This is a genomic window from Bacillus sp. N1(2025), from assembly GCF_053470005.1.
Genome location: NZ_JBLTJB010000001.1, coordinates 622,247 through 679,917, shown reverse-complemented (window position 1 = coordinate 679,917; position 57,671 = coordinate 622,247). Strand labels below are relative to the sequence as shown.

Sequence of the window (57,671 nt, the reverse complement as noted above, 5' to 3'; positions counted from 1 at the left end):
GAACGGGATGCTGATTGTTAATAAGAAGCTGCTCTTGCATATGAACTTCCTCCATATCGACGTTCAATTTTCAGCGCAATCAGTAAGTCTTCATTTGTTTCCAAAACGTATTCGGACGGGGATTATGTGCGTTTTCATGCAGGCTTTCGGCTTTGTCCGGACGAATGGGCCGGCGTTTTAATTCCTGTCTCGGCAAAGGCTTTCTGACCGGGGTATACGCCTCTTGCTCCCAGGCTTCCACTATGACATGGGCATTTGTCCCTCCGTCAGCGAAGCTGCTGACGGCGGCAATCCGCGGTGAATCCGTCCATTCACGCAGCGCGTGCGAAAAATAAAACGGCGAGGCGGACAAATCGTAATGCGTCATCGGCTCTTTGCCGGAAAGGAAAGGCACACGTTTTAGGCGCGAGAGCATAAGCACTGTTTTAATGAAACCGGCAATCCCTTCAGCACATAACGGGTGTCCGATATTCGGCTTCATCGAACCCAATTCGCAAGGCGCGCTGTTTTGCATACGGTAGACCGCTTCAATCGCCCTCAGTTCCAAAAGATCGGTTACTTCAGAGCCTGAACCGTTTGCTTCAATGTAGCTGATATCCTCCGCTTTTCTGCCGCTTTTGGCAAGCGCCTTGGCCATCACTTCTTTCTGCGCCTGTATATTCGGTGTGGCAGGCCCCGCGGTTCTGCCGTCATTGTTTACGGAAATGCCTTTAATGACCGCATGAATCCGGTCCCCGTCTTTTACAGCCTGGGCCGCTGTTTTTAAATACACCATTCCGACGCCTTCTCCCAATACGATGCCGCCGGTGCGGCGGTCAAAAATATGAAACGCAGGCTCTTCGCTTAACAGATTGCGGAGTTCGAACATCCGGTGGGTTTGACCGGATTCCAGCAGACTGACTCCCCCTACCACCGCTGAGTCGATTTCACCGCAAGAAAGCGCCTGTATCGCCATATTCATACCGACAAGCGCTGAAGAACAGGCCGTATCCAAAACGAGACTCGGCCCCTTCAAATCAAAGAATTGAGAAAGATTGGCCGCTAAGTAATTCGGGCCGGCGGCGACTATCGGATTTTTTGCATGCTTCAGACGGTTTTCGTCAGGCATACTGCCCCCGCGTCCTCCTAAATAGACACCGGCTGACCTGCCTTTCATTTCTTGTAACGAGTAACCGCTGTCTCTGAACAGATGAAGCGCCTCTTCTAATATAAGAAAGGACTGGATATCCATTGCCTTGATGTCTTCTTCGGGAATAAGGAAAAACTCCGGGTCAAAATGCGTTACATTTTTTAAAAGGCCCGCATAATCCGCCTTCTCCGTTTTCCAGCGCTCTTTCGGCACCCTTTGAATGGCTGACGTTCCTTCAGACAGCAGCTTCCAATAAGCTTCAATTGATTCAGCTCCCGGAAAACGGCAGGACATTCCGACTACAGCGATATCTTGCGCCGCTCTAGCACCAGAAGGCTGAATGACAGCGGCTGCCGTTTGTTTGGGAACGTCCGGGATTACAGGCTGAACCGGTTTTGAAACGGCAGCTTTGATTTCCGGATATGCTGTTTCAAGCCATCCGGCCAGCGCAGCAACCGTAGGGTATTCATACAGCACCGCCGGGTCAAGGTCAGCTTTGATCCTCTTTCCGATCGCTCTGGACACTTGGGCAAGCATGATGGAATCGGCTCCGTAATCTTGAAACGGTGTATCAGATTCAAATCTTGACGGCTCCAGTCTTAATTCCCGGCAACAAATGCCCGTCAGCCACTCCTCAACGCTTTCTGTATCGGCCTGTTCCTGCTGCTTTGTTTCGATAAGGCCGGATGAAAGCAGCAGACGGCCAGGCTCCCATTTTTCCGGGTGAATGACGGCCGGCATAATAACAGATCCGCAATCGCCTGCCATGATGGCATCAAACAGGCTCAGCCCTTCTCTGTCAGTGATGCTCTTTAAACCGCTTTTCAGATAGACCCGGCTTTTTGATTCGCCCATACCCGTTTCTTTCCAGCTCGGCCATTGGATGCTCAGCACCGGAAAACCTTTTGCGGCCGCAAAATAATCCATATAGGCGTTAGCCATGGCATAATCGCTTTGTCCCGCTCCTAATTCCGGCATCACGCCGGACACTGAAGAAAACAGCGCAAAAAACCGGAGAGGCTCCTTGTGCAGCGCTTGATACAAAAGGTCCAGTCCGTCTGTTTTAGGCTCAACCACGGGCATCATCTGTTCTCTTGTTTTGCGGATAAAGGCCGGATGATCGAGATCTACGGCTCCCGCTGCGTGTAACACGCCTCCTATCGGCCCCATTTGATCTTTCACCCGGCTGACGGCCTGCTCATATTCAGGGCCGGAAGATACAGACAGCACTTCCGTTCGGACACCTTTTTGTTCGAGCTCTCTGATTCTTCTCACTTTATCGGAAAACGGGGAATTCCGTTTGACATGATCATCCCACTCCGCTTTCGGAGGCATTGTTTCTTTTCCGGTAAGCACGAGTTTCGTGACTCCGTAACGTTCGGCAAAATGCCGGGCGAATAAATATCCGAGTCCCCGGGTCCCTCCGGTGATCCAAAGCACATGGTCTTTCGGAAATGAAAATTCTTTTTCAGCTAAGCTGTTTGTTTCCTTTAACCGCGCATAATAGCGCACACCGTTTCGGTAACACACTTCGATGTCTTCAGAATCGCGAAAAAACTCCTCTGCGATCTGGTTTGCCAGCTCAGGATCTTCGGCAGTCCGTTCTGCATCCATATGCCGCGAGCGAATATCCTTATACTCACTTTGGAGCATCCGGTACAATCCGGCCTTTTTTGCACCTGAGAGATTTATCGTTTCATTTGCAAAAGGTTCAAGCCCCTTTGTCACACAAAGCAGCTGAAGCTTTCGGCCGCGGTTTCTGTTGTCAATGAGAGACTGCAGACGATGAATCCAGCCGTCATCATGATTGATTTCCGTCCCGCATCCGGTCACATCAATCAGACCGCCAAACCGGGCCGCGTCCCCGGATATTTCCGGTGATGCAGCGTCAATGATTTCAGACTCGGGGAAATAACGGGACAGCTCAACGGCCAAATTTCCTGTCTGGTGATCGGCGGCTATTCCGATGACGCCCCGCACTTCCTTAACCGGAACACTGCTGCTTTCTGCCCAGCTTTTCTGTAAAAAGCGGATTTCACGAAATGTTTCAGAATGTGTTTCAGCATCACGAACATTGTCCGGCGCTGCATCGTCCGGCCAATACCGATCCTTTATAAATGGATAACCGGGAAGGCTGATGCGATGCGGCAGGCTGCCGTTATAAAGCTCTGACCAATCAATCTTCAGCCCTTTTACCCAAAGTTCCAGAAGCTTCGCGAATTTTTTTCGTTTCATCCATTTACGGACGGCTTCCTGCATATCTTCATCCTTAAAAACGGCTAGAATGTCTTTATACTGTTTGCTTTTCCCTCTGAAGCAGCCGTCTGTCCCGCCGTCAATAAAACGCTGCAGTTTTTCCGCTAACTGCTCTGTCGACGTCACAATAAATGCCGCACGTTCTTCCATCGCTTCTCTTCCGGTTTGAAGGGTGTAAGCCGCATCCCGGAGGCTGCGGTCTGTGACGTCATTTTTTCTGATCGCTTGAAGAAGCTGCTGCGCCCGCTGCTTCAGGCTGGCCTCCTGTTTGGCGGATAATAAAATGACTGCGGGATCTTCATCTGTGAATGGCTCAGAAATCTCCCTATCAGGTTCAATATATTCTTCTATCAATATGTGGGCATTTGCCCCGCCCGCGCCAAAAGAAGAGATTCCCGCGATTCTCGGAATCTCCTTTTGCGCTCCGTTTTCCTCAATGACCGGCCGCTTCCAGTCTGCCAATTCACGCTGCACCACAAACGGCGTCCGGTCAAATGCAATATTCGGATTCAATTTTCGGCAATGTAATGAGGGGGCAAGCTTTCGTTTTTGAAACTGGAGCAGTAGTTTCGTTACACCGGCAATGCCTGCCGCCGCTTCCAAATGCCCGATATTGGATTTAACTGAGCTGATGGCGCAAAAGCCTTTATCTGACGTTTTCGTTTGAAATGCGCGGGTCAAACCGTCAATTTCGATCGGATCTCCGAGTTCAGTGCCCGTGCCGTGGGCTTCGATACAGCTGATCATCCGCGGATGTATTCCTGATTTTTCAAGCGCGCCGGAAATCACGTCAGCCTGGGCGCTCGGACTCGGCACTGTATACCCGTTTGTTCTGCCGCCGTGATTGATATGAGTGCCGCGAATCACCCCGTAAATACGGTCCTTATCAGCTATCGCTTTTGACAGCGGCTTTAACAGCACGGCCCCGACGCCTTCCCCGGGAACAAATCCGTCCCCGCCTTCACCGAAACTTTTACACGTTCCGTCTTTTGAAAGCATTCGATAGGCGCTGAGCTCCGCATAAGCCGAAGGATGCGTATACACATTCACACCGCCGGCAATCGCCATGTCGCATTCGCCGCGAAGGATGTTTTCACACGCTTCATGAATTGCAGTCAGCGAAGACGAGCACATCGTGTCGACCGGCATGCTCGGCCCTTTCAGATTAAGAAAATAGGAAACTCTGTTGGCCGCTGAACTGAACGACGTTTTCGGCTGCAGGGCGCCGCCGTTTTTCCAGTACATTCCGTACCCGTTTTTCGTAATGCCCGCAAAAACGCCGACCCGGCCGTTATATAGATTCTCAAGCTGTTCCTTCGTATAACCGGCATCCTCCATCACCTGCCAGCACATTTCAATAAAGAGACGCTCCTGCGGGTCCATATTCAAAGCATCACGGGGTGAAATTTGAAAAAACAGCGGATCAAAGAAAGCGGCATCTTTCAGAAACCCGCCCCGCTTACTGTAACTTTTCCCTTCTTTCACGGCCGCTTCGGGATCAGGGTTGTAGTACTTGTCCTTTTCCCAGCGCTCTTCGGGAATTTCCGTCACACAGTCTTTTCCGGTTGCTAAGTTATCCCAGTACGCTTCAAGTGTTTCAGCTTGCGGATAACGTCCGCTGACTCCGATAATCGCAATCCCTTCTTTTGTCTGGTTCTCATTGGAAAAAGAAGGCCGTTTCTTTCGCTTGATAAACGACGGAAGCACCGGAAAATCTTCATTTGCCAAAACCTGTTCTGATATGCCTGAACGGTGCTCATCATCATTTGTCCATTTTCGGCATTCTTTTGGATAATCCGTGACAAAGTGAGCTGCCAGGGAGCCCAGTGTCTTATATTCGTAAAAAACCGTTTTGGAAAGGTCACCGAAAAGCAGAGACAATTCGCGATTCAATTTCGTCACAGTGACTGAGTCGATTCCGTAGGTTTCCAGCGGCTCTTCAGTATCTATGTTGGAAACAGCAATTTTTGTAGTCAGGGCAAAAAGCGTTTTGAGCTGAAGAAGCGTTTGTTCATACAAATGTTCACTGCGGTGTTCGGCACTGATTTTTCCGGAAGCGCCCGTCTTGATGACAGGCTGCAGCTTCAACCCCGACAGGGAAGCCCATATTTTTCCTTCTCCGTCACATAAATCAATATAAAAGCTCCCCGCCTTCTCTTGTATCTCGGCCCATACCTTGTCAGGACAAGATTCATAAAACAAAAGCTCGTCCAATGAAACCGGGGCGAGCGTTTTATATTCTTTGCCGCCAAGCAGCGCGCATGCCTTTGTCACACTTTGCATCACACAGGGAGGGAGGCCGAATCGGGCGGATTCTTTTTGGTTTGTCAATGGGATTGATATATCTGCCAGCATCCGTCCTGCTGAGGCGTAAATACGCTCAATTCCTTTCATGTGCTCACTGTATTGAACGGTATCGTTCTGAGTGATGGCTACAATTTGCTGCTGATCCATCAGGGAACCGCTGTTTTCCTTCAAGCGGCTGATATCCAGCATGCCGGGCGCAGTATCAACTGGCTGAATCGTCCCTTGGCTGTACACATCATGATGACTGTAATCGGCAGAAAATGGATTATAAATCTCAAACCTTTTGGCTTCACCCTCTGCGGGTATCAGCCTGATTTCGATATGGAACGGCTCAGCCTCAGTCAGAATGGGCTTTGACCACACGATATGCGTCAGCCGGACAGCCTCAGTCTCCTTTACTGTCAAAACAGCCGCAGCTCTCGCCATTTCCAAAAGAAGTTCTCCGGGCATAAGCTTTTTACGCTGTAAAGAAACATCAGCGAGAAAAAATTCCCGGCCGCTGAAAGCTGCCGAGAATCCCTGTCCCGTTTCATCGGAAATATGCTGCTGAGCAAGCGGATGAAGGGATGCCGCTTGGCGAAGTCCCATCCGCATATCATAATCGCGCAAAATGCCGATCGCATCCTGTTTTGTCATTTTTTTATTTTTGACGTCAGAAAAAACCCGGTGCAGAAACTCTTTCATATGGTTTCCTCCATTACGCTAATCCCTGTAAAAACCGATCGTTCTTTTTACAGCGGCTTCTATGCTTATTTCGTTTCTCTCCAATTCATCAAGCAGGTGTTCATAAGTCTCAAACGGGGACATATCAGTCTCACAAGTCTCCCGGTGCCTTATATGCTGCGCACTGTGCGGTATCCAGCAATGTGTTTTCGCAAAAGGATAGACGGGCAGGCTGACTTTTTTTGGCCTTTCGTCCGGATATAATTTATTCCAGTCGACATGTAAACCTTGCACCCATAATTTTGCAAGTATTGCATACTTTCCTGCTTCCATCCATTGATCTACGGTTCCGCTCATTTCTGCGTTGTCCGTCATCTCTGTAAACAGCTGTTTCATCGCTTTGTTCCGGCCTGTAAAGAAATTCTGCCCCGTCTCCTTGCCGCTGAGGAAATCATTCAGCGCGTTCGTAAGCTCTTCTTTTGTTTCAGCAATGACGGCAAGGCGCTCTTCCATTTCATCCCGGCCAAGCTGAAGCGTATAAGCGATACCCGCAAGAGCTCCGTCAGCTGAATGTGACTTTTCCAAATATCTGCGCAGCTGTTCCGCACGTTCCTTCAGCTGTTCCGCCGTCTTTGCCGAGAGAATGAATAAGGACGGCTGAAGTTCACCGGACGTCCATTGTTTCTCTTCAACAGGAGAAACATATTCTTCGAGCACGACATGAGCATTGACACCGCCAAATCCGAACGAGCTGACACCCGCTCTCCGCGGCAGTTCATTTCCGCTATCATCAGTCGCCGCTTTCCACGGCTGAGTATCGCGGACGAAATAAAACGGGCTGCCGTCGAGGCTGATATACGGATTAACGGTTTCACAATGCAGACTTTTAATGAGCGTTTTGTGCTGCATCTGCAAAATAATTTTTAAAAGCCCGGCCATGCCGGCGGCAAGCTCTGTGTGGCCGATATTCGTTTTGACGGAACCGAGGCCGCAATGAGGCTGATCGGGCGCCGTTACTCCGGCTTTCTGATAAAGCGCTGCAAAAGCCGCTTTGAGTCCGTTGATTTCTATCGGATCTCCGAGCGCCGTTCCCGTGCCGTGAGCTTCAATATAACTCACTGTACGGGGGTCGATGTTCGCTTGCTGATACGCTTTTATCATGACTTCTGTCTGTGCTTTCGGATTCGGCGATGTAAGGGAAGCCGCCCGTCCGCCATGATTTTCCGCCGTTCCGCGAATAACGGCATAAATACGGTCGCCGTCACGTTCCGCAGCGGATAATGTTTTCAAAACAATCATGCCGGCACCTTCAGCTCTGACATACCCGTCCGCTTGATCGGAAAATGTTTTGCAGCGCCCGTCTTCACTGAGCATTCCCGCTTTATTAAAGCTGATATGCATATCCGGCGACACAATGGCATTGACGCCTCCTGCAATCGCGATGCCGCAGTCTCCGGCCTGAATTGCCCTGACCGCACGGTGAACAGCGACCAATGAGCTTGAACAGGCGGTTTCAATCGGTTCGCTCGGCCCATGTATATTCAGAAAATAGCTCATGCGGTTCGGACCGATTGACGGAACCGTTCCGGCGGCGGAAGAACCCTCAATCTCTATATGGAACTTTGAAGCTTCCTGAGCGTAACCGCTGTTTGTCGTGCCTGCAAAAATGCCTGTATTTGTACCTGACAGGCTTTTGGCAGAGCAGCCGGCATCTTCAATCGCTTTCCATACATGCATCATTAAAAGTCTTTGCTGAGGATCCATCATTTCGGCTTCATGCGGAGAAATACCGAAAAATAAAGGATCAAATTGAGCGGTTTCATCAATGAAGCCGCCCCACTTTACATTGCTCGCATTTTTATCTTTCTGCGGATCTCCGTAATACTGTCTCCAGTCCCAGCGCTCCGGCGGTATTTCAGAAATGCAGTCCTTTTCTCCGGCTAAATTCTCCCAAAACATTTCCGGATTTTCAGCCATTGGAAATGCACAGCTGATTCCGATTATCGCCACGGGCTCAGGTGCAGCTGCGGTTTTTGTTTTAGGAAGGCGGGACGGAATCGAGAATGGCTCCGTCTTCATTTTTTTACGCACAACCGGTTTCTCCGTTTCTGTTTCTGCCTGTGAGCCGAATGTATCCGGATGTTCCGTCAGCAAGTATTGGGCAAAACTAAAGACTGTCGGGTATTCAAAAAACACGGCCGGTGTCAGTTCAAGCCCATACGTTTTATTTAGTTCATTTGCAAACTGCGTGAATGAAACCGAATCAAATCCATAATCTCTCATCTCTGATTCAGCATCTATTTCTTCTTCTTTCACCTTCAGAATGCCTGATATCATATGTTTGAGTTCTGCTTGTACTTTATTTGGCAGATGGACGTGCGCCTTCGTTGAAACATGAATGCTACGGGACGGGTCCGGCGTTTCAGGCATCAGGTTTTTTCGAATCCGTTTTTCGTCGCCTTCTGCCACCATGACCTGGTGTTCTCCGGAGGCAAAAGCGGCGTAAAGCGCTTGGATGCCTGACGCCGATCGCATGGCTTTCATTCCGGTCTGTTCGTACATCAGCCGTTCGGTCTCTTTGTCCACGCGCATACCGCCCTCTTCCCAAAGCGGCCAGTTGACGGACAGGGTCTGCCCGCTCCGCTTGTTGTCCCGCACGAGACGGTTTCGGCGGGCTGCATAAACATCCATAAATGCGTTGGCTGCCGCATAACCGGCCTGTCCCGGATTTCCCATGCCTCCCGCCAAGGAAGAAAACAGGATGAAAAAGTCCAGCCGCACATCTTTCGCTGCTTCATCAAGATTGATAAGCCCTTTCACTTTCGGCGCCATGACGGCCTTCCGTTCGTTTTCTGTCTGGTTCAGAATGTAATTGTCAGCGATCACGCCGGCGCCGTGAATAATCCCGTCGAGTGTTCCATGCTCCTCCTGTATGCCGCGGACGAGGGCGATGACCGCCGCCCTGTCTGTCACATCTACCGGTTGATACAGTACGCGGGCACCCGTCGCTGCCAAGCGCCGTAAGCGGGCGGAGCGCTCTTCATCAAGCGCTTCCGCCCTCCCCGTTAAAACGAGGACGGCGTTTTTGACGCGGGAGGCTATTTCTTCAGCGAAAATCAGGCCGATGCCGCCCGCTCCCCCGGTGAGGAGGTAAACCCCTTCGTCTTTCCACGGAACGGTGCCGCTTTGAGGGGCCGGCAGATGACGCCAGTTTCTGACGAGACGTTTGCCGGCTTCATAACGGATTTCCGCTTGTTCAGGATGGGCCCGGTTTTCTTTCAGCTTGGCAAGAAGCGCTGATGCTGACTCGTCCGGATCGGCTTGGATGACTTGGCCGTACAGCTTCGGATGTTCAAGGTGAGCCGTTTTCAGAAAAGCGGCCAGCCCCGCCAATACATTGTCTTCCCCCCTGTCGGGGACAAGAAGCTGGATCAGCGTTTTTTTCTTCTGTTTTTCTTTGATAAGACGCGTGACGATCGCTGACAGCTCCGCCGCGCAGGCGTCATAACGGTCTTCAATCGGACCTTCGCCGTCAGCCGCACATACGGCGCCGCTTATGTCCTCAGCGTTCATTCCGCCATACAGCGTCACGTATCTGAAAGACTCTTCTTGTCCGCCGCCTTCATCCGGCGGTGATTCCTGCCACTTTGACTGAAGCAAGAGCGGTTTTTCCTCCGTTCCCTCTTCCAGAAAACGGGCGGTGAGTCCCGTCAATCGGACACATACCGCGCCGTTTTCGTCACACAGCTCAATATGATAGGCGCCGGCCGCTGAGGAAAGCACCGCCCACATCGTCTCACGGCACGCAGAAAACACCTGCATATCCTGGAGGGCAAACGGCAGAAACGGCCGTCCGGACGCAGAACCGTCCGAGAGCACGAGACCGATAGAAGCCTGAAGAGCGGCGTCCAGCATGCTCGGATGCAGGATGAACGGCTCCTTTTCTTCGCGGGCGGACGGCGGAAGAGTGAGCTTCGCGAGCACTTCTCCGTTTCCGGCATAGACGGCGTCAAGCGCCTGATGCGACGGTCCGTAGGTGATGCCGAGGCTGTCGAACGCTTCATAACACTCAGCCTTTGACATGCGCCGGCCGCCGCAGCGCGCCTGAACCGCTTCCACATCGAGAACAGGAGCACGCTCCGTCTCTTCGAACACGGCCTTTCCCTGGAAAAAGACAAGCGGCTCTTCCCCTTCGGCATACGCTTCAAAAGCGATGTCTCCGTTTTCTTCCGGCTGAAGCTTTACATGAAGCGTCACTCCTTCAGAAAGCGCCGTCACCGGCCGGAGCCAAACAATCTGTTTGAGCCGGACACCCGTTTTCCCGCCGGGCAAGTCTTCAGCGGCAAGTGTAACGGCGGCCCGGGCCATTTCTAAAGCAGCTGCGCCCGGAAGCACCGGTTTTCCATTGACGATATGATCGGCAAAAAACGGTTCATGCCCTGAAAAAACAGAAGTAAAACGCTGGGCGGTAAAGGTCGATGTATTCGCGTGGAGCAGCGGGTGAAGTCTGGCTGCTTTCTCACTTTCCGCTGAGCCTGTTTTGTCAAGTGACACATCAGCTTTTGTCACCCAATATCGGTCTTTGGCAAAAGGGTAGGCCGGGAGACTGATACGGCCCGGGTTGCGCTGATAAAGAGCTGACCAATCGACGTCAAGTCCTTTAACCCAAAGGTCAAGCAGCTTTCCGTATTTCCCTTTTTTCAGCCAGGCATTTATGGTAAGCGCCATATCTTCATCAGAAGTGAGCGAAGCCGCCAATGAATGATGTTTGGCTGTCCTGCCCCGCCAGATATGAGCATGGTCGATATTATGATCGTTTGAGAAACTCATAAGCTTCATTTTCAGTTCTTCTATCGACTCGGCCGTAAATGCAAGCCGCTCAGCCATCGGTTCTCTTCCCGCCTGAAGCGTGTAAGCGATCTTGGCCAAATCCCCGTCAGAACGTTTTTTTCTTATGAGATCATCCAGAAGCTGGCGGGCGCGCTCTGTCAATTGCTGCTCATTTCGCGCTGATAAAATAATAACAGCCGGTTTTTGCGGAGAAACAGCTGCGGTTTCCATTGGTTTCAGGCTGTCAGACGGCACATATTCCTGAATGATGACATGCGCGTTTGAACCTCCTGCTCCAAACGAGGAAATGCCGGCAATTCTCGGATATTCCTTCATTTCACCCGTGATATTCAAGACAGGTCGTTTCCATTCCGTTTCTTTTTGCTGTACGAAAAACGGAGTGTGCTCAAACTCAATATTCGGATTCAATTCCGCCGCATGCAATGAAGGGGCAATCCTCTTATGTTTCAATTGCAAAAGCAGTTTGGTGATCCCCGCAATCCCGGCAGCGCTTTCTAAATGTCCGATATTTGATTTAATGGAACCGATGGAACAAAACTGCCGGTCTTCTGTTGTCAGGCGAAAAGCTTTCGTTAACCCGTCGATTTCAATCGGATCACCGAGCGCAGTGCCCGTTCCGTGGGCTTCCAAGTAACTGACCGTTCTCGGGTGAATGTCTGTCCGTTTCAACGTCTCTGCGATCAGATCAAACTGCGCTTTCGGATTCGGCACCATATAAGCGTTTGTCCTGCCTGCTGCGTTCAGCATGCTTCCTTTGATAACGCCGTAAATATGATCGCCGTCTTTCTCCGCTTGAGCAAGCGGCTTTAACACAATCGCCCCTACTCCTTCACCGTCAACAAAACCGTCCGCACTGTCTCCGAAAGATTTGCATTTATCACCGGGAGACAGCATTGAAAAAGCGGACAGCCGCTCATAGTGGGCCGGATCAACGATAAGATTGACTCCGCCGGCAATCGCTGTTTCACTCATTCCGCTCCGCAGGCTTTCTGCGGCGAGATGGACAGCTGTTAAAGAAGAAGAGCATGCTGTATCCACAGCCATACTCGGCCCTTGGAAGTTGAACAAAAACGATACTCTGTTTGCGATAGACCAGTCGCTGGGGACTGTCGGGTAATTGCTGTTCATCACACCGACAAAGACTCCGATTTTCCGGCTGTCACAAAGCGCGGCCGGGGTGTACCCCGCATCTTCAATGCTTGAATAAGCAGTCTGCAGAAACAACCTTTCCTGCGGATCCATCCTTTCAGCTTCCGCGGGAGATATACGGAAAAACAGCGGATCAAATGTATCAATGTCATCGAGAAAACCGCCCCATTTTGAATAAATGGACCCCCATTTTCCGCGTTCCTCGTTATAAAACGTTTTCCAGTCCCAGCGATCTTTCGGCACTTCAGTAATAGAATGCCTGCCGGCTTTTACATTTTCCCACAGCTCATCAACGTGATCGGCGCCCGGATACCGGCCTGACAGACCGATGACAGCGATATCCCGGATATAGGGATCTCCGTTCGTCCTGCTGCCTTCCTCGTTTTGAGGAATCTTGTTTTGTTTTACATTCAGATTATCTGTGTGATCAGACAGCTGCTCCTCACGCACACCCATCGCTTTCATAAATGCTCCCCGCTGAGAAAGAAGCAGGTAATCCGCGATTTCTTCTATCGTCTGATATTCAAAAAAGAGGGTGCTGGTCATTTGGTCAAACACGTTACGAAAGGCATTTGTGAGCCGGACGACCAGAATAGAATCCAAACCGTATGCGGTTAAGGAAACCGACGGATCCATTCTCCCGCTCGGAATCTTCAGCGTTTTTCCTATTAATTCCGTCAGATATGTGATGCCCCGTTCTCTTACGTTTGGAATCGGCGCGGCGCTTTCTGCGGGAGCCTGCACCCGTCCGGCGTTTTCGGGATGAGCCGGTCCATTCCCGAATTGCCGCTCGAGCGCTTCTTTACGGGAAGACAGAAAGTAATCAGCAAGCTCATCAATGGTTTGATATTCAAAAAACAAAGTGCTGCTGACAGAACCGAAGACGTCTTTTAACGCGTTGGTCAGTCTGACGACCAGTATGGAATCCAATCCGTATGCGGTTAAAGGTTCATGGGATAAAAGACGATGCGCCGGCACTTTAAGCGCTTCACCGATTACCTTCTTCATCAGTTCAACGCTTTTTTCTCTCAGGCTGAAATGCAAGGTATCATCCGAAAGACCATCTGCGTCATACGGACGGCACTCCGGCTTTTCTTCTGACGCCTGCGGGAGGGCAAGCCTGACCGTTCCGTCACTTTCAGCCGCTATAATCTGCTGGCCTAAGTCGTGTGCGGCTTCAGCCGGAAACAGAGGATGGACGAATCCTTCAAGCGAAAGCGCTTCCGCCCAGCCGGCCGGCTCAACCCCCGGACAGCCCGGAATCCGTAAATCATGATCCTCATACAGCCACCAGCCTTCAAGAAGGCCGAACGTCACATGGTTGAATATGGTGCGGCTGTTGATCTCATTTATAAACAGCTGGCCGTTTTTTTGCAGCATTGCTTTCGCATGGCGCAGCGCAGAGCGGATATTTTTTGTCGCATGAAGCACATTGGTCGCGATCACTGCGTCATACGTGCCGATGTCCGGCGCTTCTGTTGATACCGGCTGCTCAGCGTTGAATATTTTATAAGTGACATAAGGATATTCCGGACCGAATATGTCTTCCGCATGTAAAAGAAATGCTTTAGAAATATCCGTGAAACAATATTCGGCAATATGCGCTTCATACGGTTTCAATTTTCTCATGACCGCGGCGCTCGTCCCGCCCGTTCCGGCTCCGATTTCTAAGATGCGGATTTTCGCCTGCGGGTCTTTTTCCAGACGTTCCCGCAGAACTGCAATCAATGTGTCAGCAAGCTTGTCATTGAAAAAATCAGAAATGATATTATTGCGGTAAATGCCTTCCACAAGACGGAAGGAGGAGTCAGGGAACATCACTTCCGTTGCCGGAAGCTTACCGGTTAAAATGTCTGGAAGCACACGCAATGTCTCTTCTGCCAATCTGACATGCGCCCTCATGTCTTTCTGGCGCAGCCAAGTCTCTTTTTTCCGCTCCCATTCCTCCCACACCTGCCCTAGATCCGTTTTTTCCGGAGCAAGCGCTAATTCAGTCAGGAGGACAAAGCTCTCTTTCAGCCATCTGCTGTATTGTTCCGTTATGCCGGCAGCCGATTGAAATAACGGCAAAGCCTGATCAAGCCCGGCTCCCATCTCATAAAGGGTTGATACAAGCATTTTTTCAATAAGGGACTCCATCTCTCTCATGCAGCTCATGACACTTGATGCTTTTAACCGCTCAGCTTCGTCATTCTGCGTGATGTTAACCGCTAATTGTCCGAGTGCGGAAGGAATCTTTTCCGGATAAACCGTTACTTGTTCTTTCAAATCGTCCTTCATAAAAAGCGGATCTGTCGTTTTAATCAGCGCCAGCTGGTCATGAGGTCCGGAAAGCAGGGTTTCCAGCGTTTTCATCGCTTCGGGCGCCTCAATAGAAGCGATTCCGTCCCGCTCCATCCGTTTCCGGTATTGTTCTGAAGCGACAACGCCGACACTTCCCCAAAAGCCCCAATTGACAACTTTTACGGCATACGGCGCTTTCTGTGAGATCCGCTTAGCAAAAGCGTCTTTAAACGTGCACCCCGCGGCATAATTGCTTTGTCCCGGCGCTTTTTGAAACGACATCATCGAAGAGAAAAACAGCAAGAAATCCAGTGGTTCCCCTTCAGCTACCCGGGCAATCTGCAAGCTGACATCAGTTTTTGCAGAAAGTGAAGCGCGGAACTGATCCTCTTCCATATTGGCAAAACTTCGGTCTGATAACACGATGGCGGAATGAATGATTCCGCGGACCTTTCCATTTTCCTTCACAATGGTGTCATACGCCCGTTTGAGAGAGTCATAATCCGCAGCATCCGCGCTGAAATATTGCGGTGCGGGACCTAAAGCCGCAAGTCTTTTCAGCTTTCTTTCAATCTGTGTATCTTTTTTCCGTCTCCCGATCCAGACAATTTTCGCCTGATAGGTCTGAATCATATATTCAGTCCATACTTCTCCTATTCCGCCTGCTCCGCCGATAATCACATAAATCCCGCCGTGCCGGTATAATGAAGGCTCATCTGCATGAGGCCGGCAGACGGCCAATTGCTGTCGGTGCCACTGACCTGCACGAAAGACCCACGGATTTCCCTCGGGGTCCGCCGGTAAAGAGAAGACATGGGGAAGATGCCGGTCTCCCCTTTGAGATTCCAAATCAAGAAGCCGGATGCTCCAATTGGTGTATTCTTTTGCGAGCGATCCCGCTAATCCGTGTATGCTTGCATGACTCGGATTGACCTCATCATGTTCATGAATCGGCTGTGCTTGAAACGTGCAGATTGTCAATGATAGTTGTTCCGTGTCAAAATTCAGAAACAGAAGCGCTTTTATCAGCCGGAAAAGCTGCATGACCCCGTGCTCCTGTCCCTCGGCCGTATCCGCATCATAAACGGATGGAATGGGATGATCCGGCGCCGCCCATATCATGTGTTGAAAAGAACCTTGCGCTTTCAGTGTTTCAGCCATTTGTTCCGCGCTGTCCAAAGAAGTGATGTCCGGAAAACGGACATCGGAATACATCTCTTTCAAAGCCTGCTGAACATCCGGCCCGGCCCCGATGACGATTATTTTTTCTTCACGCATGAAAGACATGTCGGTTTCCGGAATGGTGACGGTGTTCCAAACCGGTGTCATAAGCAATTCCGTTTCACGGCTTTTCTTCGGCGTGACGCCGGCTTTTTGGTTAAACCCAGCGCTTTCCTGCACCTCTTTTATGATAAAATCTTTCACTGCCGCCAGCAGCACGCCGCGGTCATCACAAATATGCAGATCAAATTGGTGAACGGAGGCCGCTTTTACCTCCGCATGCACAAATACGGTTTTCGCTAACGGTTCAAGCAGCTGTATTTCTCCGAAGGAAAACGGTACGATAAGCGCAGGCTCTTTTTGAAATTGCAGCACATGCGCCATTGCAGTTTGAACAGCGCCATCCATTAAGGACGGATGTAGGATGTACTGTTTAAAATCGGCTTCCAAGTGTGACGGGAGCGTTAATTTGGCCAGTGCTTTCCTTTCTGTATAAGAGAATTCGCGGATGACCTGAAAACTGTCCTTTTGCACGATTCCCGCCTCAGAGAACGAGTGATAGATGTCTTTCGGCTCCGTTCTCTGCGCAAATGGCGCCGGGAGCTGAAAAGCCGGGGCCTCAAAAGACGCTCCTTTTTCTTTACAAATCACTTCTCCTTGCGAAAAGAGGGTGCCATCCGCTCCTTTTTCTTTAATGACATAGCTTATACGCTCTTTTTCTGCTTCAAACTCTATCATGACGGATGTTGGGTCTGTCCCTGTCACAATCGGCTCCATGTACCACACACTTTGAAGAGAGACGACCGGGCGTTCTCCCCACAATTCCGCGCCGTATGCCGCCATTTCCAGATGACAGACTCCGGGAAGCACATATTTTTCGTTCACTAAATGATCTTTAAAGAAATATTCATCCTTGGAAAATATCTTTTGAAACATCCCTTTCCGGGCGGATGAAATATTCTCATCAAGCAGAGGATGCAGCGCTTCACGCCTTTTGGTATTTTGGGGCTTTTTTGTATACCGCTTTTTTTGATCGGTCAGCCAGGACGTTTCCTTTAAAAACGGATACGTAGGAAGCGGAACTTTCTGATACGGCGTTTCCGGCTTTTTGCAACCTTGAAGGCCTTTCACCCACAGCGCGGCAAATTTCTCAGGATCTGAAACGGATTGGCCTGAAACGTCCGGCCGCCCGGGTGACGCTTTTCCGAAGTAAATATGCCTTTCGTCTCTGTGACCGCTTACAAATCCGTCCAATCGCTGTTTCAGCTCAGAAAGGGATGATGCAATGACAGCAAGCCGGAAGGAGAAAGGCTCTCTGCCTGACAATAGGGTGGCAGCGATATTTTCCAGAGTGTATCCGCCGGCAGAAGACGGGTTTTCCAATCGGGTAAGAAAAGAGCTTAATTTCCCGGCATATTCTTTCAGCTGCTGTTCGGAATGTGCGCTTAATACGACAGCATGCGGTTTTTGCTCAGTATTCTTGTCCGCTTGCCGTTCTGGCTGATAAGCACCTACGATCAGATGGGCATTAGAGCCTCCTGCGCCGAATGAACTGATTGCGGCGATTCTCGGTTTATCTCCTTCAGCCGGCCACGGCCGGTTGTTTCGGACGACATAAAATGGCGAATCAGAAAAAGAAATCTTGCGGTTCAGTTCCGCGGAGTGCAGACTGGCGGGAAGCGTTTCATGTTTCATGCTTAAAAGCACCTTGATTAAACCGGCGATCCCTGCAGCCGCTTCCAAATGTCCGATATTGGATTTCACCGAGCCGATTCCGCAGTAATTTTTCTCATCGGTCTGTTTATCAAATGCCATAGACAGGCCGCGTATCTCAATCGGATCGCCGAGTGCCGTGCCGGTTCCGTGAGCTTCAATGTAGCTGATATCCGCCGGACTTACCGCGGCTCTGTTTAGAGCGGATAAAATCAGGTCCCGGTGCGCTTCCGGATTCGGCACCGTATACCCGGTCGTTTTGCCGCCGTGATTAGTGGCGGACCCCTTAATGACACCGTAGATGTGGTCTTTGTCCGCAATCGCTTTTTTCAATGGTTTTAATAAAACGGCTCCCGCGCCTTCGCCGGGCACGTAACCGTCTCCGCCTTCACCGAAACTGCGGCATTTTCCTTCAGAAGACAGAAAATGCGATTGGCTTAAAAACATGTATTTTTGCGGATGTAAGCTGAGGTTGACGCCTCCGGCCAGCGCCATTTCACAGTCGCCTGACATAATGGCCTGACAAGCCTGATGGACGGCGACAAGCGATGAAGAACACGCCGTATCAACAGCGATGCTCGGGCCATGGAGATCAAGGAAATAAGAAACCCGGTTCGGAATGCCCCAATATAAGGAGCCGGGGCCTTTGTACTGATCTTTGAGGAAACCTTCTTCGTGTGCAATTAATGAATATTCATTCCAGGTCACTCCGGCGAATACACCGATTTGATCCGTCGGCCTCGCCGCCGGGTTCCCGTAACCGGCATCCTCCATCGCTTCCCAGCAGCACGTGACATACAATTTTTGCTGAGGGTCCATTAAATCAGCTTCCCACGGGGAAACAGAAAAAAACAGCGGGTCAAATTGATCCGGATGATCAATAAAACCTCCCCATTTACTGTATGACGCGTATTCTGCCGTTTTCTCTTCCGAGTAATAAGAGCTGTCCCATCTATCCTCTGGGATTTCGGAGACACAATCTTTATTTTCTATTAAATTGTTCCAAAAATCATGCTGGTTTTCCGCTTTCGGAAACATCCCGCTCATTCCGATAACCGCAATATCAGAGCTCCCGTCCGTTCCCGGTTCAGGCACCTTTTCAGCCGCCTGTACAGGAAGCAATTCTTCTTCCTGCCGGCTTCCCGTATCAGGCTCCGTTTCTTTGAATTCAAGAACGCTTTCGGGATTTCGTTTCTGCGCACTTAAAAACTCACTCAATTTCTCAATGTTCGGATATTCAAACAGCAGCGTTTCAGAAAGGCCGGTAAATTCTTTATGCAATATGGTCATGATTTCTTCACTGATGAGAGACGTCACGCCAAGAGTAAAAAAAGCGGTTTTATCTTCTGCTTCGGTCACCTCGGCACCCAGCTTTTGCGCTATTACCGTTCTTAAAAATTCGTTAATACATTTCATGAGGATACCATCCCTTGTACAAAAGAATTTTTCTGTGCTTTAACAAGTTAATCCGCCGTCTATCGCAATTGTCTGTCCGGTCATAAAGGACGATTCAGGAGAAAGCAGGAAACGAACGAGTCCGGTCATATCGTCTGTTTCGCCTAAACGTCCCATCGGCGTCCTTCTGATAATCTGCGATTTTTGTTTTTCCGGCATATTTTTCGTCATATCGGTGTCCACAAAACCGGGCGCAAGTGAATTGACACGGATTCCTTTAGACCCGAGCTCCCTGGCCAGGCTTCGCGTCAAGCCGTCAAGAGCCGCTTTGGATGCGCTGTAGACTGAAGTGCCTTTAAATCCTCTTGAGCCGATAATGGAGCTTATGTTAACGATTGATCCGGAATTTTGTTTCAGCATGACCCGGGAAACGTTTCGGGTCAGCTTGATGACTGAACCGATATTCAGATTGAGGATGCGGTCAATGTCTTCATCATTGGTCAGGGGCAGAAGCTGATCAAGGTTCAAACCGGCGTTATTGACCAAGCCGTCTATTCTGGAAAACTTGCGGTATACTTGAAGAACAAACTGTTTCATGGCGGCAGCATCCGCCGCATCCGCCGCTTCCCAATAAAAGCGGCCGCGGTACTTTTCACTCTCTCTCAATGTGTTAATAAAATCAGATTCACTGCGGCTGAAAGCGGCTACTTTGTAATCCTCATCCAAAAGCGTCTGTACAATCGCTTTTCCCAGCCCCCGGCTTCCTCCGCTGACGACCGCTACTTTTCCGTTATTCATATTTGCCTCCTGTTTTACACGTTTCTTATTTTTTTAAATCGATCATTAGACAGTTTCCGATCTGTAACAGAGATGATCTGCGGTATCTGATATGGCTGCAGCTTCTGTCTGCAATGAGCTACGGCCCGCTTTCTGAAAGATTTGATATCTTCCTCTTTTTCAAGCACGGCCTCTGCCGCGACAATCTCGCCCGTAATCGGATTTTTTCTGCCCGTTATGAGAACATCCCGGACATTCGGTATCTCCAGAAAGACGCTTTCCACCTCTGCCGGAAACACTTTCTCTCCGCCCACATTAATGATTTCACTCTTTCTTCCGAGAATTCTTATATATTCGCCGTCTGTTTCCACCTGGTCACCGGTGTCGTACCAGCCGTCCTCATCGAAGGGTGACGGTGCGTTTAAATAGCCGAGCATCGCTGACTCAGAACGGATCCAAAGCGTGCCTCCGGTAATTTTGGTCTCTGTTCCGGCACCGCCCACTTTCATCCAAGTGGATTGGCTGTCTTTTGATTTCGTTGAGAATATACCCAGTTCAGTTAATCCGTATGTTTGTTTCAGCCGTACATCCGGAAACAGCCGGTGGATGCCGCGCAGCGTTGATTGGGGCATCGGCTCTGTGCCGTAAGTGATCAGCCGGAGTGAAGAGAGGTTATAGCCGGCATCCGCCTTGGACATCAGCAGCATGTTTAAAAAGGTCGGGGTGGCGGGGAGCACTTGGACAGCATGTTTGTCGACCGCCTGATAAACGGACTCCGGCGTTCTGCTGTCTGATGTGACGATCGTCCCCCCGTTAAACAGAATCGCAAACAGCGTATTAATGCCGCCGATATGATCTAATTTCAGAAAAATGAGCGTACGCAGCGGTTTTCTCTTCGCCGTTTTATATTTTTCAAGCAGCCGGCCGGCGCTTAACACGGATGCTTTGCTTTTGCCGGAGGTTCCCGATGTGAAAATAATAATGCCTGACTCCCCTCTCTCGCGCAGATCATCAAGCAGAGGGTGAGCGGCGCTTTCAGAACCTTCACGAAGCGTCCAGCTGTCATTTTCATTTATTTCAATGATTTGATTCACTTTCGCGTCTTCAAACATATCGAGATGCTTTTCCCTTGACTCATTACTGAGAGGGACAACGATATTTCGGTTTAACAAAAGCGCCATCAGCAAAAAAATGGCGTTCGGGGAATAATCCCCGATAAGCGCCACACATTCTCCTTCACGTATTCCGTTTTGTTCAAGTTCTTTCTGAAAAAAGCTAATTCGTGTCAGCAAATCATCATACGTAAAAGTCTGCCCTTTAAAAATGAGAAACTCACTGTCTTGCGTTTCCCTAAGCTTATCAGTCACCCAGCTGATATCTCCCCCGCTTTCTGTTTTCATGATTGAGCACTGTCCATATATTTTTGATAAATATCACAAATGCTGCCGACGGTTGTAATGCTGGAAATCGTTTCTCCTTGGGAAAAAGGATCTACTCCGGTTTCCATCTCCATCTGTGCGACTAATTGAGCGATATCCAGTGATGAGAAGCCCAGATCCTCTATGACTCTCACATCATCTCCCGCTTCGACGGCCCGATATGACTGCTGTTCTTGAATGTCCTGAATGATTTGAGCGATGATCTGCTTCATTTCCTTGGTTTGTTCCATTTGCTTTCAGCTCCATTCTTCATTTTATAAACTTCTGATGACCCGTTTATAATCCGGAATATGATCTTGTGAAGAGGTCGGCACCGCCAGCAGCTTATCCACCTTGGAAATGGCCAGCAATGTATGATTTCTTTTCATATAGACTTCAATCTGATAGCTGATTTTCGCCACTGAGATCATACCGAGGGACTCACCGTGAAAGTCGGGATCGCATTCTTCAATGTGTCCCGTCATATAAATATCAAGCTCTTCATCTGCAAAACAATTTCCGTAATAATACGTCTCTCTTTCAAGCAAAAATAAATGCCGCGCGATTGAAACCGGAAAACCCGGCTTCGACCGGCGCGTCATCCATTCAAATTCCGCCGCATCCATTATCTTGCTGAATTTCGCAAACACCATGGCATGCCCGGGCGCAGCATCCTGATCAACAGGAACCCGATATGAAACGGGGTCTGCTGTTTTGAGATTGCCCGGCTTCATACCGAAGGCGTCCGTTCTGATTTTCTTTGACCGCATCAGCGCGTAAGGCGGCTTGGCTAGCTTAGAAAGTTCCGCAATGCATTCAGCCTTAGGCGCTGAGACTTTTCGGGTCGAACCTTCTGTTTGTGTGACGTCGACGACAATTAAACTATTGGCTTTCATAGAAGGAAACCGTCCCCGGTCCCACTCGCTTTTATCAGAGCTGACCGCTCCTTTCGGCCCGAACAAATAATCAGATTCTAATATGGTTTCTCCAAACCGGGAGATATCGACTCCGACGGAAACCTCGTCCCATAATCGGTACTGATCAAGAGGCTTATCTGAAGGAACTTTGAGATGTGTCATAAAATAAGCCGGATACAAAATCAGCCCTTGGTGATCGGCCATCTGATCAGGCCGGAATCCCGTTCCGTCCGTTAAATGGTGACTGTGTGCGTTGCCGAATAACAGCAGCAGCGCGTACTCATTCAAATTCCCTAACCCGACATGGCTCATCGTTAATTCATGATTTTCAATCAGCATGGTCTGTCCTCCGCAGAAAAAATGTAATGGCTGGTCATACTCAGCCTGTAATCGATACCAGCCTTTGCGCAAGAAGGCCGGCTGTTTCTTCCATAAGCTGTTTGCCGATCAGATCGACATGCCTGTTTCTCCAATTTTCAAGCGGGGTTCCTTTCACCCATTGATTAAACGCGCCGAGCGCAGGGCCGCAATGAATTTGGTAATCTATTTTACTTTCGCTTTTTCCTTCCAGAGCGAGCCTTGTCGTATGAGAAAAATACCATTTAAATACCATCGCCATTTTGTGTTTCGGATTCTGTTCGGCTTTGGCGATCTGCTCAGGAGATTTATCACGTTTCAACTGCTCATACACCTCTTCAAAACTGCGCTGGAAATACTTTTCTTCAATTAATGTTTTCGTTTTTTCATCTATTTCATCTAAAGAATTGTATTGTCTGTACAAGTCAAAGAGTTTATTGGCTCTTGCCGGGAAAAACAGGCCTTTTTTCAGCACCTGCACCCTTGCTCCCGCTTCAAACATATCTCCCGCGGGAGCGTATGACGTATCCTGCACGTTCGCTTCCTGAAGCAGATCTTTCACTGAATCACTTGTCCCGGCTTCGACCGTGCATTGATTAATAGAACCGGTTCCGATAAATTCGGCGCCGAGCAGAAACGCCGCAGCAGCCGCTTCCGGAGTGCCGATGCCGCCCGCTGCGCCGATTCTTACTTTTTTCGCATAACCGTGCTTCTCCATCATGCGGTCTCTGAGTCTGATCATGGCAGGCATTAATGTATACGGAATCCCTTGGTCGGTATGCCCTCCTGAATCCGCTTCAACGCAAATGTCATCAGCCATCGGAATTTCTTTTGCAAGCGCCGCTTCCCCGGCTGTCAGCCGATTATCAGACACAAGTCTTTCCAGCACATGAGCCGGAGCCGGACTTAGAAAGGCCTCAGCGACTTCAGGCCGGGATACTTTCGCGATGATTCTGTTTTGAACTGACACCGACCCGTCATGATTCCTGCTTAATCCCTTTGCCCTGTATATCACGAGAGCGGGGGTTATGCCCATAAATGCCGATGCTTCAATAAGATGAATGCCGTTTTTCAAATATAAATCTATCATTCTGACTTCCTTGTCAGGTGACATCATATGATGAAGAAGATTCATTCCGAATGTTTCCCCTTGCCGCAGTGCAGACCGGATGGTTCCGATGGCCTGTCCGATCCGTTCGATACTCAATCCGCCCGTTCCGAAAAAGCCCAGCATTCCCGCTTTTGCCGCTTTAATGACCATCTGTTCCGAAGCAATTCCCCTGTACATGGAGCCCGTCATGTAAGCATATTGGATGTTATAATCTTTTTTAAAATCTTCGTTCCCTAATCTCATTCCCGCCGTTTTTTGCGAATCAGCTGCCGATGCTTTAACATCAGCAGTATCAGACTCTTCTTTCGGCATAGGTAATGGGACGGCATCTTTTTTAATCTGACGCGTCAGTTTTGTCAGCACTTCCCCGGGCCCGACTTCTGCAATTTCATTATTTTCAAGTCCCATCAGACGGCGTATCGTGTCCGTCCACTTTACCTGATTGGTCATTTGCAGAGTCAGATTTGTTTTGATTTCATCATTCTTATAAGGTGCGGCATGAAGATTTGAGATCACCGGAAAACGAAGAGGCAAAAACGCCGTTTCTTCTAAATAATCTGCAAACTCTTTTTCAGCATCTTTCATATAGCGGGAATGGAAGGCGCCGCTCACATTTAAAGGAAGGTACATTCTCACGCCGGCTTTTTCAAAGACGGGGCCCGCTTTTTCAATGTCTTGTTTCGTTCCGGCGATCACAATTTGCGAAGGTGAATTGTGGTTAGCGATATCAATGCCGGTCAGATGATAATCGGATAGAACCTCTTTTACTTGTTCAGCCGTAAACCCCAAAACCGCCGCCATGCCTCCGGGAGCTGCCTTGCTCATGAGCTCCCCTCTTTTTTTTACAAGCTGCAAACCGGTCTCAAAATCAAAGCAGCCGGCCGCAAATAACGCATTATATTCTCCTAAACTGTGCCCTGCGGCGTAATCAGGCTCTCTGCCGGACTCTTTCATTTTCTTTAAATAACTGAGTGCACTCACCGTATATAACGCCGGCTGGGTAAATTGCGTTTTCCCCAGCTGGTGATTCGGATCCTCCAGACACAATTCTTCTATAGAGTAGCCTAATATGTCATCAGCCTGACGTGTCAGATCTTGAAATTCATCAAACAGTCCGGCTCCCATTCCTTTAAATTGAGAACCCTGCCCCGGGAACACAAACGTAAGCATCTTATCCTCATCCTTTCCGCATCGCCAATTTTGTACATCACATGTGGTTCTCCATACAAAAATGTCTCTTATTTTCATATATTGACTGGTGTAAACACCGGCATAAAAATAAAAACACAAACGCGTTTGCGATTCAGCACAGGTTTAAAAATCGCAAACGCATTGTGTTTTCCTTTTCTAACATAATTTATATTAAAACATATTGCTTGTTTACTGAATGTTTCTCATGACAAGCTGCAGTGCCAATATGCCCGAAAACAGCGATGACGGCACACTTCTCCCTTATCATGTATATGTAGATATATACACTACAATCATTTTTATAATCCCTATTTCCTCTTCAACGTGCCGAAACAGCGATTGAAATTTAATAGGTGCTTTACATCAATTTAATAAATTTAACAAATAGTTGCTATTTAAAGAGAATAATATCAATTTATAGATAATAATGTCAAGGCTTTATTTCGTTATTTTCTGACATTTATTCCACAGTTTTATATTCGGTGGACAGTCGGCATAATTGTTTCGGGATAAATGTCAGATAATTCCCTGAACCCTTTTCATGTCAAAGAAAATTCATCGCTTCTCTGTCAATTGGGTCTATACTTATTTTTCATTTTCATATATTATGTAAAAAAAAGACGAATTAGAAAAATTTTTAATCACTTTAAATACTATCCATTAAATACTTTCTTTGTATAATAATTTCTTATTATTCTAAGGAGGATCCAGTCATGAAATGGTACGCACTTTTTGTAGAGTCGGGAAAAGAAGAAACAGTTCAAAAATTTCTGCGTCTGCAGTTTGATGAGCAGGCTCTCTACTCAATCATACCCAAGAAAAAAGTCACAGAACGAAAAGCCGGAATCAAATACGAGGCACTCAAAAAGATGTTTCCGGGATATGTGCTGTTTAAAACGAAGATGACAGAGCGGACATTTCATAAAATCAAAGAACTCCCCATTTCATGCAGAATCGTGAATAACGGCGCATATTATTCCAAAGAGCGTAAAACCTATTTCACGACAATTACGGATGAAGAAATCCTCCCTATTATCAGGCTGATCGGAGAAGGAGACACTGTAGATTATTCAAAAGTCTATATTGAAAATTCAAAAGTAACCGTTGCCTCAGGGCCTCTTAAAGGAATGGAAGGCATTATTAAAAAGATCGATAAAAGGAAAAGACGCGCCAAAATCTGCCTGTCTTTTATGGGACTGGACAAAATGGTCAACGTCGGAATTGAAGTGCTCTCCAAACCCTAGCATGTCAAAAAAAGCATCAACAGCATGTGCCGTTGATGCCCTTTTTATATAAACAGACGAAAGCCCGACACCACCGTCACGGTCAGACTTTTTGTTTTCAAGGCATAGTTGACCTGAAGCCGGGCTGCGCCCATGAGGCAACATCACATTTAGGGGAAGAATACATTTTAATCAAAAGCGGTGAATTGACGGTTGAGCTTTATGACGAAAAGCATGTGCTGACTTCGGGCGATGCCCTTCAGTTTGCCGGAGCGACGCCGCAGTTATTTTAATTCCTCGGATGAACCGGTGACATATTTTATGCTGGTCTATTATGCTGAACCGGCTTAAACGCATATCAGGCTTCTTCAGACAGAAGCCTGATGGACTGCAACCCATTCTTGTATACATTGAATCAGTTTCTGGACAGAAGGTGTCTGCGTCTCCTTTGCATGAGCTGTCAAAATGCCGAGCTGCCTGGAGACATACCGGTCGAACCGTTTGATGAGCACATCACAATCATTCACCAAAAGCTGCGGCAAGATGCTGATCCCCAGATTGTTCCGCACCATTGCAATAATCGCTTCATCCCCTCTGATTTGATAGGCGACCCGCGGCGTGATCTTTTCTTCCTTCAGTACTTTCAGCACATCAAAATGTGTCTCCGGATAAGGCACGATACATTTGACGGACTCCATGACATGTAACGGAACCGTTTCACATTGCGCCAATTCATGCTGTGGGCTCATCACCGCTACAATCGGGTCCTCTGCCAACGGGTAAAAATGCCACTTCTCGCTGTGGGATGTCCCGATCGCCGCATCAATCCGGTCATCTTTCAGCCATTCTTCCAGTTCAGTAGAATTTCCTTCAAACAAATGCACCTTAATGGAAGGATACAGCTCATTAAATTCCCTCAAAATTTTCGGCAGCCATTTTACCGCCACGCTCGTAACAGTGCCGAGCCGGACTTCCCCTCTTTCTAACCCATTAATATTATCAACGGTTTCAGACAGTTTTTCATAGTTTTTTTGAATTTCCTTCATAATATGTAACACTTTCAAGCCATTTGCGGTCGGCCTCACTCCATGCCGCTGTCTGATCAAAAGCGGAAAACCGTACTCTTCCTCTAATTTACTGATCATTTGGCTGATGTTCGGCTGTGTGTAATTCAATATGGCAGCGGCTTGGGTCAGGCTGCCGCTTTCAACCGTTTTAATAAAGGCTAAATGCTTCTTTAAATCCAACCGGCTTCATCTCCCAGATATCATTCTTTATTATCCAATGCATTAGTTATATTTAGTTTACTTATACATCAATCAAAAATAAAATGGCAATGTCTCCATCATTATACTTGATAACAAACAGAAGGTGAGCGTTTCAGCATGAGTTTTCTCATTCAATTTTTTATCGGCGGCACCATTATGGTGGCCGCCGCGTATTTAAGCAAATCGAAATACTTATTTTTATCAGGCGTTATTACATTGCTGCCGATCATGACGTTACTGAATATTCACTTGCAGCTGAAAAATATGAGCGCCGACGATTTCAGAGCCGCTCAAAAAAACGGAATATTCGGTGCCTTCGGCGCGGTGATCTTCATCAGCAGTATTTTCATCCTGACAAACTGGTTCAAAGGAGGCCACGCAGTCATCGGTGCGTTTCTCATCTATATTTGCTATATGATCGGCTGTAAATGCCTGTTATGAAGATACGGCACCGATGTGTATAAAAAAATGCCCTTCCAGAACAATAATAACAATGCACTCAGTCGTGAGCAGTTTATATGACTGAATGATCATGAATTGTTATAATCAATGTCTAAAACATTCCGGGAGGCGAAATAAATGGCCAGAAAATTATTCACACCATGGACCGTTAAAGATGTAACGATCAAAAACCGTATTGTTATGGCACCGATGTGCATGTATTCCTCACATGAGAAGGACGGAAAACTGCAGCCTTTTCATATGGCGCACTACATATCGCGTGCTATCGGACAGGTCGGCCTGATTATCGTGGAAGCGACAGCCGTTAATCCGCAGGGGCGAATTTCCGATCAGGATTTGGGCATTTGGAGCGATGATCATATCGAAGGTTTTGCCAAACTGACGGAACAAGTGAAAGCACAAGGATCTAAAATCGGCATTCAGCTTGCGCACGCCGGACGTAAAGCTGAGCTTGAGGGAGACATTTACGCTCCGTCAGCCATTCCGTTTGATGAGCAGTCCAAAACACCGGCTGAAATGACGACAGAACAAATTAAAGAAACCATTCAGGAATTCAAACAGGCAGCGGCGCGCGCGAAAGAAGCCGGCTTTGACATTATTGAACTTCATGCGGCACACGGCTACTTAATGCACGAATTTTTGTCCCCTCTGTCCAATCACCGTACAGACGAATACGGAGGCTCACATGAAAATCGCTACCGCTTCTTAGGCGAGACCATTGAAGCCGTCAAGGAAGTCTGGGACGGCCCGTTATTTGTCCGTATTTCTGCATCGGATTATACAGACAAAGGGCTGGACATTGCGGATCATATCGGTTTTGCGAAGTGGATGAAAGAACAGGGAGTCGACCTCATTGATTGCAGCTCAGGCGCACTCGTTCAAGCTGATATTAACGTCTTCCCAGGCTACCAAGTGAGCTTTGCGGAGAAAATCCGTGAACAGGCCGAAATCGCAACAGGCGCCGTCGGTTTGATAACGACGGGAACAATGGCGGAAGAAATTCTGCAAAACAACCGCGCTGACCTTATTTTTGTCGCAAGAGAACTTCTGCGCGATCCGCATTTTGCAAGGAGTGCAGCGAAGCAGCTGAATACTGAAATACCGTCACCGGTTCAATACGACAGAGCATGGTGATGAAGTGACAGCCGGAGTTTTTCGATCCGGCTGTCTCTTTTTTTATTTTTTGAGAAACGATTGCCGAAGCTTCTCCGTCTTCCCTATAGAACCAATTAGAGGGGATGACTCCAATGAAAGCAGCATGGATGGAAAGGACATATCTGATTGACGGGTGTCCGTTTTATACGAAACACCGTAAAGGCGCCGGCGAAGTGACGATCGTCTTTGAAGCCGGCTACGGCACTTCTTCTGAAACATGGACATCATTACTCGCTGACATAGATGAAGAATTTGGGGTTTTCACATATGACAGAGCCGGAATCGGCAAAAGCGGACAAAGCCGAAACAAGAGAACGGCGGACCACATGGTACAGGAATTAAACGCTCTTCTTCTGAAGGCCGGCGTCGAGCCTCCTTATCTTGTCGTCTCGCATTCATACGGCGCGATTATCAGCAGACTTTGGGCGAGCCGGAACCGCCGGGATATTCTCGGGATGGTGATGCTTGATCCGGTTTCTGAGGATCAGGAGACGAAAGTGCTTCCGCTTCTTCCCGAAGAAATGAAAGCCGCCTATTTGAAACAGTTCATATTGGAAGGATCACACGCGGAATTTTTGACGAGCCTTCGTCAGATCAAGCATCAGCAGATTCATTTCGGCGATATGCCCCTGTTGATTTTATCATCGGGAGAGCGGGATGAGCACTTAAAGCACGCTCATGAACAATGGGTGAAACTGCACAGAAGCATGCTTGATGTCTCTTATCAAAGCGGATGGATTCAGGCCAAAAACAGTTCTCATGCCATTCACCACGATGAACCGCACATCGTCCACCTTGCCATTTATGATGTTTGGTGCGCGGTGCGCCAGCAAATGAATGCTCCTGCCTATCAGGCGGTAAACTGATAAAACAAAAGCCATTGTGCAACGGCACAATGGCTTTTGTTATCGTGATCTATTTGGTCTCACGATGCAAAGTATACTTTTTCAACCGGGGTGAATACTTTTTCATTTCTAACCGGTCCGGATTCGTCCGTTTGTTCTTCGTCGTGATATAATTTCTGTCCCCTGTCTCTGTACAGGCCAATGTAACATTCACACGCATCATTTTCACCCCTTATACAAATCGTAATTATTACGTTTTATTATATCTCATCAGAAAAAAATGTCAAGCGTCTATTTTTTAAGACCGCTCCACAGTGACCTCCATGAAGTCAAATGCGATCTTACTGTTCTCAAATACCGCTTTCGCCTCATTTTCGAGACGCTCTATCGGCGATTCACCCTGATACCTTGCGCTGATATGAGTTAAAATCAGCTGTTTGGCGCCTGCTTTTTTTGCCGTTTGCGCAGCCTGTTCTGTCGTTGCGTGATAATAATTATGTGCGAGCTTTGCATCTTCCTTGGCAAACGTCGCTTCATGAACAAGCACATCCGCATTGCGCGCCAGCTCCGTTACCCGCTCTGATGCCCTCGTATCCCCGGAAAAAGCGACGATTCTCCCTTTTTTCGGCGGTTCCAAAAAATCCCGCCCGTTAATGATTCTGCCATCGTCAAGTGTGACCGTTTCGCCTTTTTTGATTTTCTGATAGACGGGTCCGGGCGGGATATTCATTTCTTTCAATCTGCCGGCCTGCAACGCGCCGGGAATATCCTTTTCCTGAACCCGGTAGCCGAACGCTTCCACGCCGTGAATGACGGATGCTGCGGTAACAATGAATTGCTCATCTTCAAAAACCGTCCCCTCTTCGATTTCATGTACGGTAAGAGGATACGTCAGATGAGTCGCCGTCACGTGCAGGCTTGTTTCGATAAAGGCTTTAATGCCTTTTGGCCCGTAAATCGTCAGCTCTTCTTCACCGCCCTGAAATGAACGGCTCCCCAACAGACCCGGAAGACCGTAAACATGGTCGCCGTGAAGGTGGGTGATGAAAATCTTCTCAATTTTCCTCGGTTTGATTGTTGTATGTAATATCTGATGCTGAGTGGCTTCTCCGCAATCAAACAGCCATACGGAACGCCTTTCTTCAAGAAGCTTCAGCGCGACGGACGTTACGTTTCTCGTCTTTGCCGGCATGCCGGCCCCCGTCCCTAAAAATAATAATTCCACAATGCTTCCTCCTAGATCTTTGTACTACTAAGGATACAGGATCAGGCTGAAAATGTGAATTCACCCGGGCCTTCTCCGGCCTGATTAATTTTTTTCCGCAAACCGCAAAAAACAGGCTGAAATGTTTGCTTTCAACGAATTTTAGATTTAAAATGAAGGAAATATGCGGGGTTTTAAACCATGCTTCAGATAAAGTGAGGTACTCTAAGTGAAAACAAACGACAAACCAAAAGCAGTAATTGTAATATTTGGTGCCACAGGGGATTTGGCAAAACGAAAACTTTACCCATCCATTCACCGTTTATATAAAAATGGTCAAATTGGTGAAGAGTTTGCAGTTGTAGGTGTTGGAAGAAGACCTTGGTCAAACGAGGACCTCCGGGAAACCGTTAAAACGTCTGTTTCTTCTGCCGGGCAAAAAGACATAGACGATTTCACATCTCATTTTTATTACCATCCGTTTGATGTAACGAATCCGGGTTCCTATCAGGAGCTGAATGTCCTGCTTGATCAGCTTGAACATACATATGAAATCCCGAACAACAGAATGTTTTACTTGGCGATGGCTCCTGAGTTTTTCGGCACTATCGCAAAATCACTTAAAAACGAAGGTGTCACAGCGACAAATGGCTGGTCCCGTCTCGTCATTGAAAAACCGTTCGGCCATGACCTGCCGAGTGCGAAAGAGCTTAACAAAGAAATACGCGAAGCTTTCACGGAAGATCAAATTTACCGGATCGACCATTACTTAGGCAAACAAATGGTTCAAAATATCGAAGTCATCCGGTTTGCGAATGCGCTGTTTGAGCCGCTGTGGAATAACCGCTACATCTCAAACATCCAGATTACGTCAAGTGAGGATCTCGGCGTTGAGGATCGTGCGAGATATTACGAGAAATCAGGCGCACTCCGTGACATGGTTCAAAACCATATTTTACAAATGGTCGCTCTCTTGGCAATGGAACCGCCGATTAAACTGAACACAGAAGAAATCCGCAGCGAAAAAGTGAAGGTGCTGAGAGCTCTCCGCCCTGTCGCTCCAAACGAAGTGAGTGACTTCTTCGTCCGCGGACAATACCAAGCGGGAACGATTGACGGAAACGCTGTACCGAGCTATACAGATGAACAAAATGTAGCACCGGATTCCAATACGGAAACATTCGTGTCCGGAAAGCTGTTAATCGATAACTTCCGCTGGGCCGGCGTTCCGTTTTATATCCGCACAGGGAAACGGATGAAAGAAAAATCAACGAAAATCGTCGTTCAATTTAAAGACATTCCGATGAACCTTTATTACGGCAATGAAACGAATGTAAATCCGAACCTGCTTGTCATCCATATTCAGCCGGATGAAGGCATTACACTATATCTGAACGCTAAAAAATTAGGCGGAGCCGCTCATGCTCAGCCGATTAAGCTGGATTACTGCAGCAACTGCAGTGATGAAATGAACACACCGGAAGCCTATGAAAAATTAATCCATGACTGTCTGCTCGGTGATGCGACAAACTTTGCCCATTGGGACGAAGTGGCGCTTTCCTGGAATTTCGTCGATGCGATTTCCGAAACGTGGGCAGCCGACAAAACCCTTTCTCCGAATTATGAAGCCGGGTCAATGGGACCGAAAGCTTCGGACGATCTTCTTGAAAAAGACGGTCTCCACTGGTGGAATATATAAGAAAACATCAAAAACCGCGGCGCCGTTCATGACGGCCCGCGGTTTTTAATATCAGAAAAGCCCCCGCAATAACTGCGGGGGCTTCTTCATTACTTCATCCATTCAGTATGGAAAATGCCTTCTTTATCTGTGCGTTCATACGTATGCGCGCCGAAGTAATCACGCTGCGCTTGAATCAAGTTTGCAGGAAGCACTGCCGTACGGTAGCTGTCGTAATACGCAAGTGCGCTTGAGAACGAAGGTACCGGCACGCCTTGGGCTACGGCAAGTGAAATCACTTGGCGAAGGGCGCCTTGGTAGCTTTCTGCAATGTTTTTGAAGTAGCTGTCTAACAGCAGGTTGTCAAGCTCCGGTTCACGGTCATACGCGTCTTTGATCTTTTGCAGGAACGCCGCGCGGATGATACAGCCGCCGCGGAAAATCATCGCGATTTCACCGTATTTCAGATCCCAGTTATACTCTTCAGACGCGGCTTTCATTTGGGCGAAGCCTTGTGCGTAAGAACAGATTTTACTCATGAAGAGCGCTTTTCTGACCGCTTCAATCAGCTCTTCTTTATTTTCAGTGACCGGCTTAACGTCTGGTCCGGACAGAAGGCCGCTTGCTTTCACACGCTCTTCTTTCATTGCGGAAATGAAACGCGCAAAAACAGATTCAGTGATAATCGGAAGCGGAACGCCTAAGTCAAGAGCGCTTTGGCTTGTCCATTTACCCGTTCCTTTTTGGCCTGCTTTATCAAGGATGACGTCAACAAGCGGTTTGCCCGTTTCTTCATCTTTTTTAGTGAAAATGTCAGCCGTGATTTCGATCAGATAGCTGTCAAGCTCTCCTTTGTTCCACTCAGCGAATACTTCGTGAAGCTCTTCGGCAGACAGTCCGAGCACCTGTTTCAGAATGAAATATGACTCAGAGATCAGCTGCATGTCACCGTATTCGATACCGTTGTGCACCATTTTTACATAGTGCCCCGCTCCGTCCGGGCCGATGTATGTCGTACAAGCTTCTCCGTCCACTTTAGCAGAAATGGCTTCTAGAATCGGTTTCACGAGTTCGTGCGCTTCCTTTTGGCCGCCCGGCATAATAGAAGGCCCTTTCAGCGCTCCCTCTTCACCGCCTGATACACCCGTTCCGATAAAGTGAATGCCGCTTTCGGCAAGCTCTTTGTTCCGGCGCTGTGTATCTTTATAGTATGTATTTCCGCCGTCAATCAAAATATCGTCTTTTTCCAGATGAGGAAGAAGAGATTGAATCGTCGCATCCGTTGCAGTTCCCGCTTTAACCATTAATAAAATTTTACGGGGTGTTTCAAGAGACTGGACAAACTCCTCAATGCTGTATGTACCGACAACATTTTTGCCTTTTGCCTCTTCTAAAAACTCTTCCGTTTTGCTGCTTGATCTGTTGTATACAGACACAGAAAATCCCCGGCTTTCGATGTTAAGAGCCAGATTTTTACCCATTACCGCAAGACCGATAACTCCGATTTGTTGTTTTGACATATTCTAACGTCCCTTCTTCAAACGTTTAACCATTTTAAAATTTAAATTAAAATAAAATGATATTTATACTAAAGAAATTATCATACATAACCCCTTTTTTCAAGTTATTCATCTTTTCTTTTCATCCTGAAAAAAGTCTCTGTTAAAGCTCGTTCCCCTTGTTTTGCTTTCTTCTTTTTTTATAACGGCGCCTTTTCTGATCAGGTTTTGGCCGTACTTTTCATTCAGCTCGTTCATCATCTGAAAAATCGGCTCATCCTTTGCGTCCTCCTTGAATGAAAACAGATCAAGCTGTTTATACGCCTGCTGTTTTTCAACCAGTTCCGTCCCGGTGATGCCGAGAAGCCTTACCGGATTTTGGTTCCAGTGCTTGTCAAACAGTTCCATCGCCGCTTCCATGATGTCTTTTTTCTGATCAGCCGGATTGCTGAGGGTCATGCTTCTTGTGACCGTTTTCCAATCCGCATACCGAATCATGATGAACAGCCGGCAGGCCATGACCTCCTTACGCTGGAGCCGTTCGCTCACAGACAGCGCGAGCCGGTCAAACACGCCCGTTAATTCATCCCAGTCAGCCGAATCATGCGACAGGGTGGATGAGTTGCCGACGCTTTTAAATTCATAAATCCGCTCGGGATTGACTTCTGCAGGATGGATGCCGTTCGCTTTATCCTTCAGCCTCGGGCCGTTTATGCCGAGAAGCGTTTTCAGCGCATGTTCATCTCCTTTTGCCAAATCACCGATCGTTTTGATGCCGAGCGTTTTTATTTTTTCCGCAGTTTTCGTTCCTATACCGTGCATCTCTTCAATCGGAAGAGGCCATAAGACGTCCGGCAGCTCTCTTTTTCTTAAAATGGTGATGCCGAGCGGTTTTTTCATGTCAGACGCCATTTTGGCGAGAAATTTATTCGGGGCGATGCCGATGCTTGACGGAAGCAAAAGCTCTTTTTGCAGTCTCGCCTGAATGTCTTCGGCTGTCTCATACGCCCTGTGTCTGTGCGGTGTGTCCGTAATATCCATGTATCCTTCATCAATAGAAACAGGCTCGACTAAATCCGTATACTCCCTCAGAATGCTGAACATTTCTTTTGACGAACTCCGGTAGCGGTCAAAATTCGGAGGCACGACGATGAGTTCCGGACAGAGGCGTTTTGCCCGCCACACCGGCATGGTGGTCTTTACGCCCCGCGCTCTCGCTTCGTAGCTGCAGGTGACGATGATTCCTTTCCGTTCCTTCACGTTTCCGGCAACGGCGATAGGTTTTCCTCTTAAAGACGGATCATACGCCATTTCTACGGAGGCATAAAAACTATTCATATCGATATGAAATATAATTCTCCCTTTTCCGGCCACTCCCGGCGCCTCCTTTCCTTTCATAGACAACCTTATATATATGTAGTAAAATAAGAGCTGAATGGATGTGATAAAATGATTCTTGAGTCAATGAATGACTTTTTATTTTTAGTCGATTTTTTCACAATTATTCTTCCCGCTCTGACCGCGATCGGCATCGCTTTTCTTTTGCGTGAGCGCCGCGCAGGCGAGCATTGGAGAACGAAACGAATAGATGAACATCAAGCAGTCGTTCAGCTGAACCGAACAGACTTTCTTATTATTATATATCATCGCATTACAACTTGGATACGTAAAGTCATCCGCATGAATTCACCGGCGAATGATGATGAAGATGTCAGCTCCCTCCTTTTATAACGGCAAGTGAAGATAAAAAGGAGGAGACATAATTGTCTAAAACATATCAAAAATGGATCGCATTCGGATTATTTTTTATCGTACTGTGCACAGGCCGCTCGGCTTTTGCGGCGACATCTCAGACTCAGACGGGAGGCCTCGGGAATATCGGTTTTTTCCACGATTACCTGATCGAGCCGTTTTCGGCACTTTTAAAAGGTGTGGCGGGCCTGTTCCACGGTGAGTACGGACTGTCGATTATTCTGGTGACGATTATCGTCCGGATCGTTGTATTGCCTTTGTTTGTGAACCAATTTAAGAAACAGCGGGTGTTCCAGGAAAAAATGGCTGTGATCAAACCGCAGGTCGACAGCATTCAGGCTAAAATGAAACAAACGAAAGATGCGGAAAAACAAAAAGAACTGCAAATGGAAATGATGAAGCTTTACCGTGAGCACAATCTGAATCCGATGGCAATGGGATGTCTTCCGATGCTGGTGCAATTCCCGATTTTGATCGGTTTTTATTACGCCATCCGCTCAACGCCGGAAATCGCTTCACACTCATTTCTGTGGTTCAGCTTAGGGCATTCAGATATTCTTGTATCACTGTGCGCGGGGGCCATGTATTTCTTACAGGCTTATATTTCCCAAAAATTAAACGAGAAATATTCACCGGCTGCTCAAAATCCGGCCGCGATGCAGTCAGCAAAAATCATGGTCTTTATTTTCCCTGTCATGATGACCGTTTTTTCACTTAACGTACCGGCTGCGCTGCCGCTTTACTGGTTTACAAGCGGACTGTTTTTGACAGTGCAGAATGTACTTTTACAGCAGACGCATCATAAAAAGAAACAAGCTGCGGCTCAGGCGGAGCCCGCCAAATCATAATACTGAAACCCTGCCGGAACCTATCCGGCAGGGTTTTTTTCTTGTATCTGCAATGCTTTAAGCCAATTATTATGAAGAATGAAAAAAGCACCCAATCAACTGGGTGCTTCGTTTTTAGTTGGCCGCTGTTTCGATAATGGCAACGACCATTTCCGCCGTTTTGACGAGCTCTTCAATCGGCATTTTTTCATTTTTCGTATGGATTTGTTCATAGCCTACTGACAGGTTGACTGTCGGAATGCCATGGCCGGCAATGACGTTTGCGTCACTTCCGCCGCCGCTTGTCTGAAGTTCGCTCGGCCGGCCGATTTTTGCCGCCGCTTTTTTCGCGACTTCCACAACCTGATCGCCGTCCTGATATTTGAAACCCGGATACATGACCGCGATGTCCACTTCCGCGCGGCCTCCCATCTCAGCTGCAGCAGATTCGAAAGCTTCTTTCATTTTCTGCACTTGCGCTTCCATTTTTTCAGGCACTAATGAACGCGCTTCAGCCAGAATATCAACCTGGTCGCAGACGATATTGGTTTGCGTGCCGCCTTCGAAACGTCCGATATTAGCCGTTGTTTCTTTATCAATACGGCCGAGCGGCATTTTAGAGATCGCTTTTGACGCGATTGTAATCGCGGAGATGCCTTTTTCCGGTTCTACTCCCGCATGAGCCGTTTTCCCGAAAATGGTTGCTCTCACTTTCGCTTGTGTCGGCGCGGCTACAATAATGTTGCCGACTTTTCCGTCTGAATCAAGCGCAAAACCGTATTTCGCGGTAATGTCTGAACGATCCATTGCTTTTGCCCCGACTAATCCCGATTCTTCTCCGGCCGTGATAATGAATTCAATGGTGCCGTGCTCGATGTTTTGTTCTTTCAGCACTTTAATGGCTTCAAACATTGCGGCAAGTCCCGTCTTATCATCAGCGCCTAGAATCGTCGTGCCGTCGGATTTTACATAGCCGTCTTCCACAATCGGCTTAACGCCTTTGCCCGGGACAACCGTGTCCATGTGCGATGTGAAATAAATCGTATCCGCATCTTTTGTGCCCTTTAACGTACAGATTAAGTTGCCGGCGCCATGCCCCGTCACTTCTTTTGTATCATCTTCTTTTACGCTCAATCCTAAATCAGTGAATTTTTGTTTGAGCACCTTGCTGATTTCCGCTTCATGTTTTGTCTCTGAATCAATTTGAACGAGTTCAAGAAATTCTTCAAGCAGACGTTTTTCGTTTACCATTTTCAGTTCCCTCCGTTTAAAGCGGTATATTACCGTGCTTTTTTTTCGGTCTTTCCTCTTCCTTATGCGCAAGCATGTCAAATGCCTGAATCAATTTTTTCCTCGAGTCTTCCGGCCGGATGATATCATCCACCATTCCGCAGGCCGCCGCTTTATACGGACCGGCGTTTTCCTTTTCGTAAATGGCTTTTTTTTCGCGCTTCGTTTTCTCCGGGTCGTCAGAAGCCTGTATGTCTCTGCTGTATAAAATCGACGCCGCGCCTTCCGCTCCCATCACGGCGATTTCCGCATTGGGCCAGGCGAATACAAGATCTGCCCCGAGCCCTTTCGAATTCATGGCGACATAGGCGCCTCCGTAAGCTTTTCTGATGATGAGCGTCACTTTCGGCACCGTCGCTTCGGCAAAAGCATACAGCAATTTTGCTCCGTGACGGATGATTCCCGCATGTTCCTGCTGAAGGCCTGGGAGAAATCCCGGAACATCAGCGATCGTCAATAATGGAATATGAAACGCGTTGCAAAAACGGATGAATCTCGACGCTTTGTCAGCGGCATCAATCGTGAGGCTCCCCGCCAAGTGTTTCGGCTGGTTTGCGACAACACCGACTGTACGCCGTCCGAGTTTCAGAAAACCGACAACAATGTTTTTGGCAAAATACGGCTGAATGTCAAAAAACGTTCCGTCATCCGCCAGCTCTTTTATTACCTGTAACACATCGTAAGGTTTCGAACTGTCCGCGGGAACGAGGGTGTTTAATAACGGTCTGGCGTCTTCCTTTTTAACGGGTGATGCCGTCTGTCCGCCGTGCGGGAGATAAGAAAGCAGGGTTTTAACAGCGGAAAGAGCCTCTTTTTCCGTTCGTGCGGAATAGTGGGCATTTCCGCTTATCACATTATGTATTCCCGCACCGCCTAAACTTTCCGCGTCAATCTGTTCACCCGTAACCTGTTCAATGACTTTCGGGCCTGTAATAAACATGTGCGACGTATGTTCCGCCATAATCACAAAATCCGTCAATGCGGGTGAATAAACAGCACCGCCGGCACACGGCCCGAGGATGACAGAAATTTGCGGAATCACTCCCGAGTAAAGGACGTTGCGCCTAAAGATATGACCGTATCCATTTAATGATACCACACCCTCTTGAATTCTCGCACCACCTGAGTCGTTCAGCCCGATGATCGGGGTTTTGTTTTTCGCCGCCAGATCCATCACCGCCGCGATTTTTTCCGCATGTGTCTCGCCGAGCGTCCCGCCGAGTACGGTAAAGTCATGGGCAAACAAATACACGGGCCGTCCGTCAATTGTGCCGTATCCGGTAACAACGCCGTCTCCCGGAGCATTCCGGGACCCGGGCATGCGGCTTTTGGCAAACGGCTGCAGCTCTGAAAAACTGTCTTCGTCCAATAAATAGTCAATTCTTTCTCTTGCCGTCAGCTTGCCTTTTTTGTGCTGTTTTTCATTTTTTTCCGCTCCGCCGCCGTTTGTTAAAAAGGAACGTCTTTCGTTTAAGTGTCTGATATGATCACTCATGCTCATCTTGAGTTTCTCCTTTTTCAATTGTTTCACAAAGCTCAATCAGGACCCCGTTCGCCTCTTTTGGAGAGAGAAATGCGATCTTCTTCCCGCCCGCGCCGTTTTGCGGTTCATGATGGATCAAAGTCATGCGGCATGATTCAAGCTCCTTGATCGTTTCCTTCATATCGGCGCAGCGGAATGCCAAATGATGCAGTCCTTCACCTCTTTTCTGTAAAAAAGAGCTGACGGGAGACGCGTCCGACAGCGGCTCAATCAGCTCAAGCTTTGTGCCTCCCGCTTCTAAAAAAGCAACTCTCACATTTTGGCCGCTTACCAGCTCGTCTCCCATATACGTAAGCCCGAGCATCCGTTCGTAAAATCCTCTCGCGGCATCAATAGAGCTGACGGCAATGCCGACATGATCAAGTTTTTTCATAGCGCGGCCACCTGCTTTCCGCCATAGGATATGGCTTGTTCATACAAGCAAAACACGTTAAAATGATAGACAGTAATCTTAAGGAGTGAAACAATGTCTCAAAAATTTATGAAAAGCGCCGTCATCGTCATTTTGGGCGTATTTATACTTTCAACCCTCCTCTCAGGCATTATGATGTATTTGCGGTAAAAAAGCAGGCGCCTCATTGCAAGGGGGTTTCCTGCTTTTTTATGAGGGCTTTCCGCTCTATTGCAATGTCCTCGAATGAGCGGTTTTCTTTTGTAATCAATACTTTCGTTCCGGGAGGGATAATCCGGAAAATACGGATGACATCCCGGTTTTTCATACGGATGCAGCCGTTTGATACAAACCCCCCGATCAGCTCTTCTCTGTTTGTTCCGTGAATGCCGTATATCCTGCCGTCGGTTCCTTTCGCGTCAAAACCAATCCAGCGGACGCCGAGCGGGTTTTCCGGCGCGCCTCCCTTTACATTTTTCTTCCGGTAATACGGATTGACGGCTTTGACCGTTACCGTAAATTCTCCTTCAGGCGTCAAATCATCCGTTTTTCCCGTCGCCACCTGATAAATGCCTTCTATTCGGTTATCCTTCACAACAGCAAGCGCATTTGTGGCTTTATTGACGATAATATAAGGGTCACCCGGCAAAGGGTTTGCGCCAAGCGGCCAAAGCGGAGACAGCAGCAGGGCGGCTGACAATAAAAAAAATCGCATGGGCTCCCCTCCTTTTTTCATTAGAATGACCAATGAAAGGAGGACTCATGCGATTGATCCATATGTTTTTTACAGCTTGATGCCTTTGAAATAACTTTTAATCACGAGATATTGTTCCATCTCACCGAGGAGGTGGAACAAAGCAGCCCGAGCTTCAAACTCCTCCCGCGTTGCCGGGAGCGGCATTTCTTCAAATTCCGTTCTCATTTCTGCAAGTCTTTTTAAAAATTTATGAGCGGTATTGCCGGGATGAATGGCTTCCCTTAATTCATGGATGAAATGGGCGATTATTTTGCCCTGCTCCACCGTTATTGAAATAGAGGTAATTTTCGGCAGCAGCCGTTCAATGATTTCAAATTGTTTCTGTCTCATTTTAAAATAATGATAGTAAAGATTTTCATGGCGCAAAATATGATTCTGCACGTCCCGATAGGCGAGGTTTTTCGCCTCTTGAATCATCTGGTGCGTCTCCGGTATTTCCTTCCCCGACCAATCTTGCTCACCAGTTAACAAATACCGTTCGATTTCGGCGAAAATGACAGAAAAGTTGTCCTCGATTTTTTTCCGGTACGCCGCGAGTTTTCTGTCAAGGCTCGGCATATACAGATTCATTAACAGTGCGACGCCGATACCTACGGTGATCAGCTGGAACTCATTCCAGATAAACGCCATCGTAATGCCGCCGGACATATATAAATGAAGAATGATTACTGAGCTGGTGACGATCCCTTCGTTTATTTTTAAAACGACTGTAGTCGGAATGAAGAGCACCAGCAATATTCCGATCGCAAACGGGTAATAGCCGATCAGCCCGAAAAAGACATATGAGAAGACGATTGCCAATAAACAGGCGGCAAATCGGGCCCACGAGGCCTGAAGCGACCGCTTTTGCGTAATCTGGATGCACAATATGGTGATGATTCCTGCGGATGCGAAGTTTTGCAGATGCAACAGCTGGGCTAAATAAATGGCCAGCGCCGTTCCAAGTGCGGTCTTTAGTGTGCGGTAACCGATTTTAAACATTGCTTGCTCCATTCTGTTTGTTTCTTTCTCAAAAAAAGAAGAAGAGCATTCTTCTTCTTTTCTTCCAGTTATATTTTATAATATTTTTTCTAAAAAGTCCTGTGCTCTTTTTGACTTCGGAGAAAGAAAAAATTCTTCCGGCTGCCCGTCTTCCACGATCGTCCCTTCATCCATAAATAATACGCGGTCTGCGACTTCTTTGGCAAATCCCATTTCGTGCGTTACGATCACCATTGTCATGCCCGTCTGCGCGAGCTCTTTCATCACCTCAAGAACTTCTTTGACCATTTCCGGGTCAAGAGCCGAGGTCGGTTCATCAAACAGCATGATGTCAGGATTCATGGCAAGCGCCCGCGCGATGGCGACCCGCTGCTTCTGTCCGCCTGACAAACGGTTCGGATAGTCGTTCCGTTTGTCAAGCAGTCCGACTTTTTCAAGGAGAGCGCACGCCTTTTCCTCCGCCTCCTTTTTAGACTCTTTCTTTACGCTGACCGGCGCGTATGTGATATTTTCAAGCACCGTTTTATGAGGAAACAAATGAAAATGCTGAAATACCATGCCGATATTTTCCCGCACTTTCAGTTTATTCGTTTTAGCTGCGGTGATTTCGTTTTCTTTAATGGCAATCGTTCCGCCGCTCGGGGTTTCCAGCAGATTTAAGCAGCGCAGAAACGTTGATTTGCCGGAACCGGAAGGGCCGATGACAGCGACGACTTCCCCTTCTTCGATCTGTGTTGAAATGTTTTTCAGTACTTCATGTTTCCCGAATGATTTTGACAGGTTGTCGACCTTAATCATTGGCTTTCAGCTTCCTTTCTACGCCTTTTCCGATGAATGCTAAGATCAAAACGAGCACGTAATAGATTAAGCCCGCCACAATAAGAGGTTCTAAATAGTTGTATGTTGCGGCGCCGGACTGGTAGGCCCGTCTCATAATGTCGCCGAGACCGATAACTGTGACGATCGCCGATTCTTTCGTTAAGGTGATTAATTCGTTAATAATAGCCGGAGAAATGTTTTTAAACGCCTGCGGCAGCAGCAGATCTTTCATCATTTTTCCGTACGGCACGCCGAGAGCGACGGCAGCCTCTTTTTGTCCTTTGTCAATTGCGTTGATTCCCGCTCTGATAATTTCAGAGACGTAAGCGGCCGAATTGAGCGATAATGCGGTGACCGCCGCCCAAAATTGATCGATCTGAAAGCCGAGGAGCTGCGGCATACCGAAATAGATGATCATCAGCTGCAGCACGAGCGGCGTGCCGCGGAATATCGAAGTATAAAAATCCGCAATCCATTTCAGCGGACTGATCGTGCTGATTTTAAATAAGCTGAGCACGATTCCTAAAACAAGACCGATGACCGCTGAAACGAGCACAATTTTCAATGTGACCGCAAGGCCTTCCAATATAAAAGGAATTTGGGGGATTGTCGCTGAGAAATCCAAATTCATACGTGTGATCTCCTTTGTCTTTATTCAAGATAAAAAGCTCAACGAAAAGTTGAGCTTTCTTTTATTTCTCGTTGGTGAACCATTTTTTCTTCAGTTTTTCGATTTCTCCGTTTTTCTCCATTTCTTTCAGCGCTTTGTTAAACTTCGCTGTCAGATCACTGTCTTTGCGGAACGCAATCGCGGAGCCCGATTCGTCTGATTTCGCATCTGCTGACGCAAAGCCCTGCAGATCTTGATTTGAATTGAAATAGCCTTGTGCTACGATGTCTTCGATAATCGCGGCATCAAAACGCCCGGATTTGATCTCTTCGGTTAAATCTGAGATCCGGTTGCGGTCTTCGAGCTGAAAACCGTATTTCGAAGCGAGCTTCTTGCCTTTTTCCTCTTGAATGGAGCCAAGCTGCACACCGACGGTTTTGCCTTTCAGATCATTCAGGGATTTAATGCTGCTTCCCTTTTTCGTAACAATCATATTGTTAGCAGTATAATAAATATCAGAAAAATCAACTTGCTTTTTCCGTTCCGGCGTAGGTGTCATTCCAGATAAAATCATATCTACCTGCTTGGACTTCAAGGCTGTAATCAGGCTGTTGAAGTCCATGTCCTGCACCTCAACGTCATAGCCGGTCTTTTTGCCCAGAGCTTTCGCCAGATCAACGTCAAACCCGGTGATCTGATCGCCGTCTTTATATTCAAATGGTTTATAGTCAGCCGATGTACCCATAATCAGCTTGTTCTTTCCGCCCTCTGATCCTGAATTGCCTGATCCGCAGGCGGACAGCGCAAAGGTGATACATGCGGCAGCTAATACCAACAGCCATTTCTTCATGATTCATTTCCCCCATATCTACTGATCTCTTAAAATTGAATATTTATTCGTTAACTTGTATTTTAAACACTTTTTAAGTGTGATGCAATACTATTTTTGAAAAATATATTTTCCTTTCTGTGTTTATTATAGTCATTGTTTTTCAGATTAGTGACAGCTGAACGCCGATGTATAAATATTTATATTTATACAGATTCCATATAAAAAACCCCCGCAAGCGCTCGGCTCCGGGGTTTTTCTTTCACTTATACTTCTTCACAATATTCTTCAAATGCTTCCTGCAGTTTTGTGACGACGGCCATCGGCTCATGGCCTTCAATTTCATGGCGTTCCACCATTTTCATGATTTTCCCGTCTTTTAAAATGGCAAATGACGGAGAGGACGGCGGATAGCCTTCAAAGTATTCTCTCGCTTTGGCTGTCGCTTCTTTATCCTGTCCGGCAAATACCGTCACAAGCTGATCCGGGCGTTTATCGTAATGTACGGAATGGTACGCGGCAGGCCGTGCAATACCGCCTGCGCATCCGCACACAGAGTTGACCATAACGAGTGTCGTTCCTTTTTTCGAAAGCGCATCGTCCACTTCCTCAGCGGTTTTCAGCTCTGTATACCCGGCAGCCGTGATTTCCTGGCGGGCTTGACGCACGACATCATTCATAAATAAATTAAAATCCATATTCAACTGGGACCTCTCCTTTTTGATCATCTCTTCTTATGATAGCAAGGAACCTCCCTATCGGCAAATAACACCGCTCATAACCAATTGTTTTTTGACCCTTTTATGTTCCCTATGTAAGTTTATGACCTTTTAAAAACGGGAAACTTGTTAAGAAGATTGTCTGAAATAAAGGAGCAGTCGTATGAGCCAACGGAAAGCAGTATTAATTTATAACGGAAACGCCGGTCAAAAACAGATTGATAAAACCCTCGGCACGGTCGTCCCCATTTTGGCCCAGTCAGCTGACGAACTTTTGATTAAACCGACCAAACATCAGGATGATGCCCGTCAGTATTGTGAAAATCTCGACAGTTCAGTTGACCATTTATATATTTTAGGCGGGGACGGCACTGTGCATCAATGCATCAACAGCATCAGCAAGCTTGATCACAGACCCGCTGTCGGCATTTTGCCGGGAGGAACGTGCAACGATTTCTCCCGGGCGCTCGGCATCCCGCAAAACCTTCAAAAGGCCGCTGAAGCGCTCGCGGCCGGACATAAACAGATGATTGACGTCTGTAAAACGGATGACGGCTATTTTCTGAACTTCTGGGGCATCGGATTGATCACCGAAGCATCAAGCCATATCAATGAAACTGAAAAAGCATGGCTTGGTAAAATCAGCTATTTCACGAGCGCCTTGCGGACGATGACAAGCGCGAACCCGTTTCCTGTCAAATTGACGATTGACGGCGAGGTGAAAGAAGACGAAGCCGTAATGGTGCTTGTCATGAACGGGCATTATATCGGGACAAACAGAGTTCCCCTGCCTGATGCCAGCCTCCGGGACGGCTTAGCCGATGTGTTAATCTGCCGCAACACAAGCCTTGCCGCGTTGCGGGAACTGATGACGATGGAGCAGGGTTCATTTGATGATTTCAAAGGAGAGCTGTCCTATATTCAGGCCTCCAGGATTGAAATCGAAACCGGACGTGAGATGGACGCGGATACAGATGGCGAGGTATACGGAACAACACCTTGTACGATCGAAGTGAAAAAACATCATCTCACTATGCTTGTTCCCGAGGATTCACAATGAAAATAAAAAACTCCTTTTGCCGCCCGGGCAAAAGGAGTTTTTTTAATATACTGACGTATGTTCATCAATGTTTTCTAAGATCTCTTTGACGCGTCCGAGGAATCGGCCGCACACGAGCCCGTCGAGCACTCTGTGATCTAAAGACAGGCAAAGATTAACCATATCACGAACGGCGATCATCCCGTTATTCATGACAACCGGTCGTTTGACGATAGATTCTACCTGAAGAATCGCCGCCTGCGGATGGTTGATAATGCCCATAGATTGAACTGAGCCGAAAGATCCCGTGTTATTGACGGTAAATGTGCCGCCCTGCATATCTTCCGCGGTAAGTTTTCCGTTTCTCACTTTTTTCGCAAGGTCCGTTATTTCTCTGGCTATGCCTTTAATCGTTTTTTCATCAGCATGCTTAATAACCGGAACAAACAGCGAATCTTCCGTGGCAACGGCAATGGAGATGTTGATGTCTTTCTTTTGGACGATTTTGTCTCCCGCCCACATACTGTTCATCTGCGGGAACTCTTTGAGAGCCTGCGCCGCCGCTTTTACAAAGAAAGCGAAAAACGTTAAATTGAAGCCTTCTTTTTGTTTAAATGAGTCTTTAATGCTGTTTCTGTACGCCGTCATGTTCGTGACGTCGACTTCCATCATCGTCCAGGCATGCGGAATTTCTGTTTTGCTTTTATGCATATTGGCGGCGATGGCTTTTCTGACGCCTGTAACCGGAATTTCAATATCACCGGCTGACAGAGCGGGTGCCGGTGCTTGTTTTTGCTGTTGTTTCGGCGCTTGTTGCGTTGTTTGAACAGCAGCCGGCGCCGGTGTTTCCGATTTCTGCTTCATTCCCGAATCAATGATCTTTTGAATGTCTTTTCGCGTAATTCTTCCGCCTGCACCCGTTCCTTCAACTTCTTCAAGCTGAATGCCGTGTTCTCCCGCTAATCTGAGCACGGCCGGCGAATAACGCGCTTTATTTGACTGATCTTTACCTTGGCGGTTTGCACCGGTGTCTGAAGGGGTATTCTGCTCTTCTTCCCGCTTCGGCGCCTCTTCGGTTTCCGTTTCTTCTGTATCAATTTTGCAGATGATCTCGCCGACTGCAAGAGTCTGGCCTTCTTCTCCTACAAGTTCTGTAATCGTACCGGTAAAAGAAGACGGCACCTCCGCATTCACTTTATCCGTCATGACCTCCGCGATGGGGTCATATTTATTCACTTGATCACCGGGGGATACCAGCCACTTGCTGATCGTCCCTTCCGTCACGCTCTCTCCGAGCTGAGGCATAGCCATTTGTTCAATCGCCATGTCAAAAACCTCCTTACGTCTTTAAAACTCCGCTAATTCTCTCATCGCGGCTTCTGCTTTGTCAGGATTCATCATGAAGTATTTTTCCATTGTCGGCGCATAAGGCATTGCCGGAACGTCAGGACCTGCAAGCCGCTTGATCGGCGCGTCTAAATCAAATAAGCAGTTTTCAGAAATAATGGCGGCGACCTCGCTCATAATACCGCCTTCTTTCGTATCTTCCGTGATCAGCAATACTTTTCCCGTTTTAGAAGCAGCTTCAATGATGGCTTCTTTATCTAACGGATAAACCGTACGCAAGTCTAATACGTGCGTGGAAATTCCGTCTTTTTCAAGACGCTCGGCAGCCTGCAGAGCAAAATGGACGCATAATCCGTACGTAATGACAGTAATGTCGCTGCCTTCGCGTTTTACATCCGCCTTTCCGATCGGAAGGACGTAATCATCCGCAGGGACTTCGCCTTTAATCAGGCGGTACGCCCTCTTATGTTCGAAAAACAGCACCGGATCTTCGTCACGGACTGCAGCTTTCAACAGCCCTTTTGCGTCATAAGGAGTTGAAGGCATGACAATTTTAAGGCCCGGCTGGTTGGCAAAAATGGCCTCCACAGATTGGGAATGATACAACGCGCCGTGCACGCCGCCGCCGTAAGGCGCTCTGATGACCATCGGACAGCTCCAATCATTGTTTGAACGGTAGCGTATTTTTGCCGCTTCTGAAATGATTTGGTTGACCGCAGGCAGAATGAAATCGGCAAACTGCATCTCGGCAATCGGGCGCATGCCGTACATCGCGGCGCCGATTCCGACACCGGCAATCGCTGATTCAGCAAGCGGCGTATCCATCACCCGCTCTTCTCCGAACTGTTCATAGAGACCCGCCGTTGCTTTAAACACGCCACCTTTTCTCCCGACGTCTTCCCCGAGAACAAAAACGCGCGGATCTCTTTCCATTTCTTCTTTCATTGCTGCATTAATACTGTCAATATAAGACATTACAGACATAAGTATTCCTCCCTACTTCGCATAAACGTGATCAAGCGTTGATTCAGGAGATGCGTATGGCGCTTTCTCCGCTTCGTCTGTCGCTTCGTTTACGATAGCCATGATGTCATCCAGCATGGTCTTTTCTTCTTCTTCACCTAGAAGCCCGGCTTCTTGCAAGTATGCTTTGTATAAAAGAAGCGGATCTTGTTTCTTCGCTTCTTCTACTTCTTCGCGTTCTCTGTAGCTGCTGTCATCGTCATCACTGGAATGCGGCGTCAAACGGTAGGAAACCGTTTCTATTAATGTAGGGCCTTCGCCTTTAGACGCCCGTTCGCGCGCTTCTTTTACGGCCCGGTAAACTTCCAGCAGGTCGTTTCCGTCAACAGTGACTCCCGGCATGCCGTAGCCTGCCGCCCGGTCGGATATTTTCTCGCACGCCACCTGTTTGTCATACGGGACAGAAATGGCATACTTATTGTTTTCACACATGAAAATGACCGGCAGTTTATACACGGCGGCAAAGTTTGCCCCTTCGTGAAAATCCCCCTGGTTGGAAGATCCTTCTCCAAAGGTAACAAAAGAGACGATATCCTTTTTATCCATGCGTCCCGCAAGCGCGATTCCGACTGCATGAGGAACCTGCGTCGTAACAGGGGATGAGCCCGTTACGATTCTGTTTTCCTTTTGCCCGAAGTGGCCCGGCATCTGCCTTCCGCCTGAGTTCGGGTCAGCCGCTTTCGCAAAACCCGACATCATCAAATCCTTTGCAGTCATACCGAATGCAAGCACAACCCCTATATCTCTGTAGTACGGAAGCACATAGTCGGTATCACGGTTTAAGGCATAGGCCGCGCCTACTTGTGCCGCTTCCTGTCCTTGACATGAAACAACGAACGGAATTTTGCCCGAGCGGTTTAAGAGCCACATTCTTTCGTCGATTTTTCTGGCTAACAGCATGGTTCTATACATTTCAACGGCTTCTTCGTCAGAGAGCCCTAATGCTTGATGGCGGTTTGTAGTCATTCAAACCCCTCCTTCTTTCCTTTTAAAAATGAATCGCGTTTCCGTCTGCGGCTAACGCAGCTTCTCCAATCGCTTCTGACAGCGACGGATGCGGATGTATGGACTGGCCGATTTCCCAAGGCGTCGCATCGAGCACCTTGGCAAGCCCCGCTTCAGAGATCATATCGGTGACGTGCGGGCCGATCATATGAACACCGAGAATATCATCTGTATTCCGATCGGCGACGATTTTGACAAAGCCGTCGCTTTCTCCGTATACAAGAGCCTTTCCGATCGCCATGAACGGAAACTTCCCGATTTTCAGTTCATGCCCTTTTCGGGCGGCTTCTTCTTCTGTCAGACCGACGCTCGCCGCTTCCGGATTTGAATAAATGCATTTCGGCACAAGAGCGGCATCAAGCGGAGCCGGATTAAGACCCGCCATATGCTCAACGGCAATGATGCCTTCACGGGAGGCCACATGCGCAAGCTGCAGCCCGCCGACAACATCACCGATCGCATAAATGTGCGATTCCTTCGTCTGCCCGGCTTCGTTCACGATGATAGAACCGTTTTCCGCTTCAATGTCCGTGTTTTCAAGGCCGATCCCTTCAATGTTCGGCTGGCGGCCGATGGAAACAAGCATTTGTTCCGCGTGATACGTTTCTTTTTTTCCATTCTTTTCAGCGGCAATTGAAACGCCGTCCGCTTTTTCCAATGTATCCGGAAGCACTTTCGCACCCGTCACGATCTTAATTCCTTTTTTCGTTAACAGTTTTTCCATCTCGCTTGAAATATCACGGTCTTCAGTCGGCAAAATGCGGTCCGCATATTCAATCACAGTGATATTGACGCCGAAATCGTTCAGCATGGATGCCCATTCAATTCCGATGACACCGCCGCCGACGATCATCATGGATTGGGGCAGACGTTCAAGCTCTAACGCTTCATCTGATGTCAGAATATATGTACCGTCTGCTTCTAAACCCGGCAGCATTTTCGGTCTTGAACCGGTTGCGATAATCAATTGTTTCGGTATCAGCATGTCGTTTTCTTCACCATTTGCGTATTCGACGGAAACCGTACCGGGAAGAGGTGAGAAGATGGAAGGGCCGAGCATACGTCCGTACCCGTTGAATACATCAATCTTCCCCTTTTTCATCAAGTGGGCGACACCGCCGGCCAGCCGGTCAACGATTCCCTGCTTTCGTTTTTGCACGCTGTCAAAGCGGAGGGAGACACCTTCCGTTTCAATGCCGAATGCTGCCGCTTCCTTTGCGGTTCGGTACACTTCCGCGCTTCTTAACAGCGCTTTACTCGGGATACATCCTTTATGCAGGCATGTTCCGCCGAGCTTTTCTTTTTCTACAACGGCCGTTTTTAAGCCGAGCTGGGCCGCTCTGATGGCGGCTACATAACCGCCCGTGCCGCCGCCCAGAATGACCACATCATACTCAGTCGCCATTTGTTTTCACTCCTTCGCCGATCTGATATTGCTTTGACTGCTCCTCACCGGCTAAAACCCGAAGCGCGCCTTGCGTGAGAGATTGCAGTTCATTTTCTCCCGGGTACACCAGTACATCCGAAATCCAATCTATGTACGATCTGATAGCGGATACGAAACTTTTCCCGTACGCCAATCCGCCCGTCAGGACGATAATGTCTACTTTTCCTTTTAAAACGGCGCTTGCCGCCCCGATTTCTTTTGCTACTTGATAAGCCATGGCGTCATAAATGAGCCGCGCGTTTTCATCTCCGGCCTGAATGCGTTTTTCCACTTTGACAGCGTCCGTTGTCCCCAGGTAGCCGGAGAGTCCGCCCGTGCCGACAAGTTTTTTCATCATATCGGCTTTTGAATACTTGCCGGAAAAACACATCTCCACCAAATCACCCGCCGGAACGGTTCCCGCGCGCTCCGGGCTGAAGGGTCCTTCTCCGTGAAGCCCGTTGTTGACATCCGTCACCCGTCCGCAATCATGGACACCGACTGTGGTGCCGCCGCCCATATGAGTGACGATCATCTTCATCTGTTCATACCGTTTGCCGAGGGACGCCGCCGCCTGACGGGCAACAGCTTTTTGGTTCAAAGCATGGAAAATGCTTTTCCGCTTGATTTCAGGCATTCCCGATACTTTAGCGAGCGGAGTCATCTCATCCACCACGACCGGATCGACGATATACGCGGGAATATTTAATCCGTCAGCTATTTCCCTGGCAATAATTCCGCCCAGATTAGAAGCATGCTGGCCGTTGTAGCCGTTTTTCAAATCAGTGATCATGGCGTCATTCACTTCATATGTGCCGCCCTCAATCGGTCTGAGCAGGCCGCCTCTGGCACAAACGGCATCGAACTTTGAAATGTTGATGCCCTGTTCGTGTAAAGACTCAAGAATGCTTATTTTTCGAAATTCGTATTGGTCGATAATGCTGTTAAATGTTTTCAGCTCTTCTTCGGGATGCCGCAGCGTCTTTTCAAAGATACAGCGTTCATTGTGAAAGACACCGATTTTCGTTGATGTTGAGCCTGGATTCAGAATGAGAATGCGTTTTTCCTTTTCGAACATTTTCATACCTCCAGATCAAATTCCTATCGTCTGCTTAATATACTTTGGCCGTTTTGCAGAAACTGGCTTCTTGAACGGCGCATGCGCTCAATTCGTTCCTCAGCCAAACGGTCAGCCGCTAAGTATGTCGGAATGCCGTCACGCGCGGAAATATCGAGCACCCGCTCAATGTTTGCATAGATGCCCTCAACCTTTTTCAAAGCCCGCTCAGCATTGTAGCCGTAAAGCTCATCGGCTACATTGATGACGCCGCCTGCATTGATGACATAATCCGGAGCGTACACGATTCCCATTTCATGAATGGTATCGCCGTGACGTGTTTCTTTCAGCTGGTTATTGGCCGCTCCCGCAATGACTTTCGCCTTCAGCTGTTTAATCGTGTCATCGTTAATGACGGCGCCGAGAGCACATGGGGCATAAATATCGCACGCCTGTGAGTAAATGTCGTCGGGATCAACTGCGCGGGCGCCGAAGTCCTCAACAGCACGTTTAACAGATTCTTTATTGATATCCGTTACGATTAAAGAAGCGCCTTCTTCGTGAAGGTGGCGGCATAGATTGTAAGCCACATTTCCCACGCCTTGCACGGCAATTGTTTTACCTTCCAGTGAATCAGTGCCAAACGCCGCTTTCGCTGCGGCTTTCATCCCTTTGTAGACGCCGTACGCCGTAACCGGGGACGGATTTCCTGATGAACCGAATGCCGGAGAAATTCCGGTTACATAGTCTGTTTCATCATGAATGATGTCCATATCTTCCACGGTGGTGCCGACGTCTTCCGCCGTAATATACCTTCCGTTTAAGCCTTGGATGTACCGGCCGAACGCGCGGAACATTTCTTCATTTTTATCTTTGCGCGGGTCTCCGATAATAACGGTTTTCCCGCCGCCTAAGTTTAAACCGGCAGCCGCATTTTTATAAGTCATGCCTTTTGCGAGTCTTAGTGCATCTTCAATCGCCGCTTCTTCACTGTCATATGTCCACATTCTTGTTCCGCCGAGTGCAGGGCCGAGCGTCGTATCATGAATCGCGATGATCGCTTTTAATCCGGATTGTTCATCTTGGCAGAATACCAATTGTTCGTAATCATAAGTCTCCATATATTTAAAAATTTCCATAGGTTCGTTCCTCCTACTGTTCTTGTGATGCGCAAATCGCAAGCGCAATTGAATACAGTTTATTTTCTGCGGTATCCGCTCTGCTCGTTAATGCGATCGGCGCTTTTGCACCGGCGATGACGGCAGCAACATTTGCTTTCGCAAAATAAATCAATGACTTATAAAGCATATTTCCGGCCTCGATTGAAGGAACCAAGAGAATATCCGCCTGGCCCGCTACGCTTCCGGAAATCCCTTTTTGCAGCGCAGCCGCTCGGGATACGGCATTATCCAAAGCAAGCGGTCCGTCCGCAATGCAGCCGGTAATCTGTCCTCTGTTGCACATCTGGACGATCGCAGCCGCGTTCAGGGTCGCCTCCATTTTCGGATTAACCGTTTCAATAGCGGCAAGGACTGCGGCTTTCGGCATAGGGTTCCCTACTGAATGTGCGACATGAACCGTATTTTGCAGAATATGCCCGAGCTCTTCAAGAGACGGGGCAATGTTCAGCGCTGAATCAGTCACATACATCAGCCGGTCATAGTCCGGCACCTCAAAAACGGCTACATGTGATAACACCCTTTTTGAACGAAGCCCTTCATGGCGGTTTAAAACCGATTTCAGAAGAGTTGAGCTCGGCAGATTCCCTTTCATTAAAATGTCCGCCTCTTGTTCACGCACTGCGCGCACTGCTTTTGCCGCAGATTCTTCGGGTGAATCGGCGTGGATGATTTCAGCATTGAACTTCGGCTCATTTGCCAGAAGCTCTTTCAGCTTTCCGCTGTCACCCGTCAGTAAAAATCGTGCCGACAAGTGTTCTGCCGCCATTTTGACGGCCTGGATCACTTCTTTATCTGCTGCGTGGGCCACTGCAATGGTTTTTGCGTTTTTTGCCGCGGCTTTTTCAACTAGGTCTCTCAGCTTCATTTTGTACCACCTTCCTTGTGCGAATCCGCTTTTAACAATGCAAGTTCCGTGCCAAATATGCGGGAGGGTTTATTCCGGCTTTTTTCAAGAAAACATGCAGCTGTTTGCGCTTTCTCTGCAATTTATTGCATGCCGTCATTTGCAAGGCCGTACTTGTCCATTTTGTAGTACAGATTCCGAATGCTGACACCAAGCGCTTTTGCCGTTTTGGTTCGGTTGAATTTATGCTTTTCAAGCGTTTTTTGAATGACGTGCGCTTCAAATTTTTCAACAGCCTGAGACAGCTTTTCCCCTTCCACATCCGGAAAATCACTTTGGGTGCCGTTTTTTTCATTCAGCTCTGATTCAAAAACAGGCAGATGCTGCTGTTCGATCCGTTCCATGTGCGGCTCTAAAAATATCATTGCCCGTCCGAGAACATTTTCAAGCTCCCGGACGTTTCCCGGCCAGCTGTAGGCTGATAAAGCTCGCAGCGCGTTCGGTGTGAGCCCCTTTACATTGCGGCCGTAATCCTGATTGATTTTTTCAATGAGCCGAATGCTCAGCGCTTCAATATCTTCTTTGCGCTGCCGAAGCGGCGGGATTGAGATCGGATAGCGGTTAATCCGGTAATACAGGTCTTCACGGAACGCGCCTTCGGCCATGGCCTTTTCGATGTTGACGTTTGTCGCTGCGATAATTCTGACATTGACAGAAATCGCTTTAGCGCCGCCGACTCTGATAATTTCTTTTTCCTGCAGAACTCTGAGCAGCTTTGCCTGGGTGCTTTGGGTCAGCTCTCCGATTTCATCTAAGAAAATGCTGCCGTTATTCGCTTCCTCAAAAAGTCCTTTTTTGCCCCCGCGCCTCGCGCCCGTAAACGCGCCTTCCTCATAGCCGAAAAGCTCGGATTCTAGCAGGGATTCAGAAAGGGCCGCACAATTGACCCGGATGAATTTATTGTATTTTCGGTCGCTTTCATTATGGATGGCGTGGGCGAAAAGTTCTTTTCCTGTGCCGGATTCTCCCCGCAGCAGAATCGTCGCCGGCGTTTTCGCCCCGAGCTTCGCCTGTTCAAGGGCGACCAGCATTTGTTCACTCGTGCCGATAATGTCGTCAAACGTGTATTTCGCTTCAAGCGTGCGGATGATCTGGCGCGCCCGATTCAGCTCAGCAGTCAGCGTTTTAATTTCTGACACATCGTGAATGACGCCGACGCTGCCTTTTAAAATACCGTCCACAATAACGGGGGCAACATTTACGATAACATCCTTTTTATTGGGGCCGACCTTCATCCTCACACCCCGCACGGGCCGCCTTGTCCCCAATACTTTCAGGTGCATGCTTTCCCCTTCTGAGATATCGGTGGAAGCGGGTTTTCCGATGACTTCGCTTTCTGACAGCCCGGTCATTTTTGTATACGCTTTGTTGATTAACATTCCGATGCCGTTTTCATCAACGACGGAAATGGCCTCGTCTGAGGATTGAATAATCGCTTCAAGCATGGTGCGGATTTGTTTTAAGTTCGTGACCTCTTCCGCCAGTTCAACTGCATCGGTAATGTCTTTAAACACGCATAACGCGCCGAGAAGTTTTCCGCCTTCATCAATGATCGGCAGTCTTGTCGTGACAATCTGCAGGTGCTTTCCGAGAAGCTGCTTCTGGTTATATTCCGGCTCTCTCGTTTCCAGAATCCGCGGCAGCTTTGTGTTCGGCACTACGTCTTTAATTTGGCGGCCGATGACATCCTCCCGTTTTTGGCCGACCATTTTTTCTGCCATCTGATTAAATAAAATGATCGTTTCGTTGACGTCTATAAAAATCATGCCGTCGTGCGTTGAATTAAAAATCCGGTCATGCTTATACGTCTGCGACTTGAGCATTTGGATAAGCTGCTGTTTTTCCTCCATCAGCTGAAACACCATGTACGCCAATTTTCCCGGCATGACGATGGTTTGTTCTTTTTTCTCATGGAGCAGCTCATCCATGACCGCTTTATCGCCTGTTGTATGGATGATAATATCTATATCTTCGGTTATGTAAGGTTTCCAATCTGATGAGGTTGCAATTCCATATTTCCGGGCTTCTTGCAGCCCTTGCGCCTCCGGATCTTGATCAACCACCGCAATAATCCGGATCAGCTTTGTTTTCATCAAAATCTGTAGGAGCGCCGTGCCTCCTTTACCAGCACCTATAATCAGCACCTTCTGCATCCCGATACCCCTTTATATGAAAAAATTTGCACACCTGTATTTTCCGTTGCAATAATTTGCACAACCCCTATGTTACCACGTTTTGATCTCTTGACAAAATATTTTTTCGATTGGACAATAAAGGAAAACATATCGTAAAGGGGTTTTCTGAATATGAGCCGGCTTGTTGCGCTTTTGATTCTGGTCCTCCCCGGCGCTGTCGCGGCGCTCGGCATTAAGCTGATGAGAGATGCATTATTCGGGCATGTGTTTTCCCCGTTTCCGTCCCTTTTTCTTCAGGGGGCGGCCGGATTGGCGTTTTTTTTGTTCGGCCTTTATGTTCTGGCCGGGTTTATTCTGTACAGAGATCGGAAACGCAATCAAGTCAGCCCGCGGTTCAGGAAAAAAAAGCTGTAAAAAAAGCCCTTGCAAAAAAAGGGCTTTTTCAGTCGTCCGGCAGTATCGTTTTGGCAATGGATTGATCCAGTTCTTCATAGTCATCGTAAGCGATCGTTTCATATAATTCTTTTCTCGTCTGCATATCTGAAAGCCCCTCTTTTTGCGAGCCTTCTTCTTTCAGAAGGCGGAAAATACGCTCAAAAGCCTTGGCCGCCGTTCTGAGTGACGTGACCGGGTAAATGACCATCTGACAGCCCATATCGGAAAATTCATCAGCACTGTAATACGGCGTTTTTCCGAATTCAGTCATGTTTGCGAGAATCGGCACACTGATTTGTTTGGAAAACGCTCTGAATTCACTTTCGGATTGGAGCGCTTCCGGAAAAACAGCGTCAGCACCCGCTTTTATATAAGCGGACGCCCTTGTTAATGCCCCCTCCAGCCCTTCCTGCTGTCTGGCGTCTGTTCTCGCAACAACAAGAAGGGTCGGCGCGGCCCGCTTGACCGCTTGGATTTTTTGCGCCATTTCTTCAATCGGCACGAGCTGCTTCCCATTCAGATGTCCGCATTTTTTCGGCAGGCGCTGATCCTCCATCTGGACGGCGGCCGCGCGCGCTTCATACATTTCTTTCGCCGTCCGGGCGGCATTCAGCACTCCTCCGAAACCCGTGTCAATATCGACAAGGACGGGCAGATCAGACGAGCGGACCAGATCTTTAACCCGTTCAGCCATTTCCGCCGACGTGATGATCCCTAAATCGGGCAGCCCTCTGCTCGCCGTGTAAGCCGCGCCTGATAAATAAAGAGCCGAAAACCCCGTTTTCTTGGCGATAAGAGCGGCCATCGCATCGTGAGCGCCGGGGATCTGCAATAGATCCGGCGCTGCCATCAGCGTACGGAACCGCTCTGCAAGCTCCTCTTGAGACGACTGCTCGCTGACGATCCACGTCATGTTTGTCACCCTCCTATTTTATACGAGAAATAAGTCCATAAATTCACTAACGCTGAGCTTCTGCATTCGGCCGCTATGTTCGCAGGCCTCTTCGATTTTTCGCTGCTGCTTCAATGAAAAATGAGTGCTGATGTTTGCTGAAAACTTGGCAAGAATCTTCGGAACGGCTTCTTTTCTGCGAAACCGGTGTCCGAGCGGGTATTCACATTCAATCCGTCCCGTAGCCGTGCCGTCTGTAAAATGCACCTGTACGGCATTTGATATGGATCGCTTATTCGGGTCTAAGTAATCTTTTGAGTACGCTTTGTGTTCCGTCACCTCCATTTTGCTCCGCAATGTATCAATTCGCGGGTCAGACGCCGTTTCCTCTTCATAATGATCCGCCGTGATATCTCCGAAAAGCAGCCCGATTGCCGTAATATACTGGAGGCAGTGATCCCGGTCAGCCGGATTGTGAAGCGGCCCTTTTTTATCGATAATCCGGATTGCCGACTCATGGGTCATAATCGTGATCCTATCAATGTCTTCAATGCGGTCTTTCACCTCCGGATGAAGCCGGACCGCGCATTCCGCCGCTGTCTGGGCGTGAAATTCAGCCGGGTAGGATACTTTAAAT

General features: G+C 48.1%; 43 protein-coding genes (2 of these 43 running past the window's edge). 11 read left to right on the top strand and 32 right to left on the bottom strand.

The window, feature by feature from the left end; translation table 11 throughout:
• The 8 genes in view from ACNFN4_RS03725 to fabD are tightly spaced (at most 40 nt apart) and all read right to left on the bottom strand, a layout consistent with a single transcriptional unit that may run on beyond the window.
• Nucleotides 1–40, bottom strand: partial view of an SDR family NAD(P)-dependent oxidoreductase gene (locus ACNFN4_RS03725; RefSeq protein WP_448199997.1) — the 5' portion only. It extends 5,687 nt beyond the left edge of the window; 40 of the gene's 5,727 nt are visible here — the first part of the coding sequence; it begins with the start codon at nucleotides 38–40; the stop codon falls past the left edge of the window.
• Nucleotides 41–79: 39 nt separating this feature from the next.
• On the bottom strand, nucleotides 80–6,376 hold the full coding sequence (locus tag ACNFN4_RS03720) for a beta-ketoacyl synthase N-terminal-like domain-containing protein (protein ID WP_448199996.1): 6,297 nt from the start codon (nucleotides 6,374–6,376) through the stop codon (nucleotides 80–82).
• A gap of 18 nt (nucleotides 6,377–6,394) precedes the next feature.
• A complete protein-coding gene (locus tag ACNFN4_RS03715) occupies nucleotides 6,395–18,988 on the bottom strand; it encodes an SDR family NAD(P)-dependent oxidoreductase (protein ID WP_448199995.1) in 12,594 nt (4,197 codons plus the stop codon).
• A 39-nt stretch (nucleotides 18,989–19,027) separates the two neighbouring features.
• Complete coding sequence (locus ACNFN4_RS03710) at nucleotides 19,028–19,765, bottom strand: SDR family oxidoreductase (RefSeq protein WP_014418315.1); 738 nt, start codon at nucleotides 19,763–19,765, stop codon at nucleotides 19,028–19,030.
• Nucleotides 19,766–19,779: 14 nt separating this feature from the next.
• The gene (locus ACNFN4_RS03705) at nucleotides 19,780–21,144 is read right to left on the bottom strand and encodes a long-chain fatty acid--CoA ligase (RefSeq protein WP_109567060.1); all 1,365 of its coding nucleotides are present in this window, start codon (nucleotides 21,142–21,144) and stop codon (nucleotides 19,780–19,782) included.
• Entirely contained in the window at nucleotides 21,141–21,413 is a 273-nt protein-coding gene (locus tag ACNFN4_RS03700; RefSeq protein WP_003153264.1) for an acyl carrier protein, read from the bottom strand. Before ACNFN4_RS03700 ends, ACNFN4_RS03705 begins: the two co-directional genes overlap by 4 nt.
• Nucleotides 21,414–21,437: 24 nt before the next feature.
• Entirely contained in the window at nucleotides 21,438–22,418 is a 981-nt protein-coding gene (locus ACNFN4_RS03695; protein WP_014418317.1) for an LnmK family bifunctional acyltransferase/decarboxylase, read from the bottom strand.
• A gap of 40 nt (nucleotides 22,419–22,458) precedes the next feature.
• Nucleotides 22,459–24,717: an ACP S-malonyltransferase gene (gene fabD / locus ACNFN4_RS03690; RefSeq protein WP_021494282.1), complete on the bottom strand. Its 2,259-nt coding sequence runs from the start codon at nucleotides 24,715–24,717 to the stop codon at nucleotides 22,459–22,461.
• A gap of 734 nt (nucleotides 24,718–25,451) precedes the next feature.
• On the opposite strand from fabD, the gene loaP reads away from it, so the two are divergent.
• Nucleotides 25,452–25,982: an antiterminator LoaP gene (gene loaP, locus ACNFN4_RS03685; RefSeq protein ID WP_022552995.1), complete on the top strand. Its 531-nt coding sequence runs from the start codon at nucleotides 25,452–25,454 to the stop codon at nucleotides 25,980–25,982.
• Between the two features lie 35 nt (nucleotides 25,983–26,017).
• Nucleotides 26,018–26,254 carry a cupin domain-containing protein gene (locus ACNFN4_RS03680; RefSeq protein ID WP_061862371.1) on the top strand — a complete coding sequence of 79 codons (237 nt, stop codon included), beginning with the start codon at nucleotides 26,018–26,020 and terminating at the stop codon, nucleotides 26,252–26,254.
• 75 nt (nucleotides 26,255–26,329) lie between these two features.
• On the opposite strand, the gene ACNFN4_RS03675 is transcribed toward ACNFN4_RS03680, so the two are convergent.
• The gene (locus ACNFN4_RS03675) at nucleotides 26,330–27,208 is read right to left on the bottom strand and encodes a LysR family transcriptional regulator (protein WP_012117931.1); all 879 of its coding nucleotides are present in this window, start codon (nucleotides 27,206–27,208) and stop codon (nucleotides 26,330–26,332) included.
• A gap of 138 nt (nucleotides 27,209–27,346) precedes the next feature.
• On the opposite strand from ACNFN4_RS03675, the gene ACNFN4_RS03670 reads away from it, so the two are divergent.
• The 3 genes from ACNFN4_RS03670 to ACNFN4_RS03660 all read left to right on the top strand — a co-directional run bounded on the left by ACNFN4_RS03670 (nucleotide 27,347) and on the right by ACNFN4_RS03660 (nucleotide 29,712).
• A complete protein-coding gene (locus ACNFN4_RS03670; RefSeq protein WP_025649870.1) occupies nucleotides 27,347–27,670 on the top strand; it encodes a GlpM family protein in 324 nt (107 codons plus the stop codon).
• Between the two features lie 138 nt (nucleotides 27,671–27,808).
• Nucleotides 27,809–28,825, top strand: a complete 1,017-nt coding sequence (namA, locus tag ACNFN4_RS03665; protein ID WP_003153250.1) for an NADPH dehydrogenase NamA — start codon at nucleotides 27,809–27,811, stop codon at nucleotides 28,823–28,825.
• A 113-nt stretch (nucleotides 28,826–28,938) separates the two neighbouring features.
• Nucleotides 28,939–29,712 carry an alpha/beta fold hydrolase gene (locus tag ACNFN4_RS03660; protein WP_061862372.1) on the top strand — a complete coding sequence of 258 codons (774 nt, stop codon included), beginning with the start codon at nucleotides 28,939–28,941 and terminating at the stop codon, nucleotides 29,710–29,712.
• 49 nt (nucleotides 29,713–29,761) lie between these two features.
• On the opposite strand, the gene rpmG is transcribed toward ACNFN4_RS03660, so the two are convergent.
• A complete protein-coding gene (gene rpmG, locus ACNFN4_RS03655; RefSeq protein WP_003153246.1) occupies nucleotides 29,762–29,911 on the bottom strand; it encodes a 50S ribosomal protein L33 in 150 nt (49 codons plus the stop codon).
• Nucleotides 29,912–29,989: 78 nt separating this feature from the next.
• Nucleotides 29,990–30,916, bottom strand: coding sequence for a ribonuclease Z (gene rnz / locus ACNFN4_RS03650; protein WP_014418324.1), 927 nt, complete (start codon nucleotides 30,914–30,916; stop codon nucleotides 29,990–29,992).
• A gap of 208 nt (nucleotides 30,917–31,124) precedes the next feature.
• Here rnz and zwf point away from each other — a divergent pair, with 208 nt between their 5' ends.
• Nucleotides 31,125–32,594 (top strand): glucose-6-phosphate dehydrogenase, encoded by a 1,470-nt coding sequence (zwf, locus tag ACNFN4_RS03645; RefSeq protein ID WP_012117935.1) that lies wholly within the window; start codon nucleotides 31,125–31,127, stop codon nucleotides 32,592–32,594.
• A gap of 89 nt (nucleotides 32,595–32,683) precedes the next feature.
• Here the strand turns inward: zwf and gndA are convergent, their stop codons facing one another.
• Nucleotides 32,684–34,093, bottom strand: a complete 1,410-nt coding sequence (gene gndA, locus ACNFN4_RS03640; RefSeq protein WP_003153241.1) for an NADP-dependent phosphogluconate dehydrogenase — start codon at nucleotides 34,091–34,093, stop codon at nucleotides 32,684–32,686.
• Nucleotides 34,094–34,201: 108 nt separating this feature from the next.
• The gene (locus ACNFN4_RS03635; protein WP_029973901.1) at nucleotides 34,202–35,446 is read right to left on the bottom strand and encodes a DNA polymerase IV; all 1,245 of its coding nucleotides are present in this window, start codon (nucleotides 35,444–35,446) and stop codon (nucleotides 34,202–34,204) included.
• 75 nt (nucleotides 35,447–35,521) lie between these two features.
• On the opposite strand from ACNFN4_RS03635, the gene ACNFN4_RS03630 reads away from it, so the two are divergent.
• Both ACNFN4_RS03630 and ACNFN4_RS03625 read left to right on the top strand, forming a co-directional pair.
• Nucleotides 35,522–35,803, top strand: coding sequence for a hypothetical protein (locus ACNFN4_RS03630; RefSeq protein ID WP_014418326.1), 282 nt, complete (start codon nucleotides 35,522–35,524; stop codon nucleotides 35,801–35,803).
• Between the two features lie 32 nt (nucleotides 35,804–35,835).
• The gene (locus ACNFN4_RS03625) at nucleotides 35,836–36,672 is read left to right on the top strand and encodes a membrane protein insertase YidC (protein ID WP_007408393.1); all 837 of its coding nucleotides are present in this window, start codon (nucleotides 35,836–35,838) and stop codon (nucleotides 36,670–36,672) included.
• Between the two features lie 114 nt (nucleotides 36,673–36,786).
• Here the strand turns inward: ACNFN4_RS03625 and ACNFN4_RS03620 are convergent, their stop codons facing one another.
• Genes ACNFN4_RS03620 through mce form a run of 3 tightly spaced genes read right to left on the bottom strand, consistent with a single transcriptional unit; the run spans nucleotide 36,787 to nucleotide 39,857 of the window.
• Nucleotides 36,787–37,902: a tripeptidase T gene (locus ACNFN4_RS03620; RefSeq protein WP_003153237.1), complete on the bottom strand. Its 1,116-nt coding sequence runs from the start codon at nucleotides 37,900–37,902 to the stop codon at nucleotides 36,787–36,789.
• Nucleotides 37,903–37,918: 16 nt separating this feature from the next.
• Complete coding sequence (locus ACNFN4_RS03615) at nucleotides 37,919–39,442, bottom strand: carboxyl transferase domain-containing protein (protein ID WP_441388937.1); 1,524 nt, start codon at nucleotides 39,440–39,442, stop codon at nucleotides 37,919–37,921.
• The gene (gene mce, locus ACNFN4_RS03610; protein WP_021494289.1) at nucleotides 39,429–39,857 is read right to left on the bottom strand and encodes a methylmalonyl-CoA epimerase; all 429 of its coding nucleotides are present in this window, start codon (nucleotides 39,855–39,857) and stop codon (nucleotides 39,429–39,431) included. The genes ACNFN4_RS03615 and mce overlap by 14 nt, the downstream gene beginning before the upstream one ends.
• A gap of 93 nt (nucleotides 39,858–39,950) precedes the next feature.
• On the opposite strand from mce, the gene prli42 reads away from it, so the two are divergent.
• Nucleotides 39,951–40,046 (top strand): stressosome-associated protein Prli42, encoded by a 96-nt coding sequence (prli42, locus tag ACNFN4_RS03605; RefSeq protein ID WP_007408390.1) that lies wholly within the window; start codon nucleotides 39,951–39,953, stop codon nucleotides 40,044–40,046.
• Between the two features lie 13 nt (nucleotides 40,047–40,059).
• Here prli42 and ACNFN4_RS03600 read toward each other — a convergent pair whose 3' ends face one another.
• The 6 genes from ACNFN4_RS03600 to brxB all read right to left on the bottom strand — a co-directional run bounded on the left by ACNFN4_RS03600 (nucleotide 40,060) and on the right by brxB (nucleotide 44,575).
• Nucleotides 40,060–40,590 carry a L,D-transpeptidase gene (locus ACNFN4_RS03600; RefSeq protein ID WP_014418329.1) on the bottom strand — a complete coding sequence of 177 codons (531 nt, stop codon included), beginning with the start codon at nucleotides 40,588–40,590 and terminating at the stop codon, nucleotides 40,060–40,062.
• Between the two features lie 69 nt (nucleotides 40,591–40,659).
• Nucleotides 40,660–41,613 carry an aromatic acid exporter family protein gene (locus ACNFN4_RS03595; RefSeq protein WP_007408388.1) on the bottom strand — a complete coding sequence of 318 codons (954 nt, stop codon included), beginning with the start codon at nucleotides 41,611–41,613 and terminating at the stop codon, nucleotides 40,660–40,662.
• 75 nt (nucleotides 41,614–41,688) lie between these two features.
• Nucleotides 41,689–42,411 carry an amino acid ABC transporter ATP-binding protein gene (locus ACNFN4_RS03590; RefSeq protein WP_003153229.1) on the bottom strand — a complete coding sequence of 241 codons (723 nt, stop codon included), beginning with the start codon at nucleotides 42,409–42,411 and terminating at the stop codon, nucleotides 41,689–41,691.
• Nucleotides 42,404–43,063 carry an amino acid ABC transporter permease gene (locus ACNFN4_RS03585; RefSeq protein ID WP_003153227.1) on the bottom strand — a complete coding sequence of 220 codons (660 nt, stop codon included), beginning with the start codon at nucleotides 43,061–43,063 and terminating at the stop codon, nucleotides 42,404–42,406. Before ACNFN4_RS03585 ends, ACNFN4_RS03590 begins: the two co-directional genes overlap by 8 nt.
• 61 nt (nucleotides 43,064–43,124) lie before the next feature.
• Nucleotides 43,125–43,892, bottom strand: a complete 768-nt coding sequence (locus ACNFN4_RS03580; RefSeq protein ID WP_014418331.1) for a transporter substrate-binding domain-containing protein — start codon at nucleotides 43,890–43,892, stop codon at nucleotides 43,125–43,127.
• Nucleotides 43,893–44,137: 245 nt separating this feature from the next.
• The gene (gene brxB / locus ACNFN4_RS03575; protein WP_015417784.1) at nucleotides 44,138–44,575 is read right to left on the bottom strand and encodes a bacilliredoxin BrxB; all 438 of its coding nucleotides are present in this window, start codon (nucleotides 44,573–44,575) and stop codon (nucleotides 44,138–44,140) included.
• 178 nt (nucleotides 44,576–44,753) lie between these two features.
• On the opposite strand from brxB, the gene ACNFN4_RS03570 reads away from it, so the two are divergent.
• Nucleotides 44,754–45,650, top strand: coding sequence for a YegS/Rv2252/BmrU family lipid kinase (locus ACNFN4_RS03570; protein ID WP_022552989.1), 897 nt, complete (start codon nucleotides 44,754–44,756; stop codon nucleotides 45,648–45,650).
• A 42-nt stretch (nucleotides 45,651–45,692) separates the two neighbouring features.
• Here the strand turns inward: ACNFN4_RS03570 and ACNFN4_RS03565 are convergent, their stop codons facing one another.
• The 8 genes from ACNFN4_RS03565 to ACNFN4_RS03530 form a co-directional block, all read right to left on the bottom strand.
• Nucleotides 45,693–46,955, bottom strand: coding sequence for a dihydrolipoamide acetyltransferase family protein (locus ACNFN4_RS03565; protein ID WP_014418334.1), 1,263 nt, complete (start codon nucleotides 46,953–46,955; stop codon nucleotides 45,693–45,695).
• 21 nt (nucleotides 46,956–46,976) lie between these two features.
• Nucleotides 46,977–47,960 (bottom strand): 3-methyl-2-oxobutanoate dehydrogenase subunit beta, encoded by a 984-nt coding sequence (bfmBAB, locus tag ACNFN4_RS03560; RefSeq protein ID WP_014418335.1) that lies wholly within the window; start codon nucleotides 47,958–47,960, stop codon nucleotides 46,977–46,979.
• A 12-nt stretch (nucleotides 47,961–47,972) separates the two neighbouring features.
• Complete coding sequence (locus ACNFN4_RS03555) at nucleotides 47,973–48,965, bottom strand: thiamine pyrophosphate-dependent dehydrogenase E1 component subunit alpha (protein ID WP_014418336.1); 993 nt, start codon at nucleotides 48,963–48,965, stop codon at nucleotides 47,973–47,975.
• A gap of 22 nt (nucleotides 48,966–48,987) precedes the next feature.
• Nucleotides 48,988–50,409: a dihydrolipoyl dehydrogenase gene (gene lpdA / locus ACNFN4_RS03550; RefSeq protein WP_182071819.1), complete on the bottom strand. Its 1,422-nt coding sequence runs from the start codon at nucleotides 50,407–50,409 to the stop codon at nucleotides 48,988–48,990.
• A complete protein-coding gene (buk, locus tag ACNFN4_RS03545) occupies nucleotides 50,399–51,514 on the bottom strand; it encodes a butyrate kinase (RefSeq protein ID WP_182071821.1) in 1,116 nt (371 codons plus the stop codon). The genes lpdA and buk overlap by 11 nt, the downstream gene beginning before the upstream one ends.
• A 17-nt stretch (nucleotides 51,515–51,531) precedes the next feature.
• On the bottom strand, nucleotides 51,532–52,626 hold the full coding sequence (bcd, locus tag ACNFN4_RS03540) for a branched-chain amino acid dehydrogenase (RefSeq protein WP_007612452.1): 1,095 nt from the start codon (nucleotides 52,624–52,626) through the stop codon (nucleotides 51,532–51,534).
• Between the two features lie 13 nt (nucleotides 52,627–52,639).
• Entirely contained in the window at nucleotides 52,640–53,533 is an 894-nt protein-coding gene (gene yqiS, locus ACNFN4_RS03535; RefSeq protein WP_448199994.1) for a phosphate butyryltransferase, read from the bottom strand.
• 122 nt (nucleotides 53,534–53,655) lie between these two features.
• Complete coding sequence (locus ACNFN4_RS03530; RefSeq protein WP_015240180.1) at nucleotides 53,656–55,725, bottom strand: sigma-54 interaction domain-containing protein; 2,070 nt, start codon at nucleotides 55,723–55,725, stop codon at nucleotides 53,656–53,658.
• Nucleotides 55,726–55,878: 153 nt separating this feature from the next.
• On the opposite strand from ACNFN4_RS03530, the gene ACNFN4_RS03525 reads away from it, so the two are divergent.
• On the top strand, nucleotides 55,879–56,121 hold the full coding sequence (locus ACNFN4_RS03525; protein WP_014418340.1) for a DUF2627 domain-containing protein: 243 nt from the start codon (nucleotides 55,879–55,881) through the stop codon (nucleotides 56,119–56,121).
• 28 nt (nucleotides 56,122–56,149) lie between these two features.
• Here ACNFN4_RS03525 and prpB read toward each other — a convergent pair whose 3' ends face one another.
• Together prpB and ACNFN4_RS03515 are read right to left on the bottom strand one after the other, a co-directional pair.
• On the bottom strand, nucleotides 56,150–57,055 hold the full coding sequence (gene prpB, locus ACNFN4_RS03520) for a methylisocitrate lyase (RefSeq protein WP_022552985.1): 906 nt from the start codon (nucleotides 57,053–57,055) through the stop codon (nucleotides 56,150–56,152).
• 18 nt (nucleotides 57,056–57,073) lie between these two features.
• A protein-coding gene (locus ACNFN4_RS03515) for a bifunctional 2-methylcitrate dehydratase/aconitate hydratase (RefSeq protein ID WP_448199993.1) crosses the window boundary here: on the bottom strand, nucleotides 57,074–57,671 show its final stretch. 830 nt of this gene lie beyond the right edge of the window; only the last 598 of its 1,428 coding nucleotides appear in the window; its start codon lies off the right edge, out of view; the stop codon is at nucleotides 57,074–57,076.

Coding starts and splice junctions, on each gene's coding strand:
- ACNFN4_RS03720 (WP_448199996.1), bottom strand. CDS start 6,376: ATGAAAGAGTTTCTGCACCGGGTTTTTTCTGACGTCAAAAATAAAAAA.
- ACNFN4_RS03715 (WP_448199995.1), bottom strand. CDS start 18,988: ATGAAATGTATTAACGAATTTTTAAGAACGGTAATAGCGCAAAAGCTG.
- ACNFN4_RS03710 (WP_014418315.1), bottom strand. CDS start 19,765: ATGAATAACGGAAAAGTAGCGGTCGTCAGCGGAGGAAGCCGGGGGCTG.
- ACNFN4_RS03705 (WP_109567060.1), bottom strand. CDS start 21,144: ATGAAAACAGAAAGCGGGGGAGATATCAGCTGGGTGACTGATAAGCTT.
- ACNFN4_RS03700 (WP_003153264.1), bottom strand. CDS start 21,413: ATGGAACAAACCAAGGAAATGAAGCAGATCATCGCTCAAATCATTCAG.
- ACNFN4_RS03695 (WP_014418317.1), bottom strand. CDS start 22,418: ATGCTGATTGAAAATCATGAATTAACGATGAGCCATGTCGGGTTAGGG.
- fabD (WP_021494282.1), bottom strand. CDS start 24,717: ATGCTTACGTTTGTGTTCCCGGGGCAGGGTTCTCAATTTAAAGGAATG.
- loaP (WP_022552995.1), top strand. CDS start 25,452: ATGAAATGGTACGCACTTTTTGTAGAGTCGGGAAAAGAAGAAACAGTT.
- ACNFN4_RS03680 (WP_061862371.1), top strand. CDS start 26,018: ATGCCCTTTTTATATAAACAGACGAAAGCCCGACACCACCGTCACGGT.
- ACNFN4_RS03670 (WP_025649870.1), top strand. CDS start 27,347: ATGAGTTTTCTCATTCAATTTTTTATCGGCGGCACCATTATGGTGGCC.
- namA (WP_003153250.1), top strand. CDS start 27,809: ATGGCCAGAAAATTATTCACACCATGGACCGTTAAAGATGTAACGATC.
- ACNFN4_RS03660 (WP_061862372.1), top strand. CDS start 28,939: ATGAAAGCAGCATGGATGGAAAGGACATATCTGATTGACGGGTGTCCG.
- rpmG (WP_003153246.1), bottom strand. CDS start 29,911: ATGCGTGTGAATGTTACATTGGCCTGTACAGAGACAGGGGACAGAAAT.
- gndA (WP_003153241.1), bottom strand. CDS start 34,093: ATGTCAAAACAACAAATCGGAGTTATCGGTCTTGCGGTAATGGGTAAA.
- ACNFN4_RS03630 (WP_014418326.1), top strand. CDS start 35,522: ATGATTCTTGAGTCAATGAATGACTTTTTATTTTTAGTCGATTTTTTC.
- ACNFN4_RS03620 (WP_003153237.1), bottom strand. CDS start 37,902: ATGGTAAACGAAAAACGTCTGCTTGAAGAATTTCTTGAACTCGTTCAA.
- ACNFN4_RS03615 (WP_441388937.1), bottom strand. CDS start 39,442: ATGAGCATGAGTGATCATATCAGACACTTAAACGAAAGACGTTCCTTT.
- mce (WP_021494289.1), bottom strand. CDS start 39,857: ATGAAAAAACTTGATCATGTCGGCATTGCCGTCAGCTCTATTGATGCC.
- prli42 (WP_007408390.1), top strand. CDS start 39,951: ATGTCTCAAAAATTTATGAAAAGCGCCGTCATCGTCATTTTGGGCGTA.
- ACNFN4_RS03600 (WP_014418329.1), bottom strand. CDS start 40,590: ATGCGATTTTTTTTATTGTCAGCCGCCCTGCTGCTGTCTCCGCTTTGG.
- ACNFN4_RS03595 (WP_007408388.1), bottom strand. CDS start 41,613: ATGTTTAAAATCGGTTACCGCACACTAAAGACCGCACTTGGAACGGCG.
- ACNFN4_RS03590 (WP_003153229.1), bottom strand. CDS start 42,411: ATGATTAAGGTCGACAACCTGTCAAAATCATTCGGGAAACATGAAGTA.
- ACNFN4_RS03585 (WP_003153227.1), bottom strand. CDS start 43,063: ATGAATTTGGATTTCTCAGCGACAATCCCCCAAATTCCTTTTATATTG.
- ACNFN4_RS03580 (WP_014418331.1), bottom strand. CDS start 43,892: ATGAAGAAATGGCTGTTGGTATTAGCTGCCGCATGTATCACCTTTGCG.
- ACNFN4_RS03570 (WP_022552989.1), top strand. CDS start 44,754: ATGAGCCAACGGAAAGCAGTATTAATTTATAACGGAAACGCCGGTCAA.
- ACNFN4_RS03565 (WP_014418334.1), bottom strand. CDS start 46,955: ATGGCGATTGAACAAATGGCTATGCCTCAGCTCGGAGAGAGCGTGACG.
- bfmBAB (WP_014418335.1), bottom strand. CDS start 47,960: ATGTCTGTAATGTCTTATATTGACAGTATTAATGCAGCAATGAAAGAA.
- ACNFN4_RS03555 (WP_014418336.1), bottom strand. CDS start 48,965: ATGACTACAAACCGCCATCAAGCATTAGGGCTCTCTGACGAAGAAGCC.
- lpdA (WP_182071819.1), bottom strand. CDS start 50,409: ATGGCGACTGAGTATGATGTGGTCATTCTGGGCGGCGGCACGGGCGGT.
- buk (WP_182071821.1), bottom strand. CDS start 51,514: ATGAAAATGTTCGAAAAGGAAAAACGCATTCTCATTCTGAATCCAGGC.
- bcd (WP_007612452.1), bottom strand. CDS start 52,626: ATGGAAATTTTTAAATATATGGAGACTTATGATTACGAACAATTGGTA.
- yqiS (WP_448199994.1), bottom strand. CDS start 53,533: ATGAAGCTGAGAGACCTAGTTGAAAAAGCCGCGGCAAAAAACGCAAAA.
- ACNFN4_RS03530 (WP_015240180.1), bottom strand. CDS start 55,725: ATGCAGAAGGTGCTGATTATAGGTGCTGGTAAAGGAGGCACGGCGCTC.
- ACNFN4_RS03525 (WP_014418340.1), top strand. CDS start 55,879: ATGAGCCGGCTTGTTGCGCTTTTGATTCTGGTCCTCCCCGGCGCTGTC.
- prpB (WP_022552985.1), bottom strand. CDS start 57,055: ATGACGTGGATCGTCAGCGAGCAGTCGTCTCAAGAGGAGCTTGCAGAG.